The following is a 57,671-nucleotide window of genomic DNA, read 5'->3' as shown; positions in this document are numbered from 1 at the left end:
GACAGGTGGGGAAGCTCCCCATGGGGGAACACGTAACGATCGATGAAGTCACCCGCACCACGCCCGACTGGCCGCCCATCGACGTGCTTGGCGGTGATGCCGTGGTTCATCACCAGGCCACCTTCTCGAACGGCGCCGAACAGCTTCTGGCAGTACAGCGCCAGGTTGGCATGCCCCACGTGTTCGAACATGCCGACACTCACCACCTTGTCGAAGCGGCCATCCTGGGGCAAGTCGCGGTAATCAAGAATCTGCAGGTCGACCTTGCCACTCAACCCCTCCTTCTTGACGCGCTCACGCCCAAGCTTGAGTTGCTCTTTGCTCAACGTGATGCCGAACACTTTGGCGCCGTATTCGCGTGCGGCAAAGCGTGACAGCCCACCCCAACCGCAACCGACATCGAGCAGATAGTCCCCTTCCTGCAGGCGCAGCTTGCGACACAGGTGGTCGAACTTGTCCTGTTGAGCCTGATCCAGTGTGTTGTCCTGCTCACGGAAGTAAGCACAGGAGTAAGCCATGTCCTGGTCGAGCCACAGCTTGTAGAACTCGTTGGACACGTCGTAGTGGTAGGAGATGGCCTCGGCATCGGTGGTCTTGTCGTGCGCCATACGCTGGGGAGGTGCTTCATCCTCATCGGTCATCAGGGCTTCGCTCAACTCGTCGCAGACGCGAATGGCTTCGCCGATATCGCCTTCCAGCTCCAGCTTGCCTTCAACGAAAGCGGTGCCTAGTTGATCCATGCTTGGATGGGTCAGCTGAGTAATCAGCTGCGGCTCCTTCACCAGAATCGTGACCTGAGGGCTGGGCCCCAGATCGAACTCATTACCGTCCCACAGTTTAAGGCGCAGAGGCAGGTGAAGACTCTGCAACGCCGGTGGAAGTTGCGCAAGCATGAACGACCCTCCTTTCCATTTTGGGTACGACGCATGATGTTTCGAACGCCACCGAAATAGAGTAGTTCATTCAGCCAAGGTTTCCGCTAACCAAGACCAAGGTCTAGAGCGGCCGGCGCTCATCCACACTCTAGATTGTATACAATTCCCCGCGCTCAGCTTAACCTTGTGCCCCTCTCGCACTTCTTCATCTGGAGTACAACCCATGAAATCCTTTGACGTGGTGATCATCGGTGGCGGCCCTGGCGGCTACAACGCGGCGATTCGCGCCGGCCAGCTCGGCCTGAGCGTGGCTTGTGTGGAAGGCCGCTCGACCCTCGGCGGCACCTGCCTGAATGTTGGCTGCATGCCATCCAAGGCCTTGCTGCACGCCTCGGAGCTTTACGAAGCCGCCAGCGGCGACGAGTTCGCTCACCTGGGCATCGAGGTGAAACCCACCTTGAACCTCGCCCAAATGATGAAACAGAAGAACGAGAGCGTGACCGGCCTGACCAAGGGCATCGAGTACCTGTTCCGCAAGAACAAGGTCGAGTGGATCAAGGGCTGGGGGCGCCTGGATGGCGTTGGCAAGGTCATCGTCAAAGCCGAAGACGGCAGCGAAACCCCGTTGCAGGCCAAGGACATCGTTATCGCCACCGGCTCCGAGCCCACGCCCCTGCCGGGGGTGACCATCGATAACCAGCGCATCATCGACTCCACCGGCGCCCTCGCCCTGCCCCAGGTGCCCAAGCACCTGGTGGTCATCGGTGCAGGCGTCATCGGCCTGGAACTGGGGTCGGTGTGGCGTCGCCTGGGCAGCGAGGTCACCGTCATCGAGTACCTTGACCGCATCTGCCCGGGTACTGACGAGGAAACCGCCAAGACCCTGCACAAAGCCTTGGCCAAACAAGGCATGGCCTTCAAGCTTGGTAGCAAGGTGACCCAGGCCACCGCAACGGCTGATGGCGTAAGCCTGACCGTCGAACCTGCTGCTGGTGGTACGGCACAGACCCTGGAAGCCGACTATGTATTGGTCGCCATTGGCCGCCGCCCCTATACCAAGGGCCTGAACCTGCAAAGTGTCGGCCTGGAAACCGACAAACGCGGCATGCTTGGCAACGAGCACCATCGCACCACGGTCCCAGGCATCTGGGTAATCGGTGATGTCACCTCCGGCCCGATGTTGGCCCACAAAGCAGAAGACGAAGCAGTGGCGTGCATCGAACGCATTGCCGGCAAGCCGCACGAGGTCAACTACAACCTGATCCCCGGCGTGATCTACACCCGCCCGGAACTCGCCACTGTCGGCAAGACCGAAGAGCAGCTCAAGGCCGAGGGCCGCGCCTACAAGGTGGGCAAGTTCCCGTTCACCGCCAACAGCCGGGCCAAGATCAACCACGAGACCGAAGGCTTCGCCAAGGTGATCGCCGATGCCAACACTGATGAGGTGCTGGGCGTGCACCTGGTCGGCCCAAGCGTCAGCGAGATGATCGGCGAGTTCTGCGTGGCCATGGAGTTCTCGGCTTCGGCCGAGGATATCGCCCTCACCTGCCACCCACACCCGACCCGTTCCGAGGCATTGCGCCAGGCGGCGATGAATGTGGACGGGATGGCGATGCAGATCTGATCTGAGTTCAGGCCGCCAGACAACAAAATCCTGGCCAGGGGCATTGTTGTCTGGCCGGCACAGGCTAGACAGCTTTCCAGCGCCTGGGCTAGGTTGCAGCTCCGACTGAAGACTGGGCTTTCGCAATCATGAATGATCGGCAACTCATCGTTCCAGATGACATGCAACTACTGGCCGAAAAGGCCGGATACGCCCCAGCTGTAAAGGTGGGAAAAACCCTCTACTGCGCAGGCCAGGTTGGGCGTACAGCGGACCTGACGGTTATCGAAGATCCTGAACAGCAATTCCTGGCCGCGTGGGAAAACCTTCGTCTCGTCCTGGCGGCCGGCGGCTGCCGGTTCGAGGACGTCGTGGAAATGACCACGTACCACGTGGAAATGTCGCACTTCATGCCCCTGTTCAGAGAGGTGAAGGACAGGGTGTTTCCCAGAGGCACCTGTGCATGGACCTGCGTAGGCGTCAGCGAGCTCGCCAGGCCAGGCCTGTTGGTGGAGATCAAGTGCGTCGCTGTAGAGCGATGAGCTGAGCGTTGGCGAGTTGATAGCGATCATCGCGCTACTGTCTGGGGAGGGTTTCAGCCAGCAGCAAACGTATCTCTTCGGCAAATAGCGAGGCATTGGAGGATAACGGTGAGGTGCTCAGGTGGAGCAGGCAAATATCGATAGTGGGCGCATTGATCACCTGGCGCACGACCACCGATGGGCTTTGCGTACTGATCGCAGAAAACTCGTCCACCAGCGCAACGCCTACACCTTCCTGAACCAGTGAGCAGGCGTTTTGAGGTGAGCCCACTTCAAGGTAGCTGGTGGGTGTTAGCCCGGCCTGCTGGAACGTGGTGTCGATGATCTTGCCCAGCGGACTTTCCACTCTGTAGCTGATCAGGTTTTCGTGGGTCAGGTCCGTCAGGGTGATAAAAGGTTTTTGCGAGAGTGGATTGACGTTAGGCAGCACGCACACCAGCTTTCGCGAGCCAATTGTATCGCAGGCAATATTGGGGTGATCCGTGGGCAGAATGGTGACGGCCAGATCGCCATCGCCCGAGGTAATCCGATCAAGGATGTTGGCGAAGGGCAGCACGTGAAATGACACCGTTGCCTGCTGGTACTTCTTGGTGAAAGACGCAATCACTTTCGGGATAAACATCTGCCCAATGCTGGGACTGGACAGAATATTGATCATACCGTCATGACTGTTCGAAAGCTTGGCGGCCAGTGCATTGACCCGCTGAATATTGTCGTAGATTTTCTCTACTTCTTTAAACAGGCTTCGTGCCTCAGGTGTCGAATACAAGCGCCCCTTGACGCGCTCGAACAGCTTCAAACCCATTCTCAATTCAGTGTGGGAGAGCAGCCTGCTCACTGCCGGCTGAGAAACAAAGAGCAGCTTGGATGCGCCGCTGATTGAACCCGTAATCATGACCGCGCGAAAAATCTCTATTTGTCTCAGGTTCATGATAGCCACATGCAAGCAACCGAATGTACCTGGCGCAGCAATTATTGTTCCAGCCCTCAAGAATTCGAGCGCAGTGGCTCAATGAACCAGTGTTGAGCGTCTGGGCATAAAAGTCTGCACCAAAGGCGTGCCCTGTCACGTAGGAAGTCCATAAAGGGCACAACACTGGTGCTCGCTCAAAACGCCAATGGGCCAGTCCTTGGCACAACCTGATCCGAACAGGTAGTCCTTAGAGCAGCGAGATCGGATAATTGATAATCACTCGGGTTTCATTGAAGCTCGGATTGAAGCTCTTGTGGATCGTTCCGTGGCGCAACCCGATAGACAGATTTTTCGCAGAGCCCGACTGGAATACATAGTCGATGCCTTCGTCGTGGGACCACTCGCTGCCGTTATCGGTCGTCGCCGTTTTCACATTGGTGCCACTGATGTAGCGCGCCATCGCCGTCAGCCCCGGCACACCCAATGCTGCAAAGTTATAGTCATAGCGTACTTGCCAAGACTTTTCCTTGGCGTTGGTAGACGCGTTGGTAAGGCTGTCGTTGGCGACAATGCCACACGGGCAGGCATCGGATAGCCGGAACCAAGCGTTATCACCGCTGATTTTCTGCAGGCCAAGGCGTAATGTATGTGGACCGTAGAGGAAGTCGAACATCCCCGATGCTGTCTGGTTGCTCAGGCTTCCTGCCTTGGCCGCCCCCGCATCCTCCCCCCACCAGTAACGCAAGGTAGAGCGAATTGCCAGTGCCTCAGAGATACGATGTAAGTTGATCAGCTCAATGTTCTTCTGATCATAGATATCGGTAAGTTTGCCGTACCAGGCTGCCACGGACGTTTCGGTACCGGGAATCGCATATTCTGCCCCCCCGAAGGTGAAGTTGTTCGACGTCGCCGAAAAGCCATTGAGCTTCAGACGGTTCATGCTTGAGTCGTTCTTTGCAGCACTGCCGTAAATCTGCCCCGCGGTCAGCGTAAGGTTGGGAATCTCTCGCGACGACAGCAGTACGCCCTGATAGGTTTGCGGCATCGCACGGCCATCGTCTGCGATGATCAACGGGGTGCGCAGCATGAACTCCCCGCCCTTGAGTTCGGTAGCGGACACTTTCACTTTCGCAGCCAGGCCGATCCGGCCCAGATCTCGAGGCGGACCGTCCCCACGGTCCGCAGCGATGACATCGCCCACCGTACCAGCGCCACCGTCAAGTTTCAGAATACCCTTGGCGAGTACATCCAGGCCAAAGCCAACCGTGCCTTCGGTAAACCCCGAGTCAAACTTGAAGATCAAGCCCTGGGCCCACTGTTTAGACCGATTCTGTGCAGTGGAGCCGAAGTAGTCCCTTTCCATGTACAGGTTACGAAAGTTGATGGAGGACGATGCGCCCTCCATAAAGCCTTCGTTGTTTTCTGCTGCATGGGACTGGAGAGAAGGTAAGGAAAGCACGCAAAGAGATGCCGTAGAAACCAGTAATTGTTTCATTGTGAATCCCGAAATAATTTAAGTACTGGCAGCGCGAATCAGTGGGTTCTTATTATTTTAACAACCGGTAATTTCAAACGAGCTTCTTGATTAAGCGAGTGCGAGGTGAGTCCGCGGCCAAGGTCATGTCTCGCAGATCAGGAGTGGCCCTTTTAATGAAGCACCCAGACCCTCTGCCTACGTGCAACGAACCCGCATCCACCACAAGGCGGCCGCGGCTGATCACCACCTCAGGCCAACCGATTATTTCCTTACCTTCGTACGGTGTATAACCCGCCTGATCATGCAACTGAGCATGAGTGATGGTGGTTTTGCGGTGCGGATTCCACACCACAATGTCGGCATCGGCGCCCACCACCAAATCACCTTTTTGCGGATACAGGCCATACATTTTTGCGGGGTTGGTGGATGACAGCTGAATAAACCGCTCTATCGACATCCGCCCTTTCAATACGCCCTCGGAAAACAGCAAAGGCAGGCGCAGTTCGATGCCAGGAACACCATTGGCCATTTGCTTGAAGGTGGTTTTTTCGCCGTAAGGCAACTTTCCTGTCTGATCGAACCGGTAAGGTGCGTGGTCCGATGAGTAGATAGACAACGTGTCATCGAGTAAGCCTTGCCAGATCGCCTCCTGCGAAGCGATGTCACGCGGCGGTGGACTGCAACAGTATTTCGCCCCCTCGACACCCTCGATATCGATATCGTCGCCAGTGAGAAACAGGTACTGGGGGCAGCTTTCGGCATACACCGCGATGCCCTTGAGCCGGGCGTTCCGAAGCAGGTCGACGGTCTGAGCGCCCGAGACATGGACAATCAGCACGGGGACATTGAGCACGCTGGCAAGCATCAAGGCGCGATGAGTCGCCTCGGTTTCGGCGATAGGGTCATGTGCCACAGCATGAAATCTGGGTGCAACGTGCCCGTTGTCGATCAGCCGATGGGCAAGCCAGTTGATGATGTCGTTGTTCTCCGCGTGCAACATGATCAACGCATTGTTCTGCTGCGCCACATACAACACATCAAGGATCTGGTAATCGGTGAGTTTCATGGCCTCGTAGGTCATGAATACCTTGAACGAGGTGATCCCCCGGGCGATGACCTCGCGCAAATGGGCGCCCAACGTTGCCTCATCCGGGTTGGTGAGGATCACGTGGAACCCGAAATCGATCACCGATTTGCTGGCCGCGCGCTGATAGTAGTCATCCACCACCTCGAGCAGGCTCTGCCCCCGGTGCTGCGCGGCAAACGGGATGATGGTCGTGGTGCCACCAAACGCGGCAGACACCGAAGCGCTGTAAAAGTCGTCCGCCGTCATCACTCCCATTCCGGAGAGTTGTTCGACATGGCAATGGCTGTCGACGCCGCCAGGCAACACCCACTGGCCTTGGGCGTCGATATCCTGGGTACCCCTTGGAAGCGCCGCAGCGATGGCGGCAATCTTTCCGTCTTTGACCCCGATGTCTGCATAGAACGTTTCCACCGAGGTCGATACCCGGCCATTGCGAATCGTCAAATCAAACATACCGACACCTCGACTTCAGAAAATGCCTGGATAAACCCCACCGTCGATAACGATGTTTTGTCCGGTGATGTAACTTGCCTGTTCACTGCACAAGAACGCACACAAGCTACCAAACTCGCTTGGTCTGCCGAATCGCAACGAAGGGTTGGCGACACGGCGAAGCTGCATGGCCGAGTCCAGTGAGATGTTCTTTTGAACCGCCAGCGCCGCCACTGTTTTCTGCAGTCGTTCCGTCTCGAATGGGCCAGGCAGCAGGTTATTGATGGTCACATTGTGCTGCGCCACGCCACGGGCCAACCCCGCCATGAAGCCCGTGAGGCCGGCACGCGCGCCATTGGACAACCCGAGGACATCAACGGGAGCCTTGAGGGCTGCGGAGGTAATGTTGATGATCCTGCCGAACTTCCGTTCGCACATGCCATCGACGATGTTTCGCACCAGTTCTATGGGCGAAAGCATGTTGGCATCGAGTGCTGCCATCCACTGCTCACGTCGCCACTCTCTGAAACTCCCCGTAGGCGGGCCACCTGCGTTGGTCACCAGGATATCCGGGGCATCACACGCAGCCATGACCGCATCGATGCCACGCTCGGTTGCGATATCGGCACACACAGGCGTAACGGTCACGCCTGTAGTGCTTCTGATCTCTTCTGCGGTCGACATCAGCGCCTGTTCACCCCGGGCTACGATCACAACGTCGACGCCCTCGCCTGCCAGCGCCAACGCACAGGCTTTACCCAGGCCCTTGCTTGACGCGCACACCAAGGCCGTTTTGCCACTAATTCCCAGCTGCATGACGCGCCCCCTTAATCGATGTGAAAAACACCCGGTTGATTGAGATCCAATCCGACACGAGCAATCACACTTTCCAGTTCCTGGATCGAATACGGGTCTATTTGCATCCCCGGAGCCCGGACAAACGCGGAAGACAACAGGCCTCGTTTGAAGTAGGTGTACTTGCGCAGCGCCAGCCCCAACTTCGGCTGAAACTCATAACGTATCAATGGGCAATAGCGATCGAACACACGCTCCGCGGCGGCAATGTCGCCGGCGGTATAGTGCTGGTAGATACTCACGAGGATTTCCGGAAACGCGAAACCGGTCATCGTACCGACAGCACCGCGCTTGAGCTCTTCCAGGAAATAAACGCCACCCAGCCCACCAAACACATCGCATTGATGACCCGAGCGTTGCAGAATTTCGGTGATCTTGGGGCCGACCGGAGGCTCTTCCATCTTGATCAATTTAACGATCTTTTCGAGCGCCAGCCGCGCAACCACCGCCGGGGAAATTTCGGTACCGAACGAGTCCGGAAAGTCATGGATCACCACGGGAATGGTGATTGATTCGGCCACTGACTTATAGAACGAAAACTGCCCTTGATCGTTCACACCATCCAGCGGTGCCACAAACACCGCCGACGCACCCAGCGCTTCAGCTTCGCGGGCCTGCTCGATGGCGCCACGGATACCTAATGCCCTGACACCCACCCAGACCGGTACGCGCTGATCGGCACGTTGAACGAATCGTTCGATGATGAGGTGCCGTTCCACACTGGATAACTTGTGTTGTTCGCCCAGAAAACCTAATACCGCCAAACCGCTGATCTTCGCCTTGATCTGGAAATCGACTAACCGATCAATACTTTCGACATCAACTTCACCGTCTTCAAAAAACGGTGTCGGGCAGATAGTCAAAACACCCCGCATCGGTTTCATTAATTATTTTCCTGTCCATTGAAGTGTCATTCAATATTAAAAGAGGCGCTTAGAGCCGTCGAATAGAGAAACGATGTACACCCTTAACACGATGTTAACGGCTGACAATTACATGCCTGGCTGCAGTAACCCCTGCAACTTTTCTATCGCACAGGGCAAGGGCTGTACGATGTGACAATCAACGTCCAGCACCAAGTTGTCCGCAATACTGGCCAACGGGCCGCCAGCAATAATGAGGGTACTGACGTTGCCGCCGCTCAAGGCACGGTTTGCAGCGATGGCTATATCTTCTGATAACGGACGGACACCGGGTGTATGGGGGATGGGGTTATCAGCGGTGTAATAAATCCCGGCAAACAAAGACCGTCCCCCCTCGCGGACCACCTGCTCCGCTGTACTGCGTGACAGTTGCGGTGTGATCGACACAACCGCGAACGGTCTGCCCTGTGCGGTAGCCGCCTGAATCGCCGACTCTCCGATTCCAACGACAGGTACCGCCAGGGATGACCGCAACGCATCCAACCCAGGGTCGCCGAAGGCGGCAACGATCACCGCATCGAACCCCTCGAACTCGCGCTCTGCAGCGCGCATCAGGATCTCCTGGCGCGCGTCCTCCAGCAGTTCGGGCGTGTTGATTACGGCCGCACTGTTACTGAGGGTGATCCCCGTAATGTGCCAGTGCGCAGGGGCATACTTGCCAGCGATCGACACCATCATCCGAGTGGTCTCTTCGCTGGTGTTCGGGTTAATCAGCAAAATCTTCATCGCGCCAACGCCCCTGCGTTCACTCACCCAGCTCTGGCCACTGCCGCGTGTAAGGCACTGCGGCCTCGTATTGATGCGCAAGATCGAGCAACACATCATCAGCACCGAAATCGGCGACCAACTGGAAACCGACAGGCATCCCTTCCTTGGTAAAGCCCGCAGGCAAAGCGACGGCAGGATGACTGCAGGCGTTTACCCAGTTGGTAAACACTGCATGGCCACGCGGCCCCACAGGCTGGTTATCGATGGTTTCGGGGAAACCCTTATCCTTGGCCCAGGGATTGGCAGCCGAGGTGGGTGTCATGATGATGTCGTAGTCCTCAAAACGCTCACCCACCGTGCTGCGGAACGTGTAGAGCAGTTCGATCACTTCCTGATAATCGGCCCCCGTCAACCTGAACCCGTCTGCGGCACGAGCCACATAGTCAGCGGTCACCCACTCATCGAACTTCGGCGCCTGTTTGGCGATCAGTGACATGCACACGTTGCCGATCTTGGCCCAGTTGTCAGTCACCGGCGTGATATCGAAAGGCAGATCGCCGATCACCACCTCATGGCCAAGCTTCGCCAGTTGATCAGCCGCCTGCTGGCATAGGTCGACGATCTGCGGATCGACAGGGGCGCCTTTCAAACGCTCGACAAACAGGATTCTCAATGGCGAAGGGGCTAACGAAGTGGCCGACATCTTCTGGAATCCGCGGGAGCGTTGATCCCGGCGATGCGCGCCAGCGATCACCGACATCATGATACGTACGTCATCGACGGTCCTGCCGATCGGCCCGACCACTTCGCAGTCATACAGCACAGAGGTGAACCCATCCGCGCGCGGGATACGTGACAAGGTGGGCTTGAGCCCTACCAGATTGGTGTAACCGGCCGGACGGCGAATGGAGCCACCGCCATCGGTGCCCAGGGACAATGGCACCATCCCCGAGGCAACCGCAGCAACCGAGCCCCCACTGGAGCCACCGGTGGTCAAGGCGGGGTTCCATGGGTTTGCGGTAGCCCCGTACACCGGGTTGTAGGTCGAGCCACGGCTGGCAAACTCCGGCAAATTGGTCTTGCCCATGATGACCGCACCGCCCGCCTTGAGCAGAGCAATCGGCAGTTCGTCATTTTCGGCAATACGGTCTTTGAACAATGGCGAACCGAACACGAAGGGCATGCCTTCCACGTAAATATTGTCTTTGATCGCTACCGGAATGCCTTCTAGCAAACTGCGTGGCGTGCCCGCCTTGAATAGCGCGTCAGACTGGCGAGCCGCCTCCAGTGCGCTGGCGCGCGCAATGTGAGTAAAGGCATTCAAGGTCGGTTGCAGGCGATCGATACGGTCGAGCAGATACTCGGTCACTGCCACTGCGCTCAACGCGCCATCGCGCATGCGTTGCCCCAATTCCCGAACGGACATCTGGTGTATGGGTGTGCTCATTTCAGCCTCGGCGGTTAGTCGTTTCAAAATTTGGTGGCAAGCGCGTTCTTCAAGTGCTCGCCCATGATGGTGATGCTCATGATCAGTAGAAAAATGGCGGTACCGGGAATGGTCACCAGCCACGGCTGAAAGAAGATCAGGTCTTTCGCCTCAGCGATCATCAGGCCCCAGGAAGCATCGGGCGGTTTGATGCCCATGCCGAGGAAGCTGAACGCCGCTTCCAGCATGATCGCGTGGGCCATCTCCAGCGTGCCGACCACCAGCAATGGGCCAACCAGGTTCGGCAGGATTTCGGAGCACATGATCCGCAGGTGTGAGTAGCCGGTGGCCTTGGCCGCCAGCACGAATTCGGCACTTTGCAGACGCAACGTCATGGCGCGGGTGACCACCAGAAAATGGTCCCAGAGGAACAGCGACATGATCGTGATGATCAACGCCAATGAGTTGCCTACCAGGCCCACGATAGCCATGGTGGCAAGCATGATGGGCATGCTCAGACGCACATTGAGCAGGTACATCACCACCAAGTCGATCTTGCCGCCGAAATACCCGCCGACAAGGCCCAAGGCGATCCCAATGGCACCGGACAGCAAGACCGTAATGAAGCCGATGATCAGCGAGTAGCGAGCGCCGTAGATCAACCGACTCAGGAAATCGCGCCCCAGGTGATCGGTGCCCAAGGGGTGGGTCCAGGTCGCGAACGGTTGAATCAGCCGCTCGGACATGGATTGCTCATAAGGCGAATGACTGACGATCCAGGGTGCAAACACCGCGCATAGCACCACCGTCAACATGATCAGCAGCGCAATCTTGATTGCCAGGCCATTGGGTTTGAATGGCAAATTGAATCGCAGGCCTTTTCCAGGCGCACGGGGCTCGGTCAATACTGGCGTCATCTCAGGCCACCCGGATACGTGGGTCTATCAGCATGTTCAACATGTCTGATAGAAAAGTAAGAAGGACGTAGAACGCGGAGACTGTCAGGACAGCGGCCTGCACAACGGGGTAGTCACTCTGGTTAATGGCTTCCCAGGTCAGATACCCAACGCCATGAAGTGCAAAGATCGTCTCGACCACCACGGAGCCCCCGAGCAGGAAACCAAACTGCACCGAAGCTACCGCCACCACCGGTACCAAGGTATTGCGTAGCGCATGCTTGATAATGATCTGGGCAGGGCTCAACCCTTTGGCAGTCGCCGTCCGTATGTAGTCTGCCTCCAGCACTTCTATCATTCCCGTGCGCACGATGCGGATCACCGCCGGCATGGCGTAGAACGCCAGCGCAATCGACGGCATGATGAAGTGAAGAAAGGTCGCCGAGCCTGAGATGGGCAGTACATGAAGCTTCAGCCCCAGCACAATGATCAACAGGTAGGCGAACCAGAAAATGGGCGTCGCTTGACCAAATAAGGCAACGGTCTGGGCGAATCGGTCCACCGCTTTGTCGCGGTACACCCCAGCGAGTACACCCAGCGGAATGGCGATGGCCAACGCGACAGTGATTGCGATACCACCCAATTGCAACGTGACGGGTACGCGTTCGAACAGCAGCTCCGTGACCGGCGAGCCGTAGTAGAACGAGGTACCGAAGTCCCCTTGGAAAATGTTCATCAACCAGTGGAAGTACTGGGTAATCACAGGCTTGTCCCAGCCGTAATACTGGCGCAGGAAGTTTATGTACTCTTGCGTTCCCCCCTCGCCCGCCAGGCTGATAGCCAGGTCGCCGGATGCCTTGAGCAAATAAAAAGTCATGACCGAAATGGTCAACAGCACGCTCAGCGACATCAGGAGCCGTTTAACGATGTAGGCTTGCATGGCGCCCCCTTACTTCCACTTGGCTTTCCAGAACTCGACGTTTTCATCGCCCGGAATAGGAATGTCCAATGACGACGAGAAGACATAGTTGATCGGCATGGTGAACAGTGGCGCCCAATACGCCTGATCGGCGATCCGTTTAAGTGCGGTGCTGTAGAGTTGCGTACGCTGCGCGCTGTCATACAGCGCATTGGCTTTCAGAATACTGTCGGTGACCAGCGGGTCTCGGGATTGATCATCCGGTGATTCAGCAAAGAAGAAGGGCAGAATGCCGCTGACATCGTTCACGCCTGAAGAGCCGTAGTCATCGATCACCATCGCGGCGTTGTGCTCACGGCGATCCTTGATGACAGAGGTGTACTGTTGCCATTTCAGGCTGGCGCGAATACCAATGGCTGCCAGATTACCGACAATGGCTTCGGCCACAGGGCGACTGCGATAGCCGTACACATCAATATCAAAGCCATTGGCGTAACCGGCCTCAGCCATCAGCGCCTTGGCTGCCTGCGGGTCGTAACTGTAGGACTGCACATCTTGAGCGCAGCCGAATTGCCCAGGTTTGCAGGCTGAGGCGATGGGCTTGGCCAAGTCCCCAATCAAGGAGCGCGCGATGCCCTCCTTGTCGATCGCCAGGTTGATAGCCTTACGGACTTTCAAATTCTTCAACGGCGTGTTGGGGTCGGTAATACCCGCGGCGTCCAGGGTGATGAAGCCGATGCGGAACGTGTTAGCGTTGGTGACGGTAAGGTGCGGCATCATTTTCAGTTGCTGAGCCTGGTCCACCGGGATATACCAAGCCCAATCGATCCCCCCGCTCATCAACTCGGCCACTTGGGTGTTCACATCCGGAATGTTGCGGTACACCAAGGTCTTGATAAACGGTTTGTTCTTCGCGCCTCCGTCAAAATAGTTGTCGTTACGGGTAAAGATGATCTCGTTGCGCTTACCGCGTTTGACGCTGTAGGGGCCCGTACCGACGGGTTTTTCGCTGAACGCGTCTTTGCCCACCGCCGTAAAATAAGCCTGCGGCAGAATTGGCATTTGAGTAATGTTTTCCAGCGCGATCGGCGTGGGACGCTTGGCATGGATCAGAATCTTGTAAGGGTCGACAATTTCAATGCTCGCTACCCATTCGGACGGGTAGCGGCTGAATACCTGACTCTGAGGATTGGCCACATAGTCGTAGGTAAATTTGACGTCATTGGCGGTGAACTCATCGCCGTTGTGAAACTTCACACCTTTTCTGAGGGTGAACTCCCAGGTGAGGTCGTCCAATCGTTTCCAGCTTTCGGCCAGCAGCGGTTTTATTTCCAGGGTATTCGGGTCTCGGTAGACCAGCGTGTCGTAGGCCATCAACCCCAACAGATAACCTTCCCGTCCGCCGGCGAAGTAGCTGACCAAGCTCGGCAACTGCGCCTGAAACGCTGTGACCAACGTGTCATCCTGTTCCGATGCGCTGGCACCCTGAACGCCGCCTGCCAAGACCGTAGCAAGCACCACAGCCACCAACGGTTTTATTTTGAAATTCATACTCAGCACTCCATAAACTAAATAGGCGAATGGCACGCTATGGATCGGTTGTTCGAGTGGGTGATGGGGTCAGTCACCAAGCACTCTGGCTTGGCGCGTGGGCATCGGCTTTGATAGGCACAGCCTTGGAAATGAACCTGGCTTGACTGCCCCATCGGGGCCTGCTGGGGGAACAGGTAGCCTGGCTTGAGCGGCAATACGGCGCTCATCAGCTCCTGTGTATAGGGGTGCCGAGGGGCTTTCAGTAATTCTCGAACAGGGCCCTCTTCGACGATCTTGCCGAAGTACATGACCGCAACGCGATCAGCCAGGTGCGCCACTACGCCCATGTTGTGCGTGACGATCAGATAGGACACGCTGAGACTTTTGCGAAGATCATTGAGCAAATTGATGATCTGCGCCTGAACCGAAACGTCCAGCGCCGACGTAGGCTCATCACACACCAGCAATTTAGGATTGGAGATCAGGGCCCGGGCAATCGCGACACGTTGCCGTTGGCCGCCGGACAATTCTTTCGGTGAGCGCTGTGCATACACGCTGGGGAGGCCGACCTTTTCCAGCGTTTCATGTACCAGCGGCTCGTAGGCTTTTTTCGAGTACTGGCGAGCAATCAACGCCATGGCGACAATTTCACCGATGGTTTTTTTGGGGTTCAATGACGCGAACGGGTCTTGAAAAACCGGCTGCACCAGCGCCGCACGTTCTTTGACAGGAATGCTTTGGATTGGCCGGTCATACAGGTAAAGGTCGCCGGAAGTCGCAGGGGTCAAACCCAGCATCATCTTTGCCAGCGTTGACTTGCCTGATCCAGACTCCCCTACCAGGGCCAGCGACTCCCCTTCATAAATTCTCAAGCTGATCTCACGCACCGCTTTGAGGGTGGTCGCCTTTTCCTTCAGCTGGAACTCTTTGGAGACGCACGCTGCCTCCAGCACCATGGTTCTGCTCATGCTTGCTCCTCAGGTACCGGGTTTGTATTCAACGCAGCGAGTCTTGCCGGTTGCGCCAGTTGCCAGCAGCTCAATCCGCCCGACCGTGCAAGTTTCTTTTTTCAATGCGCAGCGCGCGTAGAAGGCACAGCCATGAAGGACTTGATCCAACACCGGCACACGCCCCGGAATCGTTTCCAGACGTCTACCCGTTTCAAGGTCATCCAAGGTTGGAATGCATTGAAACAAGGCCCGGGTGTAAGGGTGTTTGGGCTGCTCGAATAGCTCTGCAGCAGTACCTGTCTCGACCACCTCGCCCGCATACATCACGGTCACTTCGTCGGCGATTGCCGCCACGACACCCAGGTCATGAGTCACCAGCACGATGGATAAGCCCAACTCATCCTTCAACTGCTTGAGCAGGTGCAGAACATGGGATTGGACCGTGACATCCAACGCCGTGGTGGGCTCGTCTGCAAGCAGCAAATCGGGCTCGCACATCAACGCCATGGCGATCATTGCCCGCTGCCTCAGGCCGCCGGAAAGCTCATGCGGGTACTGACCCAGCCGGCTCTCGGCGGACGATATTCCAACTTTCTCAAGCAATGCGATTGCCCGATCGCGAGCCGCTTTTCGGCCTTGCTTCTTATGTTTTCTGTGGATTTCTTCCAGCTGCTCGCCGATGGTCAACGTGGGGTTGAACGCCGTCATCGGGTCTTGAAAAATCATGCCGATCCGATCACCCCGAACGGCTTCGAGTTGACGCCGATCCTTGATATCCAGCGCACGACCACCAAGGTCGACACCGTCGGCCGCTGTACGGATATTCGCCCCATGCAGGCCAACGATAGACAGCAACGTCAGGGACTTTCCGCAGCCAGACTCGCCCACCAGGCAATGAACCGTGCCTTTTTTCACTGTCAGGTCGACCCCCCTGACGGCATGCAAAATGCCGCTCGGCCGTTCGATCCGTACATGCAAATTTCGCAGTTCGAGCATCGCCGTCATCTCACAACGCTCCCGAAACGTCATTGCCCTGGGCAACCCGCGTGGTGCCGTTCAAAATCCGATTCGGGTCCAAGGCTTCTTTGAGCCTGGAGATAACCTGCCGCGCAGCAGAACCTGTGCCCATGGGTGATGCATCTGCGCCGCCGAACAGCGGACCGTTGATGAGCCATTGATCGGGGTTTAATTCAAGCTCCAAGGCGAGCAACACGCTCAACGCCGCATTGGACTCGGTCAAGAACAGAGCATTGAGCAGCCGTTCGCTCGCGCACTGTTGCTCCTCATTACGGCTGGTCCAGAGCTGGCCATCCGGCAGAACGGCTATCAGCCCAACGACGCGTTGTTCTACACCTTGAGTGTGCAGTGGCAGCTGCTGCAGCAACAGTTGCCCCAAGCACTGGCCGGGATAGCGTTGCGCGATGTCATCGGACACAAGCTCGTGCAATGGCGTTTGCTTGAGTTGCGCAACCGTGGCACCCAAACCCACCCAGTAACGGGTGGCTGACACCGGTGTGATCGTATCCAGCCGTTGCAGATTCAAATACACCCGGGGTTCGGGGTTCGCAGCACCTTCCGTGCCGTAGCAGATACTGATCGGGGTATGAGTCCGGCTGCATAACTTAATGACCTCGACCACTTCGCTGGCGCTTTTCGGGCTCATATACAGCGTGTTGGCGTGCTGGCGATCTCGTCCGACGGCTATTGATCTTTGCTCTAATGCACCCAGTAATTCAGAGAACATCGTCTCGGCCGGCGGGGCTATCCTTTGACCTTGGCTGTCGGAGGCATGCATAAGAAAAGGCCTGTAAGAGAACATGCCCGGAGTCTATTGAATGCGTGTATATCACGCACTTACCAATATGTAGGTCACCCTTAACAAAATATTAAGGGCTTGGCGAGGCAACTCGATCAGGCCTCTGAATTCACGCCACTATGTTATCCCTGGTGTCACAGTACAATGTGAAAAAGAAGGATTTATAATCTGCGCTTAAAAACAGTTTATATAATTCACTGTCTTTTAAGAATGAAGAAACCGAGAACACTATAATTATTATCAATTAAGCCAAGCTAGGCTTGGTAACGTGATGTGAGCGTGCGCTTCATAGCGCGCAGCGGGGTGGCAATGGCGCAGAGCAGGGCCAGGGGCATGGCCCCTGGCCGCTTGCGACAGCTTTTATTTTCCCATTTAAAGAGTGCTCAGCGCGCCCTACTCCACGGTAACCGACTTCGCCAGATTACGCGGCTGATCCACATCGGTACCCTTGAGCACTGCCACGTAGTACGACAGCAGCTGCAGTGGGATGGTGTAAAGAATCGGCGCCAGCTCATCGGCAATGTGCGGCACCTTGATGACGTGAGTGCCTTCGCCATTGCTCATGCCGGCATGCTCATCGGCAAACACCACCAATTCGCCCCCGCGTGCACGGACTTCCTGCAGGTTCGACTTGAGCTTTTCCAGCAGTTCGTTGTTCGGCGCCACGGTGACGACCGGCATATCGTTATCCACAAGCGCCAGTGGGCCGTGCTTGAGCTCGCCGGCCGGGTAGGCTTCGGCGTGGATGTACGAAATTTCCTTGAGTTTCAGGGCACCTTCCATAGCGACCGGGTATTGCGCACCGCGTCCGAGGAACAGGGTGTGGTGCTTGTCGGCAAACAGTTCGGCAATCTTCTCGACAGTACCGTCCATGGCCAGCGCTTCACCCAGGCGCGCTGGCAGGCGGCGCAGCTCTTCCACCAGTGCGGCCTCGACGCCCGCTTCCAGGGAACCACGCACCTGGCCTAGCGCCAGGGTCAACAGCATCAGCGATACCAACTGCGTGGTGAACGCCTTGGTCGAGGCCACGCCGATTTCCGGGCCGGCCAGTGTCAGCAGGGTGAGGTCAGACTCACGCACCAACGAGCTGATACCGACGTTGCAAATCGCCAGGCTGCCGAGGAAGCCCAGTTCCTTGGCATTGCGCAGTGCTGCCAGGGTATCGGCGGTCTCACCGGACTGGGAAATCGAGACGAACAGAGTGTCCGGCTGTACCACTACCTTGCGATAGCGGAACTCGCTGGCCACTTCGACCTGGCAAGGGATACCTGCCAGGCTTTCCAGCCAGTAACGGGCGACCATGCCAGCGTGGTAGCTGGTGCCGCAGGCAACGATCTGTACGTTGCGCACCTTGGCGAACAGCTCGGCAGCCTGTGGGCCAAAGGCCTGAACCATGACATGGTCCTTGCCCAGGCGACTTTCCAGGGTGCGCTGCACCACGGTTGGCTGCTCGTGGATTTCCTTGAGCATGAAATGGCGGTACGCGCCCTTGTCAGCCGCTTCAGCGCCTTCGTGGTACTGCACGGTTTCACGTTGAACAAGGTGGCCGCCCTGGTCCCAGATCTTCACCTGGTCACGGCAGATCTCGGCGATATCGCCCTCTTCCAGGTACATGAAGCGATCAGTGACCTGACGCAGTGCCAACTGGTCGGACGCCAGGAAGTTTTCGCCATGGCCCAAGCCGATCACCAGCGGGCTGCCGCTGCGTGCGGCCACCAGGCGATCAGGCTGTTTCACGCTGATCAACGCCAAGCCGTAGGCGCCGTGCAGGCGCTTGACCGCTGCCTTCAGGGCCTCGGCCAGGTCGGGGATGGTCTTGAGGGTGTGATGAATCAGATGAACGATAACTTCGGTGTCGGTCTGCGAGACGAATACGTAACCCAGGCCTTTGAGCTCTTCGCGCAGCGCCTCGTGGTTTTCGATGATGCCGTTGTGGACAACCGCCACTTCGTTGCCAGAGAAATGCGGGTGGGCATTGCCCTCGGTCGGCGCGCCATGGGTTGCCCAGCGGGTGTGAGCGATGCCCAGTTGGCCGATCAGCGGCTCGGCGGCATTGGCCGCTTCCAGCTCGGCGACCTTGCCAATACGACGGCGGCGTTGCAGTTCACCCTGCTGGGTGTAGACCGCCAGGCCAGCGCTGTCGTACCCGCGGTACTCAAGACGCTTGAGGCCTTCGATCAGGATGGCGGTGATGTTGCGCTCGGCGACTGCTCCAACGATTCCACACATGGTTATTGCTCCTGGCTGATCGCGGCGCAAATCAGGTTGATGCCGCGGGCTTGAATGTGTTCGCGTGCCGCTGCGGGCAGGCGTTCGTCTGTAATCAGGGTGTGCACGCTGCCCCAGGGCAGCTCGAGGTTGGGGATCTTGCGTCCGACCTTATCGGACTCGACCATCACGATCACCTCGCGGGCCACCTCAGCCATCACCCGGCTCAGGCCGAGCAACTCATTGAAGGTGGTGGTGCCGCGGCTGAGGTCGATGCCATCGGCGCCAATGAACAGCTGATCGAAATCGTAAGAGCGTAGTACCTGCTCGGCGACCTGGCCCTGGAAGGACTCGGAGTGCGGGTCCCAGGTACCCCCCGTCATCAGCAGTACCGGTTCATGCTCGAGTTCGCTGATGGCGCGGGCTACGTTCAATGAGTTGGTCATCACTACCAGGCCCGGTTGACGGCCCAGTTCAGGAATCATGGCGGCGGTGGTACTGCCACTGTCGATGATGATTCGCGCATGTTCGCGGATCCGGCCGACGGCGGCGCGGGCGATGGCTTTCTTGTAGGAAGACACCGGTTGCACGGTTTCACCCAGCATCTCTTGTGGCACCGGTACTGCGCCGCCGTAGCGACGCAGTAGCAGACCGTTGGCCTCCAGTGCAGCGAGGTCCTTGCGGATGGTCACTTCCGATGTTTCGAAGCGCCGGGCCAACGCGTCCACGCTGACCTCGCCCTGCTCGTTGAGCAAGGCCAGGATGTTGTGGCGACGTTGAGGCGTGTTTCGTTTCGACATGAGCGCTTAAGTTTCGATTCGAAAGATAATGATTGCAATCAAAACCTAAGACCGAGGTCTCGTCAAGGGGTTATTGCACTGTGGATAAGCGCTTGACGCTGCAGCAGCCTGCTCGGCCATAAAAAAAAGCCGACTTATTCACATAAGTCGGCTTTCAACCGGAAAGGGCTGTGGATAATCAGCTCTTTTTGATTTTCTCTGGCCGCCTCCAGCCGTCGATATTACGCTGGCGCGCTCGGGCCACTGCCAGTTGCCCTGGTTCAACCGTCTGGTTGATGGTGGAACCTGCCGCCGTAGTGGCGCCGGCCTTGATATCCACAGGCGCTACCAAGGAGTTGTTGGAGCCGATGAACACATCTTCGCCCAACACGGTCATGAACTTGTTGGCGCCGTCATAGTTGCAGGTGATGGTGCCGGCACCGATGTTGGTACGGGCACCAACCTCGGCGTCGCCCAGGTAGGTCAGGTGCCCAACCTTGGCGCCCTCGCCCAGGTGTGCATTCTTGAGCTCGACGAAGTTACCCACATGGGCCTTGGCCTCGAGCACGCTGCCCGGGCGTAGACGGGCGAATGGGCCGGCATCACTGCCCTCTCCCATGATCGCGCCTTCGATGTGGCTGTTGGCCTTGACGATTACACCCTTGCGCAGGGTGCTGTTTTTGATCACGCAGTTAGGGCCGATCTGCACGTCGTCTTCGATGACCACCTTGCCTTCGAGGATCACGTTGATGTCGATGAGCACATCGCGACCCACCGTCACCTCGCCACGCACGTCGAAGCGCGCCGGATCACGCAAGGTGACCCCCTGGGCCATCAAGCGGCGGCCTTCACGCAGCTGATAATGACGCTCGAGTTCGGACAGCTGGCGACGGTCGTTGGCGCCCTGCACTTCCATCGGATCGTCAGGTTGTTCGGTGGCGACCGCCAAGCCATCCGCCACTGCCATGGCAATGACGTCGGTCAGGTAGTACTCGCCCTGGGCGTTATTGTTCGACAAGCGCCCCATCCAGTCGCCCAAGCGTGCTGCGGGGAGCGCCAGGATGCCGGTGTTGCCTTCCTTGATCGCCTTCTGCGCTTCGCTGGCATCCTTGTGCTCGACGATGGCGGTCACCCGCCCCTCGGCGTCACGCACGATGCGCCCGTAGCCGGTGGGGTCTTGCAGGTTGACGGTGAGCAACCCAAGCTGCTGGTCGCCGACCTGCGCCAGTAGGCGCTGCAACGTCTCGACCTCAATCAACGGGACATCCCCGTAAAGCACCAGAACCGTATCGGCAGTGATCGCAGGCAGTGCTTGCGCCACGGCATGGCCAGTACCCAGTTGTTTGTCCTGCATGACGAAATTCAGGTCGTCCGCCGCCAGCCGCTCACGTACCTGCTCGGCCCCATGGCCAATGACCACATGGATACCTTGCGGCTGGAGTTGGCGCGCACTGTGGATAACATGGCCAAGCATGGAATTGCCGGCTACCGGGTGCAGCACCTTGGGCAGCGCCGAACGCATGCGGGTACCTTGGCCGGCGGCGAGAATAACGATATCGAGTGACATTGACTGGCTACCAATCCTGGGTGGTCAGTGAAACGACCGTGAAAATCGGAAAAAGAAAAAGGGTAGCCGAGGCTACCCTTTTACTCAATCGCAACAGAAGTGCTCAGCCTGGGCCGATTACTTCCCCTTGCGCATTTGCTGGACGGTACGCAGCTGCGCTGCGGCCTCGGCCAGACGTGCGGCGGCGGCGCCGTAATCGAAGTCCGCGCCTTTCAGACTCAGGGCATTTTCGGCAGCCTTGAGGGCTTCCTGAGCCTGAGCTTCATCCAGGTCTGCAGCACGTTGCACGGTATCGGCAAGCACCTTGACCATGTTCGGCTGGACCTCGAGGAAACCACCAGAGATGTAGAACACCTCTTGGGCGCCACCCTGCTTGGTCAGCGTGATCGGACCGGGCTTCAGATTAGTGATCAGCGGCGCGTGGCCTGGAGCGATACCAAGATCACCCAGGTTACCGTGCGCAACCACCATCTCGACCAGACCGGAGAAAATTTCCCCTTCCGCGCTGACGATATCGCAATGGACTGTCATAGCCATCTGCTTGCCTCAACCTGATTAGCGCCCCTTGCGGGGCGCCGGGATTACAGTTTCTTGGCTTTCTCGACGGCTTCTTCGATGCTGCCGACCATGTAGAACGCTTGTTCTGGCAGGTGGTCGTAGTCACCTTTGAGGATGCCGCTGAAGCCAGCAATGGTGTCTTTCAGGGAAACGTATTTACCTGGGGAACCAGTGAAGACTTCGGCCACGAAGAACGGCTGGGACAGGAAGCGCTGAATCTTACGAGCGCGGGATACCAGCTGCTTGTCGGATTCGGACAGTTCGTCCATACCCAGGATCGCAATGATGTCCTTCAGCTCTTTGTAACGCTGCAGCACGTACTGGACGCCGCGGGCGGTGTCGTAGTGCTCGTTGCCGATGACGTTCGGGTCCAGCTGGCGCGAAGTCGAGTCCAGTGGGTCGACCGCTGGGTAGATACCCAGGGAGGCGATGTCACGGGACAGAACGACGGTGGCGTCCAAGTGGGCGAAGGTGGTCGCTGGCGACGGGTCGGTCAGGTCGTCCGCAGGTACGTATACGGCCTGGATCGAGGTGATCGAACCTTCCTTGGTGGAGGTGATGCGTTCTTGCAGAACGCCCATCTCTTCAGCCAGGGTCGGCTGGTAACCTACTGCCGAAGGCATACGGCCCAGCAGTGCGGATACTTCGGTACCGGCCAGGGTGTAACGGTAGATGTTGTCGACGAACAGCAGAACGTCGTTACCTTCGTCACGGAACTTCTCAGCCATGGTCAGGCCGGTCAGCGCTACGCGCAGACGGTTTCCTGGTGGCTCGTTCATCTGACCGTAGACCAGCGCTACTTTGTCGAGAACGTTGGAGTCCTTCATCTCGTGGTAGAAGTCGTTACCCTCACGAGTACGCTCACCCACACCGGCGAACACGGAGTAACCGCTGTGCTCGATGGCGATGTTACGGATCAGTTCCATCATGTTTACGGTCTTGCCGACGCCGGCACCACCGAACAGACCAACCTTACCACCCTTGGCGAACGGGCAAACCAGGTCGATAACCTTGATGCCGGTTTCCAGCAGGTCGTTGCCGCCTGCCTGGTCAGCGAAGGAAGGTGCGTCGCGGTGAATACCCCAGCGCTCTTCTTCACCGATCGGGCCAGCTTCGTCGATCGGGTTGCCCAGGACGTCCATGATACGGCCCAGGGTCGCTTTACCGACCGGGACGGAAATGGCTGCGCCGCTGTCGATGACGTTCAGACCGCGCTTCAAGCCTTCGGTCGAGCCCATCGCAATAGTACGAACCACGCCGTCGCCCAGCTGCTGCTGAACTTCCAGGGTGGTTTCCGCGCCTTCTACTTTCAGCGCGTTGTAAACACTCGGTACGACGTCACGTGGGAATTCCACGTCGATGACGGCGCCGATGATTTGAACGATACGTCCGCTACTCATAGCTGGATCCTCTGAATTTTTGAACCGTTAAACCGCGGCAGCGCCGCCGACGATTTCCGAGATCTCCTGGGTGATCGCAGCCTGACGCGCCTTGTTGTAGATCAGCTGGAGTTCGCTGATCAGGTCACCGGCGTTGTCTGTGGCGTTCTTCATGGCGATCATCCGGGCCGCTTGTTCAGCAGCGTTGTTCTCGACCACCGCCTGGTACACCTGCGACTCCACGTAACGCACCATCAAGCCGTCCAGCAGCTCTTTTGCGTCGGGTTCGTACAGGTAATCCCAGTGGTGCTTGAGTTCCTGATCCGGGGTTGCCACCAACGGTACCAACTGCTCGACCGTCGGAGTTTGGGTCATGGTATTGACGAACTTGTTCGACACCACGGAGAGGCGATCGATACGGCCGTCCAGGTAGGCGTCCAGCATCACTTTGACGGAGCCGATCAGATCATTGATCGATGGCTCTTCGCCCAGGTGGCTGATCGCGGCTACGACGTTGCCGCCAAAGATGCGGAAGAAAGTCGCACCCTTGCTGCCGATCACGCACAGGTCGATTTCGACGCCCTGCTCGCGGTTGACGTTCATGTCCTTGACCAGGGCCTTGAACAGGTTGGTGTTCAAGCCACCGCACAGACCACGGTCACTGCTCACCACGATATAACCGGCGCGCTTTACAGGGCGCTCGATCATGAACGGGTGGCGGTATTCCGGGTTGGCGTTGGCCAGATGACCGATCACCTGGCGGATACGCTCCGCATAAGGACGGCTAGCAGCCATGCGCATTTGAGCCTTGCGCATCTTGCTGACCGCCACTTTTTCCATGGCGCTGGTAATCTTTTGCGTGCTTTTGATGCTCGCAATCTTACTGCGAATCTCTTTTGCGCCTGCCATGTATCACCTATCAGGTTAGCAAGCGGGGGCCGAAGCCCCCGCCGCGGCTTACCAGGTTTGGGTGGCCTTGAACTTCTCGATACCGGCTTTGATACCAGCGTCGATTTCGTCGTTGAAGTCACCCTTCACGTTGATCTTGGCCATCAGTTCGGCGTGATCACGGTTGAAGTAGGCAATCAGCGCTTGTTCGAAGCTGCCGATCTTGGCGATTTCAACGTCGGTCAGGAACCCACGCTCAGCGGCATACAGCGACAGCGCCATGTCCGCGATGGACATCGGAGCGTATTGCTTCTGCTTCATCAGCTCAGTCACACGTTGACCGTGTTCCAGCTGCTTACGGGTGGCTTCGTCCAGGTCAGAAGCGAACTGGGCGAATGCCGCCAGTTCACGGTACTGAGCCAGAGCGGTACGGATACCACCGGAGAGCTTCTTGATGATCTTGGTCTGAGCGGCACCACCTACGCGGGATACCGAAACACCGGCGTTCACTGCAGGACGGATGCCCGAGTTGAACATGGCCGATTCCAGGAAGATCTGACCGTCGGTGATGGAAATCACGTTGGTCGGAACGAACGCGGAAACGTCGCCAGCCTGGGTTTCGATGATCGGCAGCGCGGTCAGGGAACCGGTTTTGCCAGTGACTGCACCGTTGGTGAACTTCTCGACGTACTCTTCCGAAACGCGCGATGCACGCTCCAGCAGACGGGAGTGGAGATAGAACACGTCGCCTGGGTACGCTTCACGTCCTGGTGGACGGCGCAGCAGCAGGGAGATCTGACGGTAGGCAACGGCCTGCTTGGACAGGTCATCGTAAACGATCAGCGCGTCTTCACCGCGGTCACGGAAGAACTCGCCCATGGTGCAACCGGCGTATGGCGCCAGGAATTGCAGTGCGGCGGATTCCGAAGCACTGGCAACCACCACGATGGTGTTGGCCAGAGCGCCGTTTTCTTCCAGCTTGCGAACGATGTTGGCAACGGTGGAACGCTTCTGGCCGACAGCGACATAAACACAGAAAATACCGGAGTCTTTCTGGTTGATGATGGCGTCGATGGCCATGGCGGTCTTGCCGATCTGACGGTCACCGATGATCAGCTCACGCTGGCCACGGCCGACAGGGATCATGGCGTCGACGGACTTGTAGCCAGTCTGTACAGGCTGGTCTACCGACTTACGCCAGATCACGCCTGGAGCAACTTTCTCGACCGCGTCGGTCTCGGTGTTGCCCAGAGGACCTTTGCCGTCGATCGGGTTGCCCAGTGCGTCGACGACGCGGCCCAGCAGTTCCTTACCAACCGGAACTTCCAGGATGCGGCCGGTGCACTTGGCGCTCATGCCTTCGGCCAGGGTGTCGTATGCACCCAGGACCACTGCACCTACGGAGTCTTGCTCCAGGTTCAGGGCCATGCCGTAGACGCCGCCAGGGAACTCGATCATTTCGCCGTACATGACGTCGGCCAGACAGTGGATCCGCACGATACCGTCGGAAACCGAAACGACGGTACCTTCGTTACGGGCTTGGGAGCTCACATCGAGGTTGTCGATGCGGCCCTTGATGATTTCACTAATTTCGGAAGGATTGAGTTGCTGCATTGCTCTGCTGCCCCTTCAAACTCAAGATTTCAATGCTTCGGCCAGTTTCGCGATTTTGCCGCGAACAGAGCCATCGATTACCAGGTCACCAGCGCGGATGACGACGCCGCCAATCAGGCTGGCATCCTCCGACGCGTGCAGGCGCACTTCCTGGCCTAACCGTGCACTGAGAACCTTGGCGAGTTTGTCTTGCTGTTCTTGGTTCAACGCAAAAGCACTGGTGACTTCCACGTCCACGGATTTCTCTTGCTCGGCCTTGAACAGGTCGAACAGAGCGGCAATCTCCGGCAGAAGCAGGAGACGGTCGTTTTCCGCGGCAACACGAATGAAATTCTGTGCCTGTGCATTGAACTTGTCACCGCACACGTCAATGAACGTGGCGGCCTTTTCTGCGCTCGTCAGTCGCGGGGCCTTGAGCAGGCGCTGCATGGTGTCGTCTTGCGACACCGCAGCAGCCAGGCCGAGCATGGCTGACCAATTGGCCAGTTGCTGATGGGCCTGGGCATGCTCAAAGGCAGCCTTAGCGTAAGGTCGGGCCAACGTGGTCAGTTCTGCCATGATCGCCCTCGCTTAAATTTCAGCGGCCAGTTTGTTAACCAGCTCCGCATGCGCGTTTTGATCGATTGTGGCGCCAAGGATCTTTTCAGCACCGTCAACGGCCAGGGCACCCACTTGGGCACGCAGGGCGTCTTTAGCGCTGTTCAGTTCCTGTTCGATCTCGGCCAGAGCCTGAGCCTTCACACGGTCAGCTTCGACGCGGGCCTGGTCACGGGCTTCCTCGACAAGCTGAGCAGCGCGTTTCTTGCTTTGCTCAATGATTTCGGCTGCCTGTGCTTTAGCTTCACGCAGTTGCTGACCCGCTTTCTCTTGGGCCAGTTCCAGGTCGCGAGCTGCGCGGTTGGCAGCGTCCAAGCCGTCGGCAATCTTCTTTTGGCGCTCTTGCAGAGCAGTGATGACCGGAGGCCATACGTACTTCATGCAGAAGAGTACAAAAATCAGGAAGGCAACGGATTGGCCAATCAGGGTTGCATTAATGTTCACGCCAACACCTCGCTCGGTCTTAATTCATCACAGCCATCAACTCGTGGGTACGAGTGATTAGCCGGCGATCTGACCAACGAACGGATTCGCGAAGGTGAAGAACAGAGCGATACCAACACCGATCATGGTTACGGCGTCGAGCAGACCGGCAACGATGAACATTTTGACCTGCAGCATCGGAACCATCTCAGGCTGACGAGCAGCACCTTCCAGGAATTTGCCGCCCAGCAGGCCGAAACCAATGGCGGTACCCAGAGCACCCAGGCCGATCAGCAGAGCAACAGCGATAGCGGTCAGACCAACTACAGTTTCCATCTTTCCTCCCGACTTTTACGTCGTATTGGTTAGGTTTTTAGTTTGAAGCGGTAAAACAAATCGTTTGGTACAGCTGCCCTTGCGGACTTTTAAAGCCCTCCCCCCAAACGAGCGGGGAAGGCTATCAGACACGCCAGGCGGTCTTAATGGTTATCTTCGTGAGCCATCGACAGGTAGACGATGGTGAGCATCATGAAGATGAAAGCTTGCAGGGTGATGATCAGGATGTGGAACACAGCCCACGCCCACTGCAGCACCACACCCAGGCCGCTGAGCCAGAGGATACCGGCGCCGAACATCACGGCGATCAGGATGAACACCAGCTCGCCGGCATACATGTTGCCGAACAGACGCAGTGCCAGCGAGATCGGCTTGGCGATCAGGGTGACGAATTCCAGCAGGAAGTTGACCGGAATCAGCAGGATCTGCACGAAGATGTTCTTGCTGCCGAACGGGTGCAGGGTCAGCTCACCGATGAAGCCGCCCAGGCCCTTGACCTTGATGCTGTAGAAAATGATCAGGGCGAACACGCTGAAGGCCATGGCCAGGGTAGCGTTCGGGTCGGTGGTCGACACGGCGCGGAACGGAATGTGCGGATCACCCGAGATCAGGATGGCCAGCTGAGGAATCCAGTCGACCGGTACCAGGTCGATGGCGTTCATCAGGAACACCCAGACGAAGATGGTCAGCGCCAGCGGCGCAATTACCGGGCTACGGCCGTGGAAGGAATCCTTCACGCTGCCGTTGACGAAGTCCACCAGCACTTCAACGAAGTTCTGCAGACCGCCAGGCTGGCCGGAAGTCGCCTTCTTGGCCGCCATGCGGAAAATGAACAGGAAGATCAGACCCAGCGCGACGGACCAACCCAGGGTGTCCAGGTGGAACGCCCAGAAGCCCATTGCCTTGGCTTCTGCAGCCGAATGGGCGAAGCCCCAGCTGCCGTCTGGTAGTTGACCGTAGGTCAGGTTCTGCAAGTGGTGCTGGATATAGCCCGAAGCGGTTTCTGCTGCCATGGTTGCCTCAAACGCCCTAAGGTCTCGAAAGTCTTTTATTCATCAGCAGGGGCGCAAACCAGCTGACCAAAAGGGTCAACACGAAGACGCCGAAGACTGCTAACGGCGCCAGTGGCTTCACTCCTGCGAAGGTCAGTGCGAACAGCACTGCCGTCAAAATCATCTTGCCTGCCTCGCCTGCGTAGAACGACTTGACGATGGCCTGCGCCGCCCGGGCTCCGCTAAAGCGAAAAGCCTTCCAGGCGAAATACATGTTGGGTAGCCAGGCAATCAAACCTCCGCAGAGACCTGAATATCCACTGACTGCCCCTTTCCACTGCCACAACACCAGCGTTGCCAGCAGCAGCACGACAAATTGAGCCAGCAGTACCGGAAAAACCGCCCAGCGATGGAAAGGCAGGCGGTTTGGCGTGCGGATTTCCATCACAACTGCTCCTCAGAAGTCGACCAACAAGTCAGTAACGACTTGGCATAATTTGTGCCGACAAAATGCGCGCAGAGTATAGGGGTGGATTAACCCCTATTCAACTCTTCGGTAGTGATTTCCGACTGCGCGCTACAACGGGAATTGTTTCAGCGGATGTGAGCAAGCACGCCCTGCAACTCGTCAAGTGAGTTGTAACGAATAACCAGCTGGCCTTTTCCCTTGTTGCCGTGACGAATCTGCACAGGGGAGCCCAGGCGCTCTGCGAGCCGCTGTTCAAGGCGCTCGATATCCGGATCAGGTTTGCTCGGTTCGACCGGATCAGGCTTGCCGTTGAGCCACTGGCGCACCAGCGCCTCGGTTTGGCGCACAGTCAGGCCACGTGCGACAACATGACGCGCCCCCTCTTCCTGACGATCTTCTTCCAGGCCGAGCAATGCGCGTGCGTGGCCCATTTCCAGGTCGCCATGGGCGAGCATGGTCTTGATCGCCTCGGGCAGCGAAATCAGACGCAGCAGGTTAGCCACAGTGACCCGCGACTTGCCTACGGCATCGGCCACCTGTTGCTGGGTCAGCTCGAACTCTTGCTGCAGGCGCTGAAGGGCCAGAGCCTCCTCCAGCGGGTTGAGGTCTTCGCGCTGAATGTTCTCGATGAGCGCCATGGCAATGGCGGCTTCATCCGGCACCTCGCGTACCATCGCCGGGATGGTGTCCAGGCCGGCTTGCTGGGTAGCGCGCCAGCGCCGCTCACCGGCAATGATCTCGTAGCGGTTGCCATCGATCGGGCGCACCACGATCGGCTGCATGACGCCATGACTGCGAATCGAGTGCGCGAGTTCTTCCAGCGCCTGCGGATCCATGTCGCGACGCGGCTGGTATTTGCCACGCTGGATCAGTTCGACCGGCAGGTGTTGCAGTTCCTTCTGGTCGATCTTGACAGCCTGCTCTTCGAGCGCGCTGACGGAAGGACCACTGAGCAGTGCATCCAACCCACGTCCGAGACCCCGTTTCTTAACGGCCATGCGGATTCCTTAAGTTGTCTGTGCAGTGCGTGATTGACGGCGTTGACGGCGAACCAGTTCCCCGGCCAGGGCCAGATAGGCCAATGCGCCACGCGATTGCTTGTCGTAAGCCAGGGCAGGCATGCCAAAGCTCGGTGCCTCGGCCAGGCGGATGTTGCGCGGGATCACGGTGTCGTACAACTGCTCGCCGAAGTGCTCCTTGAGCTGCGCCGAAACATCGTTGTTCAGGCTCAGGCGCGGGTCGTACATGGTCCGCAGCAGGCCTTCGATCTTCAGCTCAGGGTTCAACCGGGCCGCGATGCGCTTGATGTTATCCACAAGGTCACTGAGACCTTCGAGCGCGTAGTATTCGCACTGCATCGGGATGATCACGCCGTCGGAAGCGACCAGGGCATTGAGCGTGAGCATCGACAGCGAGGGTGGGCAGTCGATGAGGATGAAGTCGTAGTTGTCGCGGATCGGCGCCAGGGCGTTGCGCAGGCGGCTCTCCTTGACCTGCATTTCCAGCAGCACCACTTCCGCGGCGGTCAGGTCACGGTTGGCCGGCAGCAACTGGAAGCCACCGTGCTCGGAGTAGTGCATGGCCTGGGCAAGGTCGCATTCCCCGATCAGCAGGTCATAGACCGAGTGCTCGAGTTCATGTTTGTCCACACCGCTGCCCATGGTGGCGTTGCCCTGCGGATCGAGGTCGATCAGCAGCACACGACGCTTGGTCGCGGCCAGCGATGCTGCAAGATTGATACAGGTGGTGGTCTTACCCACTCCACCTTTCTGGTTCGCGATTGCGAATACCTTAGCCATTGTTGCGTGTGTTCCCAGTCATGCCTTGCGGCGCAGTATCAGCAGATGGCGCTGGCCCTGGCAACCTGGAACGGTCAGGGCCTGCTCGCTTTCCACTGTGAAGTCTGCGGGCAATGCTACCAGTTCATCGGCAGGATGCAGCCCCTTCATTGCAAGCCATTGCGTCCCGGTGTCGCCCAAGTGGCGTGTCCAGTTGGTGAAGTTCTCCATGCTGCTGAACGCACGGGAGATGATGCCGCTGAACGGCTGCGCGGGCTGGAAGGCTTCGACCCGGCTGTGGATAACCGTGAGATTGTCCAGTTTCAGCTCCATTTTCACCTGGGTCAGAAAACGCGTTTTCTTGCCATTGGCGTCCAGCACCGTCACTTGCTTGTGCGGATGCAGGATAGCCAACGGGATACCTGGCATGCCACCGCCGCTGCCAACATCCAGCCAAGTGTCCCGATCGCTGTGGATAAACGGCATGACACTGAGGCTGTCGAGCAGGTGCCGAGAAACCATTTCGTCAGGATCACGCACAGCGGTGAGGTTGTAGGCTTTGTTCCACTTGATCAACAAGGCGAGGTAGCCAAGCAGACGTTCATGTTGTTCGGCGCTCAGCTCGACATCGAGCTGGCGCGCGCCTGTGGACAACTCTTCAGCGTGTTGCGGGGTGACCAGGGAACTCAAGCGCTTTGCTCCAATTCGCGGCCAGCGCCGCGTTTTTTCAGATGAATCAGCAACAGGGAAATCGCCGCCGGCGTAACGCCAGGGATGCGCGACGCCTGGCCCAGGGTTTCCGGGCGGGTCTGGCCGAGCTTGCCCTGGATCTCTTTGGACAAGCCGGAGATCGTGCTGTAGTCGATATCCACAGGCAGGCGAGTATCTTCGCTGGCGCGCAGACGGGCGATCTCATCCTGCTGGCGATCGATGTAGCCGGCGTACTTGGTCTTGATCTCGACCTGCTCGGCAACCTGTGGATCGATCACGTCACCGCCAGTCGCTTCGATCAGCCCGGCATAATCGATCTCTGGACGGGCCAGGAGGTTGAGGAGACTGTATTCGTGGCTCAGTGGCGTACCGAACTTATCCACAACGGCTTGGCCCTGCGGCGTATTCGGGCGGATCCAGGTCGACTTCAGGCGCTGTTCCTCACGCTCGATACCCTCGCGTTTGGCGCAGAAGGCCGCCCAGCGGTCGTCGTCGATCAGGCCCAGTTCGCGGCCTTTCTCGGTCAGACGCAGGTCGGCGTTGTCTTCACGCAGGATCAGGCGGTACTCGGCACGTGACGTAAACATGCGGTACGGCTCCTGGGTGCCCAGGGTAATCAGGTCGTCGACCAAGACGCCGATGTACGCCTCGTCGCGGCGCGGGCACCAGCTTTCGCGGCCCTGCGCACGCAGCGCAGCGTTGGTCCCGGCCAGCAGCCCCTGGGCGCCGGCCTCTTCGTAACCGGTGGTGCCGTTGATCTGGCCAGCGAAGAACAGGCCGCCGATGACTTTGGTCTCGAGGCTGTACTTGAGGTCGCGCGGGTCGAAGTAGTCGTACTCGATAGCGTAACCCGGGCGAACGATGTGGGCGTTTTCCATGCCGCGGATCGAACGGACCAGTTCCAGCTGCACGTCGAACGGCAGCGAAGTGGAAATACCGTTGGGGTACAGCTCATGGGTGGTCAGGCCTTCCGGCTCGATGAACACCTGGTGGCTTTCCTTGTCGGCGAAGCGATGGATCTTGTCTTCGATCGAGGGGCAGTACCGCGGGCCAATACCTTCGATGACACCCGAGTACATCGGCGAGCGGTCGAGATTCGAGGCAATGATCTCGTGGGTTCGCGCATTGGTGTGGGTAATCCAGCAGCTGACCTGACGCGGGTGCATCTGTGCATTGCCCATGAACGACATCACCGGGATCGGTGTATCGCCTGGCTGCTCGGTCATGACAGAGAAGTCCACCGACCGGCCATCGATGCGCGGCGGAGTGCCTGTCTTCAGGCGGCCGACCCGCAGCGGCAGTTCCCGCATGCGGTGAGCCAGGGCAATCGAGGGCGGATCGCCGGCACGTCCGCCGGAGTGGTTCTGTAGGCCAATGTGGATAAGCCCGCCGAGGAAGGTACCAGTCGTCAGTACGACCGATTCGGCGAAGAAACGCAGGCCCATTTGCGTGACCACGCCCTTGACCTGGTCCTGTTCGACGATCAGGTCGTCGCAGGACTGCTGGAATATCCACAGGTTCGGCTGGTTTTCCAGGATTTCACGCACTACGGCCTTGTAGATGGCGCGGTCCGCCTGTGCACGGGTGGCTCGAACGGCCGGGCCCTTGCGGTTATTCAGAACGCGGAACTGGATGCCGCTCTTGTCGGTGGCCAGCGCCATAGCGCCGCCGAGGGCATCGATCTCTTTGACCAGATGACTTTTGCCAATACCGCCGATGGCGGGGTTGCAGCTCATGTGACCGAGGGTTTCCACGTTATGGGTCAGCAGCAGGGTTTTTACACCCATGCGTGCAGACGCAAGCGCAGCCTCGGTACCGGCATGGCCGCCGCCGATGACGATCACTTCAAAACGGGAAGGGAAATCCACCACGCACCTCGTGCCTGTTTTTGCGAATAGAGAAGGTAAGCGGACAAGTATAGGGACTTCACCCGCTCTAAAGAAACCTTTTGGGCAAATTTTGACCAGGCTGTGGATGAGTGGCAGACAACAGAAATCAAAGAGAAGAAATTTAAAAAAGCTTTGTTTTTATGTTTATTCTTATGCACACACCTATCTGTGGATAACGTTCTGTAACCCTTCTGTGGCGCCGTGTAGAGAAAAATTAAACCCTGTGGTTGGAGTACCCTGAGGGCTCTGGATAAGCGCATTTAACCTGTGGATTAAATAGCTACTTACCCACAGGCGGGTTTGTCCTCAGAAAAAAACCCTGGTTATCAACATAGCTGAAGTTGAGTTTTCCACAGACCTTAACGGGGCTTTTCCGTGACTGTGGATAGAAAATCAGGCAAAAAAAAGCCGCTCCCCGGAGGAAGCGGCTGTGTTCGACAGGCCGTCTGGACGGCTTCCGAGGCTATTTGCCGATGCAGAAACTAGAGAAGATTCGCCCCAACAGGTCATCCGAACTGAAGGCGCCGGTGATTTCACCCAGGGCTTGCTGCGCCTGGCGCAGATCTTCAGCCAGCAGTTCCCCAGCCCCGGCCTGGGTTAGCTGGGCCCGCCCGTGCTCCAGGTGCGTACTGGCCTGCTGCAACGCATCCAGGTGGCGCCTGCGCGCGCTGAAACCGCTCTCTGCGGTCTGTTCATAACCCATGCAGGCCTTCAGGTGATCGCGCAACAGTTGCAGGCCCTGATCTTCGCCCTTGGCGCTGAGCGTGATCGTCACATGGCCATCATCGCACTGCTCCAGCCCCATTGTTTCGCCGCTGAGGTCAGCTTTGTTACGGATCAGCGTGACCTTCCCAGGGGCCGGCCGCTGGTCGAGAAATTCTGGCCACAACGCGAACGGGTCTCCGGCTTCGGGCGCGGTGGAATCCACCACCAGCAATACGCGATCTGCTTCGCCAATAGCCTTGAGCGCACGCTCCACACCGATCTTTTCCACATGGTCATCGGTATCGCGCAGGCCAGCCGTGTCGACCACGTGCAACGGCATGCCATCGATGTGGATATGTTCGCGCAGGATATCCCGCGTGGTGCCGGCGATGTCGGTGACGATCGCCGCATCGCGGCCTGCCAGTTTGTTCAACAGGCTCGACTTGCCCGCGTTCGGCCTGCCAGCGATCACCACTGTCATACCGTCGCGCAGCAATGCACCCTGCCCGGCTTCGCGCTGCACATTAGCCAGCTCGGAACGGACGGTATCGAGCATCGACAAGACATGGCCATCGGCGAGGAAGTCGATTTCCTCCTCCGGGAAGTCGATCGCCGCCTCGACGAAGATGCGCAGGGCGATCAACGCTTCGGTAAGGAAATGCACACGTTTGGAAAACTCACCCTGCAGCGAGCGCAGGGCATTGCGCGCCGCTTGGCTGGAGCTCGCCTCGATCAGGTCGGCGATGGCTTCAGCCTGGGCCAGGTCGAGCTTGTCGTTGAGAAACGCACGCTCGCTGAACTCGCCAGGACGGGCCAGGCGGCATCCCACTTGTACACAGCGCTGCAGCAGCATGTCCAGGACCACAGGGCCGCCATGCCCTTGCAGCTCGAGCACATCCTCTCCCGTGAATGAATTCGGCCCTGGGAAGAACAACGCGATGCCTTCATCCAGTACCAGCCCTTCCTGGTCGCGGAACGGGCCGTAGTGGGCGTGGCGCGGAGTAAGCGTGCGGCCAGTGATGAGCTTGCCAGCCTCTGCCGCCAACGGGCCAGACAGCCTGACGATACCGACGCCACCACGGCCTTGGGCCGTGGCGATGGCGGCGATGGTTTCACGCACAGTGTTCATGCTCGAAGCCTCTAGAACTGATACGACAGATAGCAAAAACGCCCCCGAGGGGGCGTTTTTATTCACAGGCTAGCTGATTAGCCTGTCAAGCAGCTGCTTTTTTGGTCGCTGCTTCGATACGGCGGGTGATGTACCACTGCTGCGAAATCGACAGGCAGTTGTTCACAACCCAGTACAGCACCAAGCCAGCCGGGAACCACAGGAAGAAGAAGGTGAAGATGATTGGCATCATTTTCATCACCTTGGCCTGCATCGGATCCGGCGGCGTCGGGTTCAGGCGCTGCTGGATGAACATGGTAGCGCCCATGATGATCGGCAGGATGAAGAACGGATCCTTGATCGACAGGTCGGTAATCCACAGCATCCATGGGGCCTGGCGCATTTCCACGCTTTCCAGCAGCACCCAGTACAGGGCCAGGAATACCGGCATCTGCACCAGGATCGGCAAGCAGCCGCCCAGTGGGTTGATCTTCTCTTTCTTGTACAGCTCCATCATCGCCTGGGACATCTTCTGGCGATCGTCACCGAAGCGTTCCTTCAGCGCGGCGAGCTTCGGTGCGACGGCACGCATGCGCGCCATGGAGCGGTAGCTGGCAGCCGACAGCGGGAAGAACAGCCCTTTGATGAGCATGGTCAGCACGATGATCGACCAGCCCCAGTTACCCAGCAGGCTGTGGATATGTTGCAGCAGCCAGAAGATCGGCTGGGCGATGAACCACAGGAAGCCGTAGTCGACGGTCAGTTCCAGGCCTGGGGACAACTCCTTGAGCTTGGACTGAATCTTCGGACCGGCGTACAGCATGGCGCTGGTTTCGACCTTGCCGCCTGCAGGTACGCTGATGGCCGGACCGGTGTAGCCGATGATGTAGTTGCCCTGGCTGTCCTTGCGGGTCTGGACAACGTTGTTGTCCGACTTGGCTGGAATCCAGGCAGTAACGAAGTAGTGCTGCAGCCAGGCGACCCAGCCGCCAGACACATTTTCTTTCAAACTACCTTTGTCGATATCCTTCATCGACACTTTCTTGTACGGCTCGCCCGCTGTCCACAGGGCCGCGCCCAGGTAGGTGGCAGTGCCGGTAGCCGTGCTCGAAGACGGATCACCACTGGCATCACGCTTGAGCTGGGCAAACATGTTGCCGGTCCAGGCCTGGCTGCTCTGGTTGTCGATCAGGTAGCTGACAGTCAGGTCGTACTCACCGCGCTTGAAGCTGAAGCGCTTGATGTAGTTGACACCGTTGTCACTGAACTTGAGGTCGACAACCAGTTGCTCCTGGCCGTCGGCCAGTTGGTAGCTTTTCTGTTCAGCGGCGTACAGCGGACGACCGGTGGAGCGGGCATCCGGGGCATTGGCGCCGGTCAGGCCGCTTTGCGCGAGGTAGACGCGCTCGCCACCGTTGTCGAACAGCTGGAACGGAATGTCCGGATGATCCTGGCGACGTGGGTACTTCGGCAGGTTCAGCTGGACGATGTCACCACCGACTGGATCGATAGCCAGTTCCAGGACATCGGTCTTGACCCGGATCAGATCCTTGCTGAGTGCTACGGGTGCCAGTTCGGCAGGGCTCGAATCAGCGTTGGCGCTAGGGACATCGGCGCTCGCGCCGTTGTTAGCGGCCGGTACGCCATCGGGCAAGCCCGGAGCAACAGTGCTGGCAGCAGTATTCTGAGTCGGCAGGGCAGCCTGGCCGTAGTCATCGTTCCACTTCAGGACCATGACGTAGGACACGATTGCCAGGGCGGCGATCAGGATCGTGCGTTTAATATCCATGATTACTCGGCTATCGAAGAAGTTCGGGAGGAAGGCGCGGGGGGAACGGGATCGAAACCGCCGTCGTTCCACGGATGACAACGCCCCAGGCGACGAACGGTTAGCCACCCGCCACGCAGAAGGCCATGGGTTTCAATGGCTTCGTAGGCGTAACAGGAGCAACTGGGGTAGAAACGACAGTGGCTGGCCATCAGAGGACTGATGGCGTAACGGTAAAACTGGATCGGAACGAGGGCCAGTTTACGCATTTTGACTGTCTACCCCTGCGGAATCGGCGTTTGCTGCGGGAGAAGGCCGGCTGCGCGCCAGGCGTTTCCAGAGCTTGCCAAAATGTTGGTGCAATTCCGGGTTTTCTATCTCACCCAATCCCTTGCGCGCGACGATCACTATGTCCAAGCCAGCGAGCAGGTGCTGGTTCAGGCGGAAGGAATCGCGCATCAAGCGCTTGAGGCGATTGCGTTGAACGGCGAGCTTGACGCTCTTCTTGCCGATCACCAAGCCGAGACGTGGATGATCGAGACCGTTCTCGCGAGCAAGGATCAGCAGGTTTTTCCCTGGAACCTTGCCGGTTGGGGAGTCGAAGACCGCTTTGAAATGCCGGGGTGTAAGCAGTCGCTTTTCCCGACTGAAGTCCTGACTCACCACCTGTGCCGAAAAATCAAATGGCCAGACGCTTACGGCCTTTGGCACGACGACGCGACAGAACAGCACGGCCGTTCTTGGTAGCCATACGGGCACGGAAGCCGTGGGTGCGAGCGCGCTTGATGGTGCTTGGTTGGAAAGTACGTTTCATGGCGTGTTACCTGGGTTTGTCGACAACGGGCCGGAATGGCCCCCTTTTTAAGAGATCGGCGATTCTAGAGAAAGCAAGCCAATAGGTCAATTTCCAACCAGCCATTCCTTATGGAAGGTCGTCGAAGGGGTCCTTCAGGTTGGTGCTTGATCGAGCAGACAAACGGACGACAAAATGAAAAAAAAGAAGAGACATATAAAAAGCTTTTCTGAAGATCTTATAAATCTTAAGTGGATAAGTATCTGTGGATAACCATCTACAGCCCTTTATCCGTAAGGTGTACAGCGTTCCAAAACCTTGTCCACAACAGGTGCTGTGCTTGTGCTGCGCTTGAACACAACCTGTGGATGAATAGGGCGATTATCCACAGGTGAGTTATCAACAGGGCTGACCCCAGGGTTGTGCATAGCCCTCACGTGCGCTTATCCACAGACCTTATGCACACTGCTTGGGCGCCGTTTTGGTCGCTAAATGGCTGTTTTGGCATGGGTCAGAATGTTTCCACATGTGGATAACTGATCGTTCCACCGGTACAATGGCGGTTTGTTTTTGCCTCATCCGGCTTTCAAACTCAGGGGATATCCGTGTCAGTGGAACTTTGGCAGCAGTGCGTGGAGCTTCTGCGCGATGAACTGCCTGCCCAGCAATTCAACACCTGGATCCGTCCGCTACAGGTCGAAGCCGAAGGCGACGAGTTGCGCGTCTATGCGCCTAACCGTTTCGTTCTTGATTGGGTGAATGAAAAGTACCTTGGCCGCCTGCTCGAGCTGTTGGGCGAGCAAGGCAATGGCATTGCACCTGCCCTTTCCTTATTAATAGGCAGCCGCCGCAGCTCTGCTCCGCGGGCAGCGCCCAACGCCCCAGTCAGCGCAGCCATGGCTGCTTCCCTGGCCCAGAACCCGTCGCAGCAGCCAGCTGCGCCCTCTGTCGCGGCAGCCGAACCGGCCGCTGCGGCGGTAACCGAGCCAGTGCTGGTCAATGACATCGGTGAAACCTCGTCGCGCGAGAGCTTCGATGCGATGGCTGATACCGCTTCGGCACCTGCTGCGAGCGGCCGTACCGAACAGCGCACTGTCCAGGTAGAGGGAGCGCTCAAGCACACCAGTTACCTGAACCGTACATTCACCTTCGAAACCTTTGTCGAAGGTAAGTCCAACCAGCTGGCTCGAGCTGCGGCCTGGCAGGTCGCCGACAACCCCAAGCATGGCTACAACCCACTCTTCCTTTATGGCGGCGTGGGTTTGGGCAAGACGCACTTGATGCACGCTGTGGGTAACCACCTGCTCAAGAAAAACCCGAATGCCAAGGTGGTCTACCTGCATTCCGAGCGTTTTGTCGCCGACATGGTCAAGGCGCTTCAGCTGAACGCGATCAACGAGTTCAAGCGTTTCTACCGCTCGGTCGACGCGCTGCTGATCGACGACATCCAGTTCTTTGCCCGCAAGGAGCGTTCGCAGGAGGAGTTTTTCCACACCTTCAACGCCTTGCTCGAAGGTGGCCAGCAGGTAATTCTTACCAGTGACCGCTACCCGAAAGAGATTGAGGGCCTCGAGGAGCGGCTGAAGTCGCGCTTCGGCTGGGGTTTGACGGTGGCCGTGGAGCCGCCCGAGCTGGAAACCCGCGTGGCGATCCTGATGAAAAAAGCCGACCAGGCCAAGGTCGAGCTGCCGCACGATGCGGCGTTTTTCATCGCCCAGCGCATTCGTTCCAACGTACGTGAACTGGAAGGCGCTCTGAAGCGGGTGATTGCACACTCGCACTTCATGGGGCGTGACATCACTATCGAGCTGATTCGCGAATCGCTCAAGGATCTGCTGGCGCTGCAGGACAAGTTGGTGAGTGTGGATAACATCCAGCGCACCGTGGCCGAGTACTACAAGATCAAGATCGCCGATCTGTTGTCCAAACGCCGCTCGCGTTCTGTTGCACGCCCGCGTCAGGTGGCCATGGCGTTGTCCAAGGAGTTGACCAACCATAGTCTGCCGGAAATCGGCGACATGTTTGGTGGCCGTGACCACACCACCGTGCTGCACGCCTGCCGCAAGATCAATGAACTGAAGGAATCCGACGCGGACATCCGCGAGGACTACAAGAACCTGCTGCGTACGCTGACGACCTGATGGCCGGCGGCGCAGCTATTTAAAGGCAAGGGACTAGACCATGCATTTCACCATTCAACGCGAAGCCCTGTTGAAACCCCTGCAACTGGTCGCCGGTGTCGTCGAGCGCCGTCAGACCTTGCCGGTCCTGTCCAACGTGCTGCTGGTCGTGCAAGGCCAGCAGTTGTCGTTGACCGGTACCGACCTGGAAGTCGAACTGGTAGGCCGCGTACAACTGGAAGAGCCAGCCGAGCCTGGCGAAATCACCGTGCCGGCGCGCAAGCTAATGGATATCTGCAAAAGCCTGCCAAACGACGTCCTGATCGATATCAAGGTCGATGAGCAGAAGCTGTTGGTCAAGGCCGGTCGCAGCCGTTTCACCTTGTCGACCCTGCCAGCCAATGACTTCCCGACGGTGGAAGAAGGCCCAGGTTCGCTGACCTGCAACTTGGAGCAGAGCAAACTGCGCCGCCTGATCGAGCGCACCAGCTTTGCGATGGCCCAGCAGGATGTCCGTTACTACCTCAACGGCATGTTGCTGGAGGTGTCGCGCAACACCCTGCGCGCTGTGTCCACCGACGGTCACCGGCTGGCGCTGTGCTCGATGACCGCACCTATCGAGCAGGATGAGCGTCATCAGGTCATCGTGCCTCGTAAAGGCATTCTGGAACTTGCGCGCCTGCTTACCGACCCAGAGGGTATGGTCAGTATCGTATTGGGCCAGCACCACATCCGTGCGACCACCGGCGAGTTCACCTTCACGTCGAAGCTGGTCGATGGCAAGTTCCCGGACTACGAGCGCGTACTGCCTAAGGGTGGCGACAAGCTGGTGATCGGTGACCGTCAGGCGTTGCGCGAGGCTTTCAGCCGTACCGCGATTCTTTCCAACGAAAAGTACCGTGGTATTCGCCTGCAGTTGGCCGCTGGCCAGTTGAAAATTCAGGCCAACAACCCCGAGCAGGAAGAAGCGGAAGAAGAGATCAGCGTGGACTACGACGGTAGCTCGCTGGAGATTGGCTTCAACGTGAGTTATCTGCTGGACGTATTGGGCGTGATGACGACAGAACAGGTTCGCCTCATCCTGTCGGACTCCAACAGCAGCGCCCTGCTGCAGGAAGCCGGCAATGACGACTCGTCCTACGTTGTCATGCCGATGCGTCTGTAAACCGTAGCAGGCCCAATGTCCCTTCGACGTATCATGGTCACCGCGGTGCGCAACCTGCACCCGGTGACCCTCTCGCCCTCCCCCCGCATTAACATCCTTTACGGCGCTAACGGCAGTGGCAAGACCAGTGTGCTTGAAGCTGTGCACCTGCTCGGGCTAGCGCGGTCGTTTCGCAGTACCCGCTTGAACCCAGTTATCCAATACGAGCAAGCAGCCTGCACCGTGTTTGGTGAAGTGCAGTTGGCCGAAGGCGGAACCAGTAACCTGGGTGTCTCGCGTGAGCGGGCGGGCGATTTTACTATCCGCATTGACGGGCAGAACGCCAAGAGCGCCGCTCAATTGGCTGAGCTGCTACCGTTGCAGCTGATCAACCCCGACAGTTTCAGGCTGCTGGAAGGTGCGCCGAAGATACGCCGGCAGTTTTTGGATTGGGGAGTGTTCCACGTGGAACCCCGCTTCATGCCTGCGTGGCAAAGGCTGCAGAAGGCGTTGCGGCAGCGGAACTCATGGTTGCGTCATGGTACACTTGACCCAGCTTCGCAAGCCGCCTGGGACCGGGAATTATGCCTGGCCAGCGCGGAAATAGATGAATACCGTCGCAACTACATCAAGGCCTTGAAGCCCGTCTTCGAGCAAACCCTGAGCGAACTGGTCGAGCTGGACGGGTTGACCCTTAGCTACTACCGAGGCTGGGACAAGGACCGGGAACTCAACGAAGTACTCGCCTCCTCTCTCCTTCGCGATCAGCAGATGGGCCATACCCAAGCCGGTCCACAGCGTGCTGATCTACGTCTGCGTCTGGCTGCCAATAATGCAGCCGACATTTTGTCACGTGGCCAGCAGAAGCTAGTGGTTTGCGCATTGCGCATTGCCCAGGGCCACCTCGTGAGCCAGGCTCGACGCGGCCATTGTATTTATCTCGTTGATGACTTGCCGTCCGAGCTGGATGACCAGCATCGCCGCGCACTGTGCCGCTTGCTTGAAGAATTACGCTGCCAGGTGTTCATCACCTGTGTAGATCACGAATTACTGAGGGAAGTCTGGCAGACGGAAACGCCAGTTGCTTTGTTCCACGTGGAACAAGGCCGTATCACCCAGACCCACGACCATCGGGAGTGAAGGCATGAGCGAAAATCAAACGTACGACTCTTCAAGCATCAAGGTGCTGAAAGGTTTGGATGCCGTGCGCAAGCGTCCCGGCATGTACATTGGCGACACCGATGACGGTAGCGGCCTGCACCACATGGTCTTCGAAGTGGTCGACAACTCGATCGACGAAGCCCTCGCCGGGCACTGCGACGACATCACGGTCATCATTCACCCGGACGAATCCATCAGTGTGCGCGACAACGGTCGCGGCATTCCGGTTGATGTTCATAAGGAAGAAGGGGTTTCTGCTGCCGAGGTCATCATGACCGTGCTGCACGCCGGCGGTAAGTTTGACGACAACTCCTATAAGGTTTCCGGCGGTCTGCACGGTGTAGGTGTTTCGGTTGTAAACGCCCTTTCCGAAAAGCTGGTACTCACCGTTCGCCGTAGCGGCAAGATCTGGGAGCAGACTTACGTTCATGGTGTTCCACAGGCGCCGATGGCCATTGTGGGGGACAGCGAAACGACCGGTACCCACATTCACTTCAAACCTTCGGCTGAGACCTTCAAGAATATCCACTTCAGCTGGGACATCCTGGCCAAGCGGATTCGTGAACTGTCGTTCCTGAACTCGGGCGTTGGCATCCTGCTGAAGGATGAGCGCTCGGGCAAGGAAGAGTTCTTTAAATATGAAGGTGGCCTGCGTGCATTCGTTGAATACCTGAACACCAACAAGACTCCGGTCAACTCCCAGGTGTTCCACTTCAACGTTCAGCGTGACGATGGCGTGGGTGTTGAAGTCGCCCTGCAGTGGAACGACAGCTTCAACGAAAACCTGCTGTGCTTCACCAACAACATTCCACAGCGCGACGGTGGTACCCACCTTGTCGGCTTCCGCTCTTCCCTGACCCGTAGCCTCAACAACTACATCGAGCAGGAAGGCTTGGCCAAGAAGAACAAGGTCGCCACCACTGGCGATGACGCTCGCGAAGGCCTGACCGCAATTATTTCGGTGAAGGTGCCAGACCCGAAATTCAGCTCCCAGACCAAAGACAAGTTGGTTTCCTCGGAGGTGAAAACCGCCGTGGAACAGGAGATGAACAAGTACTTCGCTGACTTCCTGTTGGAAAACCCCAACGAAGCCAAGGCCGTTGTCGGCAAGATGATCGATGCCGCCCGTGCCCGCGAAGCGGCGCGCAAGGCCCGTGAAATGACCCGCCGCAAAGGTGCGCTGGATATCGCTGGCCTGCCGGGCAAACTGGCTGACTGCCAGGAGAAGGACCCTGCCCTCTCCGAACTGTACCTGGTGGAGGGTGACTCCGCAGGTGGCTCGGCCAAGCAAGGCCGCAACCGTCGCACCCAGGCGATCCTGCCGCTGAAGGGTAAGATTCTCAACGTCGAGAAGGCACGCTTCGACAAGATGATCTCGTCCCAGGAAGTGGGCACGCTGATCACCGCTCTTGGGTGTGGTATCGGCCGCGAAGAGTACAACATCGACAAGCTGCGTTATCACAACATCATCATCATGACCGATGCTGACGTTGACGGTTCGCACATCCGTACCCTGCTGCTGACCTTCTTCTTCCGTCAGTTGCCAGAGCTGGTCGAGCGCGGCTACATCTACATCGCCCAGCCACCGCTGTACAAGGTGAAGAAAGGCAAGCAGGAGCAGTACATCAAGGACGACGAGGCCATGGAAGAATACATGACCCAATCGGCCCTCGAAGATGCCAGCCTGCACTTGGACGAATCGGCCCCAGCCGTTTCCGGCGTACAACTGGAGGCCCTGGTCAACGAATTCCGCAGCGTGATGAAGACTCTCAAGCGTCTGTCGCGTCTGTACCCGGAAGAGCTGACCGAGCACTTCATCTACCTGCCGGAAGTTACCTTGGAGCAACTGGGTGATCACGCTGTCATGCAAGGCTGGTTGGCCAAGCTGCAGGAACGCCTGAACAACAGCCAGAAGTCAGGCCTGGCTTACAAAGCCAGCCTGCGCGAAGACAAAGAGCGTAATGTCTGGCTGCCGGAAGTGGAAATCACCTCCCACGGCCTGGCCAGCTACATCACCTTCAACCGCGACTTCTTCGGCAGCAACGATTACCGCACCGTGGTCAACATCGGCACCAAGCTGTCCAGCCTGTTGGGTGAAGGTGCATACGTTCAACGCGGTGAGCGTCGCAAGGCGATCGTTGAGTTCAAGGAAGGCCTGGACTGGCTAATGAACGAAACCACCAAGCGTCACACCATCCAGCGATACAAAGGGCTGGGTGAGATGAACCCGGATCAGCTGTGGGAAACCACCATGGATCCGACCGTGCGCCGCATGCTGAAGGTCACCATCGAAGACGCGATCGCTGCCGATCAGATCTTCAACACCTTGATGGGCGATGCAGTTGAGCCGCGCCGCGACTTCATTGAAAGCAACGCGCTGTCGGTGTCGAACCTGGACTTCTGATCAGGTGTAGGCGGGCAAAGTTATTTGCTCTTTCGGTCAAAGAAAAGCGCTTGGGCCAAAGTTACTCGCCCGAGTTGAAGATAGAAAAAGCCCCCGGAGATGCGATCTGCCGGGGGCTTTTTCATTTCACATTTACTGCCATCGTTCATCAGCTAGCTGAGAGCTATTGAGTTGATCTCTTAGCAACCTCCATTGCGACAGGTGCTGATCCAGCAGAGCAGTGAAACGGTCATTGTGGTGGCGTTCATGTAAGTGAGCTAGCTCATGCACCAGGATGTACTCCAAGCACTGCACGGGCTTCTTGGCCAGCTCCAGATTGAGCCAGATGCGCCGGGCATCGATGTTGCAGGTGCCCCATTTGGTCTTCATCCGCTTGATGCCCCAGCACAGCGCTTCAACCCCTAACTTTGGCTGCCATTTCGCCAGCAGCTCCGGCACCAGACGTTTTAGTTCGGCCCGGTAGAAGTCGTGCAGCACCTGCTCGCGGCGTTCGACTGTGGTGTCAGGGCGCACGAAGAGATTCATAGTGGCATTGCCACGCAGTGCGATACGCAAAGCACCGGTGGTTTCGTAAACGCGCAGGCGGTAGCGACGGCCTAAGAAGTAATGGCTTTCACCACTGACCATCCGCCGTTCTGATTGCCGGGGCTGGGCCTGAAACTTCGTGCGCTGGCGTTTGATCCAGCCCAGCTTGCCAACCACCGCCAAGCGCACAGCTTCGTCGTCGACCGCCAACGGTGCAGCCACGCGCACACGGCCATGCGGCGGATACACGCCCAGGTGCAGGTTCTTGATCGGCTTGCGCACGATCTCCACAGTCAAACCGCTGACCGTGATGCTACGCGACTCAGTACTCATGCTGATGCTTGACCAATTCTAGTAAGGCTTCCAGCCGCTCGATGTCCTGTCCTACCGAATAGCCGCCCAAGGCTTCAGCGGCGTCTTTGTCCCACTGATCCAGCGCGTTCTTTATGGCCAGGCGCACGCGCTTGATCTTCATGGTATTACCGCGCCAGTCATCCTGCCGGCTATCTAGCACGGCAGCGTCTACGGCCAATGCCAGGCCGGCGTCCTGTCCCAGGTTGTCATATAGGGCCTTGCGGGCGCTGCTATTGATCGAGCCGGGGTAGCTGTTGGCGCTGGTGGGATTCTTCGCCTGTTTAGTTAGCTTCACCACTTCGGCCAGGTATTGCTGGTAGCTGATAGCGTCTTCCTTACGCTTGGCGATCAGTGCATCGAGCAGCGAGGACATGGTTTCGTAGTACTTCGGGTTGACCGGCGACTCGTCGATAATCAACTTGCGCACGTTGTTCTCGATGGTCTCGGCGACGGCTTCCTGGCTTTCGCGGATGCCCTTGGGCAGCGCGTCGATGGCCCCTACGCCACGCTCGACAATCAGCTCGATCAGCGACATATCCTCGAAGGCTGAAATTTTCTCGCTGTCCTCAGCGCGAATGTAGGTGTCGATCAAGAAGCGCATGCCTGGTTCATAGACTTTTAAGTCGATGTAATCAGCGCTAGCGAGCTTCACCTCATCACGTACTTTGGAAAAATGATCCACCTCGGCCTGGATTTCAACGATTTCCTTGGCGCGATAGCCCGCTTCCTCAAGCTCGTTGGCGATATTGCCGAAGCAACGGATCAGCGCCGATGTCATTTTGTACAGGTTCAGGCGCTTGGGTTCGTTAGCCTTGAGCTGCTCGGCATTAGCCGAGTCGGTGCCACAGAAGAAGCGCAGATATGCCGGCGTGTCCTTGGGCTGCTCAACGGGTTCGCACAGGGCCTTGATCGCTTCGCGGGCATCTTCTAGATCTTCCTGCGCCTTGCCCAGGCGGTCTTCCAGCAGCCCGGCCACGTCAGCTTTGTCGTAACCATCCAGCGCGCCGCTGGTGTAGTCGCCAATGGCTCCCTCCAGCTGCTTGAACAAGTCCTTGTAGTCAATAATGTAACCGTACTGCTTGTCCTCACCATCGAGGCGATTGACCCGGCAGATGGCCTGGAACAGGCCGTGGTCGCGCATTTGCTTGTCGATATAGAGGTAGGTGGCCGAAGGCGCGTCGAAACCGGTCAACAGCTTGTCCACCACGATGAGTAGGCGCATCTGCCCTGGCTCTTTGATGAAACGCTGCTTGACCTCTTTCTCGAAGGTTTCCGGGTCTTTGTCGCCCAACATCTGGTTGTAGATGGCGTACTGGCGCAGCTTCTCTGTCAGCCCTTCGCCGGTGGCCTCGCCCTTGATGTCGGCAGGCGACGGTTTGTAACTGGTGACGATGGCGCACTTTTCGCCCATGCCTAGCTTGCTGAAAAGCTCATAGCACTTGCAGGCTTCGAAGATGCTGCTGGTCACCAGCATGGCATTGCCCCGGCCATCGGCCAGGCGCGGCTTGATAGCCATATCCAGCATGATGTCCGCGACTATCTTCTCCAGTCGCGATTGGCTCGACAGCACCTTCTGCATGGTGCCCCAGCGCTGCTTGAGCTGGGCTTTGGCCAGATCATTCAACGCCTTGGTTTCAGCATCGAACCACTGATCTATTTTCTTCTGTGACGTTATGTTCTGGTCAATGTCGCGGGCTTCGTAACGCAGGTCGAGCACCACACCATCGGCCACCGCTTCATTGAATTTGTAGGTGTGGATGTAGCGGCCAAATACCTCGATGCTTTTCTGCTTGTCGGCCTTGAGCAGCGGCGTACCGGTGAAACCGATAAACACCGCATTAGGCAGGATAGCTTTCATCGCCTTGTGCAACTCGCCGGACTGGGTGCGGTGGCACTCGTCAACGAACACATAGAGATCGCCTTTGGCGCTGAAGTCCGGTGGCAGACTCTTGCGAAGCTCTTCCACAAAGCCTTCCACGTCGGCATCTTCGCGGGCACCGAACTTGTGGATCAGCGAGCACAGCAGCCAGGGCGAAGGCTGGTTGAGCTTGTCGATCAGGTCGGCACCGCTGGTAGTGCGGTAAATCTGCTCGTTGACGCCGGTGAATACCTTCTCAATCTGCTCATCCAGCTCGGTGCGGTCGGTGATGATCAGTACCCGTGAATCTTGGATGTTTTCCCGAATCCACTTGGTCAGCCAGACCATGGTTAGGGATTTGCCCGAGCCCTGGGTGTGCCAGATGATTCCGCCCTCGCGCCGACGCAGGTAGCGCTGCGCCTCGCGGATGCCGAAGTACTGGTTATGTCGGCAGAGCTTTTTCACGCCACTGTCGAACACGATGTAGTCGTGGATCAGTTCCAGAAAGCGCGTCTTGTTACACAGCTGGAGCAAATGCCGATCCAGCAGATTGTCGGCATCGGCGCTGTCCGCGTTTTCCTCCTTCCAGGTGAGGTAGTACTTCTCGCCGGTCTGGATGGTGCCGTAGCGCAGGCCCTGGGTATCGTTGCCGGCCATCAGATACTGCATGGTCGAAAAGAACGGCTGGATAAACTCGGCCTTCTGATTGTCCAGGTTCTGCCGGATGCCCTCGTTCACCGCCACCTTGGAACGCTTCAGTTCTAGTACGCCTAGGGCAATACCATTCACATAGAGCACTATGTCCGGGCGCTTGGTATTGGCCTTGGCATCAGCGCCCTTGACGGTGACTTCCTCGGCAATTGCGAAGTGGTTCTTGTCAGCCTGTTTCCAGTCGATCAGCCAGACGGTCTGGGTATTCTCGCCCACCTCAGGCTTGATCTTCACCCCATAGCGCAGCAGTACATACACCGCCTTATTGCGGTCATAAATGCCCTTGCTGGCATCGTTGGCGGCCTTGTTCAGCTCGAAGACAGCGCGGCTGGCCAGATTCGCCTCAACGCCCCGCTCAAGTAGCCAGGCACGCAGCAACTCTGCTTCGATATTGGCGTTGTTCGGGCGCTCGGCCCAATCGCCTAGGTGCTCATAGCCCAGCGCCTGCTGGAACAGCTTGGCCACGCGTTGCTGGGTCATTTTTTCGATCTGGCCAACGGTGCTCATTGAGGCCGCTTCCTTTTCCTAGTGAGAGTTGACGCATTTAATCCGCAATGCGCTTCGAATTGGTCTCAAACAGGCGCTCGGTGATAGCGCCTCTGAAAAGCTCCTCGTTGAGGAACTGGAGCAGCTTTTTGGCCGGTGCCTTTTCTGCAGGAAATACAATGCGCTCTTGCCCGCTGGTAAGGTCGATCTGTATGTTGAGATCGTAGCCATTGGAGTGCTGGATAATCTGAGTGACCGTGTACTGATCAAGGATTTCCGAGTCCTTGAGTAGCGCGAACCGTTTGCAGAACCATTGGCTTGCGCCTTTGGCCAGTGAATCGACGCTAACAGGGGCAAGCTTTTCGTGAGCCAGAATAGCCTTGATGTCTTCCTCGGTAGCTTCCTTGTAGAAGTCAGCAAGGTTGAAAATGGCGTTTGCTGCTCGATAGCTTCTGAACAGCAGTTTCTGTTGAGCTGGGTAATAGACTGCAGTCAGTTGATCGCTAAGTGAAAGGGCCGGAGTTTCCGAGCTTTCAAAGTTGTTCCTGGTAAAGAACAAGAATTGACCTGGGCTGATGATGTGCGATTTGCTGAAGCTCTGAATCAGCAAAATTTCACTGCCGTCATCCTGCCGGGCAAAACCAAGGATGGCTTTGATTAGCGAAGGCTCCACTCCCTGCATATCTATTGGTTCGAGATGGCGAACGCTACCTGAGTGCTCAGCAGCCACTACCTGAGGAAGTTCGAAGTCTTCTAAGCAGAACCGCTCGTGAGCCTCCGGTGTATAGCCAGGGTCGAAGTCAATTTCCTGAGCGTCAAGCAGGAAATCATCTATTTGGCTCTGCCATTTCTCAGTGAGCACTGCTTGTAGCTCAGCTACCAATGGAATGCGGCGCAGGGTGAGCTGATTGCGCTCTTTCAGCAGAGCTACAAGGTGCAAGTGTTCAAGCATTCGTTATGTCCTTTGCAGATAGATTCCATCGGTTAGCTCAACAACATTGAGCGCTTCGCCTGGGCGGCGGACTGTTTTTTTACTGATCAGCAGGCAGGATGCTCCCGAGTCATCCTTGACCGCATAGAAGTGATAACCCAATAGGCCCATGACCGGATTGAAATGAAAGGCACCGGCGTGGGCCACCGTGAAGAAAATGACGGCGAAGATGTAGACGCCTGTAACCCACTCTCCAGTGAAGTCTAGCTTGTCTGTCGCAAGGAATGGCAGCAGGTAGGTGAGTAGAAATACGACGATTTCTTTATCGCTATTCTCGAACTCCTGCACCTTCAGTCGATGCTGCTCTCCCCTCTGGGTAACCAATATCAGCATCAGCCAGCAAATCAGTCCTAAAAGAATTGCAACGGCTAGCCAGGGAGCCCAGTTGCGGTATGGCAGATCTTGGGCGATTTGGTTGACTGCTACAGCCCCAAGAATGGGGGCCATGGATGTGGCGACCAACAACCCTTTAGCGAACTGATTCAGCATCTGCGACCTCTGTCAGACAAGTCGAATACGACCGGTTAAGAGTTCCTGCATCATACCTAGCTTTAGCTTGCGCGCTTTGTCGCAGCGGGCTTCTAGGGATGAGAGCTCGGTGTCCATATCGGAAAGGATGGTGGAAATAGCAACTTGCTCTTCGATTTCAGGAACCTCTAACTCTGCACTAGCAATATGGGCACGATTAGTTGCATAGACTTTGGTGCCGGCTGCTAACTGACGTAAATGCGAGCGAAATGCTGGTATGAACTGTAAATAAGCTTTAAACCCATCCGCCATTAAATTTTTGTCAAATCGCACTGCGATGGTGTGTAAGCCTGAAACAAGCTCCATATCCTCAAGGAGCTGAACCTCGACAGATTTACCAACGCCATCCAAGTCCTCTGACGCATCAGAAAAGACAAGGTCGCCGTTCTCCAAGCGATCTAAACGCTTTGCTTTTTCGTGTGGCAGGCAGGGCATAGATGTTTTTGCCGGATTCAGCAGCAGGTGCTGGCTGCCATGAATATCGCCGTAGTGCAGGTAGCGAACATCACCTTCAGTAGTTAGCTCTGCGCGTGAGTTTGTACCATTCCTCAAGAATGACAAATGATCCCCTAACCGCTTAACCTTCCACTCCCCACTAAACCCCGGCAGGCGGCGTTGGCCGGTGAGGAGTTGTTGCATGGTGGCTTGCTGAATATCGCATTTTTTGGCGATAAGTTGATCCAGGTTGTTGATCAGATCGTCAATTTTTCCCAGTGCACCCGCTATCAATTTTTGCTCTTCTATCGGAGGACAATGCATCCGAAACAATGCAAGATCGGGGCAGCTAACCACTGGCTGTGCGCCTTCCTTCTGGCAGTCTAATAGTTGCTTTTGGGTCGCTGGGCTTTCTAGCAAATACTTTATGAAAAGTGGCTCTGCCTTTTTATTGTCAATGGCTATGCGTGCCGTACTTCGGGAAAGAACGGCTCCTTCAAGCCAGCTTGGAGCAGATTCGACCTGGCCAATTCCCGCTCCTACAACAGTCATCACCAAGTCTTTAGCTTTGAGTTTTGCATTTTTATATTGAGCTTCAAGCTGGACGGAGACTCGATGCATATCGTCAGCACCTCGCCATCCTTTCGAATAGTCTTGACTGCGCAACATAAGACAGCCTGACATTACTAGGTGGCCAGGCTGGACAACACCATACCTAATATGACGGCCTTCTTGGGTAAGTTCGCCAAGTCGAGCAGTTGTCCAGTCATGTGGAACCACCCATACCTCAGACTGTTTAAACGCTGGATTCACTTCGGCACTCATACAGAAAACCCCATCTTGGCCAGTTGTGCATTGACCTTGGCCGCCAGTACCTCTACCTCGGCATTTAACGCCGGCAGCGGCGTGGCATAGCGTTCGGCCAGTTGGCGGATACGGCCACCTAGGGCCTGGGACACCCGATCCAGCTCGGTCTGCACATCGGCTTGCAGGGTAGCCAGCCATTTGTCGTCCACCACCAGGGTTTTCAGCTCGGCCTCGCTGAGCTGTGCGTAGTAGGCCTGCACCTTGGCATCCAGCGCCTTCTGCGCGGCTTTGACCTTTTTGCTGGCCTCGGCTTCGCGCTCGATTAATGCCAGGCACTGTTCCAGTGCCTGGCGTTCCTCATCGGCGTCGAGGTTATTTTTGATGGCTTTCAGGCGTGCCTTGACGCTGGCGGCGGTGAGCTTGCCCTTGTCGGTTTTGCCTTCGGCCAGCGGGCCGTCTTCGCCGCTCTGTTCCTCGTCCAGCTCTTCCAGTTCGCGGCTGAGGGAATCACGCTTGGCTTCCAGCTCGGTGATAGCTGAAGCATCGGCAGCGTAATAGCGGCGCACGATTAGTTCGGGTGGCAGCAAGTCGGTATTGGGTTCTCCCTTGGCCGGGCCGCTGGCAATCAGCGCCTGCCAGCCGTCGATCACCAGTTGGTACACGTCATCCTGCAAGGTGGCGTACCAGTAGTCCTGAAGGTGCTGGTACACGTCGTAGGCGTCCAGCAGCGGTGCGGACTTGAAGCGGTGCAGCAGATCTTCGGCCAGCGTATTGAGCAATGCCTTGGGCCGGTCGCCGATGGTGATTCCTTGCAGGCGTGGGCGGTGCTCGTTGCGCCAGGCTTCAAACAGGTCGCTGATGGTCTGGTTAAAGGCAGTGAACTCGGGGTGGGCAAAGATGCTGGGCTTAATCTCGGTCTGCGCCACCTTGAGTTGCAGGTAGCCGGGGCGTTGCGGGGCGAACAGTGACCCGCGCAGGTTGGGCATCACATCCCAATAAGCTTGTAGGGCATCCACATCACGCTCGGGGATGCCGCCGTGCAGGTGGGCGTCGATGTCTTGCAGATCTTCCGCTTCGCTGATGTCGATATAACGCGGGATGTTGAGGTTGAAGTCGTTGGCTTCGATCTCGGCCAGTGGCACCAGGCGTGAGAACTTGGGCAGTTCGCGCTGCTGGGTGCAGGCATCGACGATCTTGTGGATGTCCTGCTCGCGCAGGCGGTTCTTGTTGCCGTCCTTGATAAAGCCTTTGCTGGCGTCGATCAAGAACAGCCCCTTGCGCCCTGCACTGCCAGCTTTGTCGAGAACGATGATGCAGGCGGGAATACCAGTGCCGAAGAACAGGTTGGCCGGCAAGCCGATAATGGCCTGGATATAGCCCTGCTGGAGGATGCGTTTGCGGATCACGCCTTCGGCACCGCCACGGAACAACACGCCGTGGGGCAGAATCACCGCCGCCTTGCCGGTGCTTTTCAGCGAGGTGAGCATGTGCAGGAGGAATGCATAGTCGCCGTTCTTATCCGGTGGAATGCCGTAGCTGAAGCGATTGTAGTCGTCCTCGGCTGGGTTGAAGCCATTGCTCCAGGCTTTGGTGGAGAACGGTGGGTTGGCGACGATGAAGTCGAAAAGCTTGAGGTTGCCCATCGGGTCTTTGAAATGTGGCGCGGACAGGGTGTTGTCCTTCCAGATTTCCGCCGTCGGGCAGTCATGGAGGATCATGTTCATCTTGGCCAAGGCACTGGTGGCGTTGTCCATTTCCTGGCCGTAGATGGCTAAGTCGAGGCCTGTGATGCTCTTGGCTTCGTCGTGGGCTTTGAGCAGCAGCGAGCCAGAGCCGCAAGTCGGGTCGTAGATGCTCTGCTTGCTGTCGGTAGCATTGGCCAGGCCGATGACCTGAGCCATGATCCGCGACACTTCTGCTGGAGTGTAGAACTGCCCCTTGCTCTTGCCGGACTCAGTGGCGAAGTGGCGCATCAGGTATTCGTAGGCATCGCCCAGGATGTCATCGCCTTGGGCGCGGTTGCTGCGGAAATCCAGGCCCGGTGTGTTGAAGATGCTGACCAGGTTGGACAGGCGGTCGACCATCTCCTTGCCTTTGCCGAGCTTCTCCTGGTCGTTGAAGTCGGCGACGTCGATGACGCCGGTGAGGTTGTTGGCTTCGGCCAGACAGGCGATGATCTGGTTGATCTTATCGCCGATCTCCTTGTCACCCTTAAGCGCCACCATGTCGGCGAAGCTGCCACCTTCGGGAACCTCGATTAGTGAGCTGGGGTCGCCGGCATACTTATCTGAAACGTACTTTACGAACAGCAGCACCAGGACGTAGTCCTTGTATTGTGAGGCATCCATCCCGCCACGCAGCTCGTCGCAGGATTTCCACAGAGAGGAATAGAGTTCGGATTTTTTGATGGCCATGTGGTTCGTTGTGTCCGTTATTTAATAATAAGTTTGTAATTTAGGCACTCGGCTGTACTGCAGCAGGAATAGTATTCTTGCTTGTCGAGCGCGAATCAGAGTGACCAGAAATTACTAGATAACTCTGTCTGCCGGTGGCGCAGCCGCTCTATTTCAGTCTGTATTTGAGCCTCTTCGTCGAACGCCCGAACCATTGGCTGCATACCCTCAACTGAGGGCATGGGAATTTCCAATTCCTTGAGTGCCGAGAGCTGGAGTGATGGAATCGAGGCACCGACTGCCATTCGGCTCAGTAGCCCTTGGCCCATGGCTGACCGCAGATAAATTAACAGTGCTTTTGGAGGATAGATTTCGGGGAATCGGCTGCGCAAAATCACCAGGGACTGACCGGTTATCCAGCCATCCTTCCCTGAGTTTGGGACAATGCCTGCGATGCCTGTTTTGCCAACGACCCCTTTGAATGTCATCAAGACATCATTAGGCCTGATGAAATATGAATTTGCCTTGGGTGAATCGAGGTCAAATAGCGTCTCTTTGCTGGCGTGTTGGATGTAGCCGTACTGCGGGATGTCTTGAGCCTGTACTTCCCACACCTGCTCACCGCGTGAAGCAGTCGTGTGCTGGCGCGGACGGATGATGTCAAACAGCTCGCCAAGTTTACGGGTTTCATAACGTGTCAGCGTCTCGTTTAGCTTGCGCGCCGACTCATCTAATACGTAACGGTTGACCTCAAGGCTGAAGTCATTCTCAGCAATCTGGCTGATCGGAATGCTGGCCGCAATAGCAGAAGTGCTCTTGTTCGCGATCAATGCCAGCAGATCAGGGATATTCTTCAGCGCACAACGCTTTTTCGCCGAAATCTCCCGGAACTCGTCAGTGTCCGCATTCACAAAGCGAACAACGTCAGTCCGACGGCTTCTATTCAGAACTAGAACGGTTAGTGGGATTGCCGTATGGCTACAGAGGCCGGCAGGCAATGCGATGACGGCGTCGAGATAGCCATGCTTCAGCAAATACTCGCGCAGTTGTTTTTCCGCACCTTTACCGAACAGCACGGAATTTGGAACAGTGACCACGATACGGCCCTTGGTCTGAGCCAAGAGGTGCTGGATATGAAGAACGTTACCAACCGGCGTTTTCTCTTCAAACCGCCCCCAAAGGTCATTTCCAGAGATGTCCTGAGAGTAGCGGACACCCATCGGGGGGGCACAGACTGCCGTATCAAACTGAATCAGCTGGCCTTTTTCAAGAGCAGCAGGCGCTTGTACTGGATTGGTAGGGTGCAGCTTCCAGCCAGTTGCGTTGATCAGGCTAAGTATTTGCGCAGGTGTTGTGGGCATCTGGGACTCAACCCAAACCTTGGTGTTGCTTCGTACTACCCGAGCGGCAATCTGCCCAGACCCCTCCCAAGGAACGTACACGGTTTGCTGTGGAGTGATTTCCAAAAGAGCGACCAGCAAGTTACATAAGGTCGGGGCGTACCCAAAAATACCTTGGCTATAGTCAGTTGCCCAGAAGCAGGCATCATCTACAGCGAGGGTGTCGAGTAAATCTTGGGATTCCAAAGCACGAATCTTTTGCATCAGCGGGGAAAGGTCTCGCACACCATGGAGGCTTTGCCATACGCCTTCATCGATGAACGGAAACGCTGCATACGACTGCAAGTTACGCAGCGCCGCGACCTGCTCTGCTAGCCCCTGATCCGCCAGGGTTTCAAAGCGGAGTTCCACTGGAACAGTCGGGTCTTTGGACAGTTTTTGCCAGCACAGCAGCTGAAGAATCAGCGACAGGGAGGCATGGGACGTCAACGCCAGTCCACGTATCGAGTCCATCAGCTGGGTGAAAATCTTTTCGTTCATGCTGCTTCCTGAAAGAGGGCGAGTCGGCGCTTAAGCGCGCTGTGTGCAGTTGTAGGTGGTAATCAGTGCATCCCCTTCCGCTACGACCACGACGCCCCCCTTATCCTGGATCTTCATCAGTAAGCGCTTTTCGCTCTCTAAATCAGCCAGGCGTTGCTTGGCTTCCTTGGTACCGATGATGAATTTATCCTGATCCACAGTGCCGTGAGCAAGCACGTAATCGATCATTTTGAGCGGGATGCCGCGCTGGGCTTGGCGGGCTTTGCAGTGGTGAGTGGCGTGCATACTGTGTGCTCCTGGTGGCTGACCATGAGCCGAATCTAGAGGAAAGTTTTTTGTCTGTCAATAAAGCAATAAATGCTTTTTAATTTTGTGATGCTGCGTATTTCCCAGGACAACATGCTTGCGTTCGCTGAAGAAGCCACCGGTGGTGTAGGTGCAGGGGTAGTCGGTGCGTCAGAAATACACTGGCGCCACTCTTTACAACTCGACCGTCAGCACTTTGATCCCCCCCCTCGCAGAACCGCCCGACGGAAGTGAGCGAGCGCCAATACCTCACCGGTTCACGCCTTGAGCGCACCGGTAGCCATTTCACGCCGAGGCGCAGTTCCAGGCGCCAGGCCTCGCCGTCGCGCAGCACGCGAAACTCCCGCGCCGCGCCGGTCTCGACCAGCGCCGCCAAGGTGTCCTGCTCGATGGCTCTTTTCATGGCTGCTCCTCCGCTCCACTGTCCAGCCAGGCCCCACCCTGCTGGTATAGCGCAACCACACAACCTGGCGGCCAGGATGGCCCTGCAGTCTCACCAGGCGGTGGATAACGGTGGGGGGGCGATTCACCATAACGTCCAATTACACGCCGGCATTCGACGCCAACGCCCGAAACGCGTGATAGCATTTTGCGACTTGTCGCTTGAGCCTCCGCGCGAGCACCTTAAATCCGATCAAGGAGTGGTCATTCGTGAACAGCCTTCGCCAAACTGCGCAGCAGGGAGATGCTGCTGCCCAATACACCCTAGGTAGCTTGTACGAAAGTGGTGAGGGTGTCGCACAAGACCTTGAGAAAGCGGCTGGCTGGTATCGCAAGGCCGCCAGGCAGGGCCATGGCTGGGCCCAGTACACCATGGGGCGCCTTTATGAGACTGGGCAAGGTGTGCCCCAGGATTTGGCGAAAGCGGCCAATTGGTACCGTAAGGCCGCCGAGCAGGGCGTCGACTGGGCCGAGTATGCACTGGGCGATCTGTACACCAAGGGCGAAGGCGTTCCACAAAGTTTTGAAACGGCGGCAACGTGGTACCAGAGGGCTGCCATACAGACCCTTGCGGAGGCGCAGCATGCCCTGGCTTGCCTTTACGAAGAGGGTGAAGGCGTCGCGCAGGATCTGCTGAAAGCAGCTACTTGGCACCGTAAAGCCGCAGAACAAGGCTATGTTTTTGCCCAGCACTCCCTCGGTGACTTGTACAAGAAAGGAGTCGGGGTTCGACAAAGTTATGCAAAAGCGGGCGCGTGGTACCGCAAAGGCGCCATGCAAGGATACAGCTGGGCCCAACTTGCCCTCGGCAAGCTGTACGAGAAGGGCGATGGCGTCAAGCACAACGCGGCCAAGGCGGAGGCTTGGTATATGAAAGCCGCCGTTCAGGGGAATCGCTGGGCCGAATACGCGCTAGGCCGTCTATACGAAAAAGGTGAACCTTGTTCACGGGACTTCGCGGAAGCGGCAGCCTGGTATCGCAAAGCGGCAGAGCAAGGTCATGCTTCGGCTCAGGATGCGCTGGCACGCTTGTATTCAAATGGCCAAGGTGTGCCTCAGGACTGCGCAGAGGCAATTGTTTGGCACTATAAGGCTGCCGAACAAGGCTCGGCTTGGGCTCAGTATGCGCTAGGTGATGTTTACGAAAGCGGCAAAATCACCCCCCCGAATTATTCAAAGGCCGCTGTCTGGTACCGTAAGGCGGCTGAGCAGGGATCCGACTTGGCCCAAGATGCGCTTGGGACGCTGTATGCGAAAGGCCGAGGTGTCCCGCAAGACTTCGTAGAGGCTGCCGTCTGGTACCGAAAGGCTGCTGAGCAGGGAGATGAGTATGCTCAGTACACGCTTGGGCGCCTTTACAAAAAGGGGCGAGGCGTGCCGCAGGACTTTGTAGAGGCGGCAACGTGGTACCGCAAGTCCGCTGAGCAGGGGAATGCCCAGGCTCAGTACGTCTTGGGCGGTTTGTACAAGAACGGTGAGGGTGTTCAACAGGATTATCCGAGCGCCTATATCTGGCTCTCGCTCTCTGTGAAGAATCGATGCTATATGAAAGGATTCGGTAAGCTGCTTAACGTGGTAGCTCAGAAGCTTTCAGCGGTGCAGCTAGAATC

50 protein-coding genes and 1 pseudogene (1 of these 51 running past the window's edge) are annotated in these 57,671 nt (G+C 57.4%); 7 read left to right on the top strand and 44 right to left on the bottom strand.

Annotation, left to right across the window (positions count from 1 at the left end):
• Positions 1-893, bottom strand: partial view of a C17 cyclopropane fatty acid synthase CfaB gene (cfaB, locus tag APH34_RS11845; RefSeq protein ID WP_054901247.1) — the 5' portion only. The gene continues 292 nt to the left of window position 1, outside the view; 893 of the gene's 1,185 nt are visible here — the first part of the coding sequence; it begins with the start codon at positions 891-893; the stop codon falls past the left edge of the window.
• Positions 894-1,098: 205 nt separating this feature from the next.
• Here cfaB and lpdA point away from each other — a divergent pair, with 205 nt between their 5' ends.
• Positions 1,099-2,499, top strand: coding sequence for a dihydrolipoyl dehydrogenase (lpdA, locus tag APH34_RS11840; RefSeq protein ID WP_054901246.1), 1,401 nt, complete (start codon positions 1,099-1,101; stop codon positions 2,497-2,499).
• A gap of 128 nt (positions 2,500-2,627) precedes the next feature.
• Positions 2,628-3,020, top strand: a complete 393-nt coding sequence (locus tag APH34_RS11835) for a RidA family protein (protein WP_054901245.1) — start codon at positions 2,628-2,630, stop codon at positions 3,018-3,020.
• A 34-nt stretch (positions 3,021-3,054) separates the two neighbouring features.
• On the opposite strand, the gene APH34_RS11830 is transcribed toward APH34_RS11835, so the two are convergent.
• The 34 genes from APH34_RS11830 to rpmH all read right to left on the bottom strand — a co-directional run bounded on the left by APH34_RS11830 (position 3,055) and on the right by rpmH (position 37,538).
• Entirely contained in the window at positions 3,055-3,951 is an 897-nt protein-coding gene (locus APH34_RS11830; protein WP_054901244.1) for a LysR substrate-binding domain-containing protein, read from the bottom strand.
• Between the two features lie 229 nt (positions 3,952-4,180).
• Positions 4,181-5,428, bottom strand: coding sequence for an OprD family outer membrane porin (locus tag APH34_RS11825; protein WP_082422786.1), 1,248 nt, complete (start codon positions 5,426-5,428; stop codon positions 4,181-4,183).
• Positions 5,429-5,501: 73 nt separating this feature from the next.
• Positions 5,502-6,950 carry a dihydropyrimidinase gene (hydA, locus tag APH34_RS11820; RefSeq protein WP_054901242.1) on the bottom strand — a complete coding sequence of 483 codons (1,449 nt, stop codon included), beginning with the start codon at positions 6,948-6,950 and terminating at the stop codon, positions 5,502-5,504.
• Positions 6,951-6,965: 15 nt separating this feature from the next.
• Complete coding sequence (locus APH34_RS11815) at positions 6,966-7,745, bottom strand: SDR family oxidoreductase (RefSeq protein WP_054901241.1); 780 nt, start codon at positions 7,743-7,745, stop codon at positions 6,966-6,968.
• An 11-nt stretch (positions 7,746-7,756) separates the two neighbouring features.
• Entirely contained in the window at positions 7,757-8,668 is a 912-nt protein-coding gene (locus tag APH34_RS11810) for a dihydrodipicolinate synthase family protein (protein ID WP_054901240.1), read from the bottom strand.
• 108 nt (positions 8,669-8,776) lie between these two features.
• Positions 8,777-9,433: an aspartate/glutamate racemase family protein gene (locus APH34_RS11805; protein WP_054901239.1), complete on the bottom strand. Its 657-nt coding sequence runs from the start codon at positions 9,431-9,433 to the stop codon at positions 8,777-8,779.
• A 19-nt stretch (positions 9,434-9,452) separates the two neighbouring features.
• Positions 9,453-10,862, bottom strand: coding sequence for an amidase (locus APH34_RS11800; protein ID WP_082422784.1), 1,410 nt, complete (start codon positions 10,860-10,862; stop codon positions 9,453-9,455).
• Between the two features lie 23 nt (positions 10,863-10,885).
• Positions 10,886-11,758: an ABC transporter permease gene (locus APH34_RS11795; RefSeq protein ID WP_054901237.1), complete on the bottom strand. Its 873-nt coding sequence runs from the start codon at positions 11,756-11,758 to the stop codon at positions 10,886-10,888.
• Position 11,759: 1 nt separating this feature from the next.
• Complete coding sequence (locus APH34_RS11790) at positions 11,760-12,677, bottom strand: ABC transporter permease (protein ID WP_054901236.1); 918 nt, start codon at positions 12,675-12,677, stop codon at positions 11,760-11,762.
• Between the two features lie 9 nt (positions 12,678-12,686).
• Positions 12,687-14,207, bottom strand: coding sequence for an ABC transporter substrate-binding protein (locus APH34_RS11785; protein WP_054901235.1), 1,521 nt, complete (start codon positions 14,205-14,207; stop codon positions 12,687-12,689).
• 17 nt (positions 14,208-14,224) lie between these two features.
• The gene (locus tag APH34_RS11780) at positions 14,225-15,157 is read right to left on the bottom strand and encodes an ABC transporter ATP-binding protein (RefSeq protein WP_082422782.1); all 933 of its coding nucleotides are present in this window, start codon (positions 15,155-15,157) and stop codon (positions 14,225-14,227) included.
• A gap of 9 nt (positions 15,158-15,166) precedes the next feature.
• On the bottom strand, positions 15,167-16,144 hold the full coding sequence (locus APH34_RS11775) for an ABC transporter ATP-binding protein (RefSeq protein WP_054901233.1): 978 nt from the start codon (positions 16,142-16,144) through the stop codon (positions 15,167-15,169).
• 1 nt (position 16,145) lies between these two features.
• Positions 16,146-16,934 (bottom strand): FAD-binding oxidoreductase, encoded by a 789-nt coding sequence (locus tag APH34_RS11770; protein WP_156358079.1) that lies wholly within the window; start codon positions 16,932-16,934, stop codon positions 16,146-16,148.
• 414 nt (positions 16,935-17,348) lie between these two features.
• Positions 17,349-19,184: a glutamine--fructose-6-phosphate transaminase (isomerizing) gene (gene glmS / locus APH34_RS11765; RefSeq protein ID WP_054901231.1), complete on the bottom strand. Its 1,836-nt coding sequence runs from the start codon at positions 19,182-19,184 to the stop codon at positions 17,349-17,351.
• A 2-nt stretch (positions 19,185-19,186) separates the two neighbouring features.
• Positions 19,187-19,963 carry a DeoR/GlpR family DNA-binding transcription regulator gene (locus tag APH34_RS11760; RefSeq protein WP_054901230.1) on the bottom strand — a complete coding sequence of 259 codons (777 nt, stop codon included), beginning with the start codon at positions 19,961-19,963 and terminating at the stop codon, positions 19,187-19,189.
• A gap of 178 nt (positions 19,964-20,141) precedes the next feature.
• Positions 20,142-21,509, bottom strand: a complete 1,368-nt coding sequence (gene glmU / locus APH34_RS11755) for a bifunctional UDP-N-acetylglucosamine diphosphorylase/glucosamine-1-phosphate N-acetyltransferase GlmU (protein ID WP_054901229.1) — start codon at positions 21,507-21,509, stop codon at positions 20,142-20,144.
• A 117-nt stretch (positions 21,510-21,626) separates the two neighbouring features.
• Positions 21,627-22,046 carry a F0F1 ATP synthase subunit epsilon gene (locus tag APH34_RS11750; protein WP_054901228.1) on the bottom strand — a complete coding sequence of 140 codons (420 nt, stop codon included), beginning with the start codon at positions 22,044-22,046 and terminating at the stop codon, positions 21,627-21,629.
• A gap of 44 nt (positions 22,047-22,090) precedes the next feature.
• Positions 22,091-23,467 (bottom strand): F0F1 ATP synthase subunit beta, encoded by a 1,377-nt coding sequence (atpD, locus tag APH34_RS11745; protein ID WP_054901227.1) that lies wholly within the window; start codon positions 23,465-23,467, stop codon positions 22,091-22,093.
• A 27-nt stretch (positions 23,468-23,494) separates the two neighbouring features.
• Positions 23,495-24,355 carry a F0F1 ATP synthase subunit gamma gene (atpG, locus tag APH34_RS11740; RefSeq protein WP_012316947.1) on the bottom strand — a complete coding sequence of 287 codons (861 nt, stop codon included), beginning with the start codon at positions 24,353-24,355 and terminating at the stop codon, positions 23,495-23,497.
• A 48-nt stretch (positions 24,356-24,403) separates the two neighbouring features.
• The gene (gene atpA / locus APH34_RS11735; RefSeq protein WP_054901226.1) at positions 24,404-25,948 is read right to left on the bottom strand and encodes a F0F1 ATP synthase subunit alpha; all 1,545 of its coding nucleotides are present in this window, start codon (positions 25,946-25,948) and stop codon (positions 24,404-24,406) included.
• A 21-nt stretch (positions 25,949-25,969) separates the two neighbouring features.
• The gene (locus tag APH34_RS11730; RefSeq protein ID WP_054901225.1) at positions 25,970-26,506 is read right to left on the bottom strand and encodes a F0F1 ATP synthase subunit delta; all 537 of its coding nucleotides are present in this window, start codon (positions 26,504-26,506) and stop codon (positions 25,970-25,972) included.
• 12 nt (positions 26,507-26,518) lie between these two features.
• Positions 26,519-26,989, bottom strand: coding sequence for a F0F1 ATP synthase subunit B (locus APH34_RS11725; protein WP_054901224.1), 471 nt, complete (start codon positions 26,987-26,989; stop codon positions 26,519-26,521).
• A gap of 57 nt (positions 26,990-27,046) precedes the next feature.
• Positions 27,047-27,304, bottom strand: coding sequence for a F0F1 ATP synthase subunit C (gene atpE, locus APH34_RS11720; protein WP_003097235.1), 258 nt, complete (start codon positions 27,302-27,304; stop codon positions 27,047-27,049).
• A gap of 143 nt (positions 27,305-27,447) precedes the next feature.
• Positions 27,448-28,317 carry a F0F1 ATP synthase subunit A gene (atpB, locus tag APH34_RS11715; RefSeq protein WP_054901223.1) on the bottom strand — a complete coding sequence of 290 codons (870 nt, stop codon included), beginning with the start codon at positions 28,315-28,317 and terminating at the stop codon, positions 27,448-27,450.
• Positions 28,318-28,333: 16 nt separating this feature from the next.
• Positions 28,334-28,741 carry a F0F1 ATP synthase subunit I gene (locus tag APH34_RS11710; RefSeq protein ID WP_012316950.1) on the bottom strand — a complete coding sequence of 136 codons (408 nt, stop codon included), beginning with the start codon at positions 28,739-28,741 and terminating at the stop codon, positions 28,334-28,336.
• A gap of 149 nt (positions 28,742-28,890) precedes the next feature.
• On the bottom strand, positions 28,891-29,763 hold the full coding sequence (locus APH34_RS11705) for a ParB/RepB/Spo0J family partition protein (protein ID WP_054901222.1): 873 nt from the start codon (positions 29,761-29,763) through the stop codon (positions 28,891-28,893).
• Between the two features lie 9 nt (positions 29,764-29,772).
• The gene (locus APH34_RS11700) at positions 29,773-30,564 is read right to left on the bottom strand and encodes a ParA family protein (protein ID WP_054901221.1); all 792 of its coding nucleotides are present in this window, start codon (positions 30,562-30,564) and stop codon (positions 29,773-29,775) included.
• An 18-nt stretch (positions 30,565-30,582) separates the two neighbouring features.
• Complete coding sequence (gene rsmG, locus APH34_RS11695; protein ID WP_054901220.1) at positions 30,583-31,233, bottom strand: 16S rRNA (guanine(527)-N(7))-methyltransferase RsmG; 651 nt, start codon at positions 31,231-31,233, stop codon at positions 30,583-30,585.
• On the bottom strand, positions 31,230-33,122 hold the full coding sequence (gene mnmG, locus APH34_RS11690) for a tRNA uridine-5-carboxymethylaminomethyl(34) synthesis enzyme MnmG (RefSeq protein ID WP_054901219.1): 1,893 nt from the start codon (positions 33,120-33,122) through the stop codon (positions 31,230-31,232). Before mnmG ends, rsmG begins: the two co-directional genes overlap by 4 nt.
• 484 nt (positions 33,123-33,606) lie before the next feature.
• Positions 33,607-34,977 carry a tRNA uridine-5-carboxymethylaminomethyl(34) synthesis GTPase MnmE gene (gene mnmE / locus APH34_RS11685; RefSeq protein WP_054901218.1) on the bottom strand — a complete coding sequence of 457 codons (1,371 nt, stop codon included), beginning with the start codon at positions 34,975-34,977 and terminating at the stop codon, positions 33,607-33,609.
• Positions 34,978-35,062: 85 nt separating this feature from the next.
• The gene (gene yidC / locus APH34_RS11680) at positions 35,063-36,745 is read right to left on the bottom strand and encodes a membrane protein insertase YidC (RefSeq protein ID WP_054901217.1); all 1,683 of its coding nucleotides are present in this window, start codon (positions 36,743-36,745) and stop codon (positions 35,063-35,065) included.
• 2 nt (positions 36,746-36,747) lie between these two features.
• Entirely contained in the window at positions 36,748-36,993 is a 246-nt protein-coding gene (yidD, locus tag APH34_RS28665) for a membrane protein insertion efficiency factor YidD (RefSeq protein ID WP_082422780.1), read from the bottom strand.
• Entirely contained in the window at positions 36,986-37,390 is a 405-nt protein-coding gene (rnpA, locus tag APH34_RS28660) for a ribonuclease P protein component (RefSeq protein ID WP_082422779.1), read from the bottom strand. The genes yidD and rnpA overlap by 8 nt, the downstream gene beginning before the upstream one ends.
• A gap of 13 nt (positions 37,391-37,403) precedes the next feature.
• The gene (gene rpmH / locus APH34_RS28655) at positions 37,404-37,538 is read right to left on the bottom strand and encodes a 50S ribosomal protein L34 (RefSeq protein ID WP_003253163.1); all 135 of its coding nucleotides are present in this window, start codon (positions 37,536-37,538) and stop codon (positions 37,404-37,406) included.
• A gap of 584 nt (positions 37,539-38,122) precedes the next feature.
• Between rpmH and dnaA the strand changes: the two genes are divergently transcribed.
• From dnaA to gyrB, 4 genes are read left to right on the top strand one after another with little or no spacing between them, the layout of a single operon-like run.
• A complete protein-coding gene (gene dnaA, locus APH34_RS11670) occupies positions 38,123-39,658 on the top strand; it encodes a chromosomal replication initiator protein DnaA (protein ID WP_054901215.1) in 1,536 nt (511 codons plus the stop codon).
• Positions 39,659-39,698: 40 nt separating this feature from the next.
• Positions 39,699-40,802, top strand: coding sequence for a DNA polymerase III subunit beta (gene dnaN / locus APH34_RS11665; protein ID WP_054901214.1), 1,104 nt, complete (start codon positions 39,699-39,701; stop codon positions 40,800-40,802).
• Positions 40,803-40,817: 15 nt separating this feature from the next.
• A complete protein-coding gene (gene recF / locus APH34_RS11660; protein WP_054901213.1) occupies positions 40,818-41,921 on the top strand; it encodes a DNA replication/repair protein RecF in 1,104 nt (367 codons plus the stop codon).
• Between the two features lie 4 nt (positions 41,922-41,925).
• Positions 41,926-44,346 carry a DNA topoisomerase (ATP-hydrolyzing) subunit B gene (gene gyrB, locus APH34_RS11655; RefSeq protein ID WP_054901212.1) on the top strand — a complete coding sequence of 807 codons (2,421 nt, stop codon included), beginning with the start codon at positions 41,926-41,928 and terminating at the stop codon, positions 44,344-44,346.
• Positions 44,347-44,478: 132 nt separating this feature from the next.
• Here the strand turns inward: gyrB and APH34_RS11650 are convergent, their stop codons facing one another.
• From APH34_RS11650 to APH34_RS28650, 9 genes and pseudogenes are all read right to left on the bottom strand, one after another.
• Positions 44,479-45,204 (bottom strand): M48 family metallopeptidase, encoded by a 726-nt coding sequence (locus tag APH34_RS11650; RefSeq protein WP_054901211.1) that lies wholly within the window; start codon positions 45,202-45,204, stop codon positions 44,479-44,481.
• Positions 45,194-48,301 carry a type I restriction endonuclease subunit R gene (locus APH34_RS11645; RefSeq protein WP_054901210.1) on the bottom strand — a complete coding sequence of 1,036 codons (3,108 nt, stop codon included), beginning with the start codon at positions 48,299-48,301 and terminating at the stop codon, positions 45,194-45,196. The genes APH34_RS11650 and APH34_RS11645 overlap by 11 nt, the downstream gene beginning before the upstream one ends.
• A gap of 37 nt (positions 48,302-48,338) precedes the next feature.
• Complete coding sequence (locus tag APH34_RS11640; protein WP_054901209.1) at positions 48,339-49,232, bottom strand: Kiwa anti-phage protein KwaB-like domain-containing protein; 894 nt, start codon at positions 49,230-49,232, stop codon at positions 48,339-48,341.
• Between the two features lie 3 nt (positions 49,233-49,235).
• Positions 49,236-49,760: a hypothetical protein gene (locus tag APH34_RS11635; RefSeq protein WP_054901208.1), complete on the bottom strand. Its 525-nt coding sequence runs from the start codon at positions 49,758-49,760 to the stop codon at positions 49,236-49,238.
• 12 nt (positions 49,761-49,772) lie between these two features.
• The gene (locus tag APH34_RS11630; protein ID WP_218187070.1) at positions 49,773-50,903 is read right to left on the bottom strand and encodes a restriction endonuclease subunit S; all 1,131 of its coding nucleotides are present in this window, start codon (positions 50,901-50,903) and stop codon (positions 49,773-49,775) included.
• A 152-nt stretch (positions 50,904-51,055) separates the two neighbouring features.
• A complete protein-coding gene (locus tag APH34_RS11625) occupies positions 51,056-53,455 on the bottom strand; it encodes a type I restriction-modification system subunit M (protein ID WP_054901206.1) in 2,400 nt (799 codons plus the stop codon).
• Positions 53,456-53,550: 95 nt separating this feature from the next.
• Positions 53,551-55,314, bottom strand: coding sequence for a type I restriction-modification system subunit M/S (locus APH34_RS11620; RefSeq protein WP_054901205.1), 1,764 nt, complete (start codon positions 55,312-55,314; stop codon positions 53,551-53,553).
• 30 nt (positions 55,315-55,344) lie between these two features.
• Entirely contained in the window at positions 55,345-55,599 is a 255-nt protein-coding gene (locus tag APH34_RS11615; RefSeq protein ID WP_054901204.1) for a hypothetical protein, read from the bottom strand.
• A gap of 195 nt (positions 55,600-55,794) precedes the next feature.
• A pseudogene (locus tag APH34_RS28650) lies at positions 55,795-56,023 on the bottom strand (hypothetical protein).
• A gap of 248 nt (positions 56,024-56,271) precedes the next feature.
• Between APH34_RS28650 and APH34_RS11610 the strand changes: the two are divergent.
• Positions 56,272-57,671, top strand: a 1,400-nt coding sequence (locus APH34_RS11610) for an SEL1-like repeat protein (RefSeq protein ID WP_054901203.1), incomplete at its 3' end; no start/stop codon positions are given.

Origin of the sequence: Pseudomonas sp. NBRC 111131 (genome assembly GCF_001320525.1) — a bacterium.
Lineage (GTDB): Bacteria > Pseudomonadota > Gammaproteobacteria > Pseudomonadales > Pseudomonadaceae > Aquipseudomonas > Aquipseudomonas ceruminis.
This window is presented reverse-complemented; position numbering and strand designations above follow the sequence as displayed.

Bases quoted from the DNA above. Each gene is read 5' to 3' on its own strand.
- lpdA (WP_054901246.1), top strand. From the start codon at position 1,099: ATGAAATCCTTTGACGTGGTGATCATCGGTGGCGGCCCTGGCGGCTAC.
- APH34_RS11835 (WP_054901245.1), top strand. From the start codon at position 2,628: ATGAATGATCGGCAACTCATCGTTCCAGATGACATGCAACTACTGGCC.
- APH34_RS11830 (WP_054901244.1), bottom strand. From the start codon at position 3,951: ATGAACCTGAGACAAATAGAGATTTTTCGCGCGGTCATGATTACGGGT.
- APH34_RS11825 (WP_082422786.1), bottom strand. From the start codon at position 5,428: ATGAAACAATTACTGGTTTCTACGGCATCTCTTTGCGTGCTTTCCTTA.
- hydA (WP_054901242.1), bottom strand. From the start codon at position 6,950: ATGTTTGATTTGACGATTCGCAATGGCCGGGTATCGACCTCGGTGGAA.
- APH34_RS11815 (WP_054901241.1), bottom strand. From the start codon at position 7,745: ATGCAGCTGGGAATTAGTGGCAAAACGGCCTTGGTGTGCGCGTCAAGC.
- APH34_RS11810 (WP_054901240.1), bottom strand. From the start codon at position 8,668: ATGAAACCGATGCGGGGTGTTTTGACTATCTGCCCGACACCGTTTTTT.
- APH34_RS11805 (WP_054901239.1), bottom strand. From the start codon at position 9,433: ATGAAGATTTTGCTGATTAACCCGAACACCAGCGAAGAGACCACTCGG.
- APH34_RS11800 (WP_082422784.1), bottom strand. From the start codon at position 10,862: ATGAGCACACCCATACACCAGATGTCCGTTCGGGAATTGGGGCAACGC.
- APH34_RS11795 (WP_054901237.1), bottom strand. From the start codon at position 11,758: ATGACGCCAGTATTGACCGAGCCCCGTGCGCCTGGAAAAGGCCTGCGA.
- APH34_RS11790 (WP_054901236.1), bottom strand. From the start codon at position 12,677: ATGCAAGCCTACATCGTTAAACGGCTCCTGATGTCGCTGAGCGTGCTG.
- APH34_RS11785 (WP_054901235.1), bottom strand. From the start codon at position 14,207: ATGAATTTCAAAATAAAACCGTTGGTGGCTGTGGTGCTTGCTACGGTC.
- APH34_RS11780 (WP_082422782.1), bottom strand. From the start codon at position 15,157: ATGAGCAGAACCATGGTGCTGGAGGCAGCGTGCGTCTCCAAAGAGTTC.
- APH34_RS11775 (WP_054901233.1), bottom strand. From the start codon at position 16,144: ATGACGGCGATGCTCGAACTGCGAAATTTGCATGTACGGATCGAACGG.
- APH34_RS11770 (WP_156358079.1), bottom strand. From the start codon at position 16,934: ATGCATGCCTCCGACAGCCAAGGTCAAAGGATAGCCCCGCCGGCCGAG.
- glmS (WP_054901231.1), bottom strand. From the start codon at position 19,184: ATGTGTGGAATCGTTGGAGCAGTCGCCGAGCGCAACATCACCGCCATC.
- APH34_RS11760 (WP_054901230.1), bottom strand. From the start codon at position 19,963: ATGTCGAAACGAAACACGCCTCAACGTCGCCACAACATCCTGGCCTTG.
- glmU (WP_054901229.1), bottom strand. From the start codon at position 21,509: ATGTCACTCGATATCGTTATTCTCGCCGCCGGCCAAGGTACCCGCATG.
- APH34_RS11750 (WP_054901228.1), bottom strand. From the start codon at position 22,046: ATGGCTATGACAGTCCATTGCGATATCGTCAGCGCGGAAGGGGAAATT.
- atpD (WP_054901227.1), bottom strand. From the start codon at position 23,467: ATGAGTAGCGGACGTATCGTTCAAATCATCGGCGCCGTCATCGACGTG.
- atpG (WP_012316947.1), bottom strand. From the start codon at position 24,355: ATGGCAGGCGCAAAAGAGATTCGCAGTAAGATTGCGAGCATCAAAAGC.
- atpA (WP_054901226.1), bottom strand. From the start codon at position 25,948: ATGCAGCAACTCAATCCTTCCGAAATTAGTGAAATCATCAAGGGCCGC.
- APH34_RS11730 (WP_054901225.1), bottom strand. From the start codon at position 26,506: ATGGCAGAACTGACCACGTTGGCCCGACCTTACGCTAAGGCTGCCTTT.
- atpE (WP_003097235.1), bottom strand. From the start codon at position 27,304: ATGGAAACTGTAGTTGGTCTGACCGCTATCGCTGTTGCTCTGCTGATC.
- atpB (WP_054901223.1), bottom strand. From the start codon at position 28,317: ATGGCAGCAGAAACCGCTTCGGGCTATATCCAGCACCACTTGCAGAAC.
- APH34_RS11710 (WP_012316950.1), bottom strand. From the start codon at position 28,741: ATGGAAATCCGCACGCCAAACCGCCTGCCTTTCCATCGCTGGGCGGTT.
- APH34_RS11705 (WP_054901222.1), bottom strand. From the start codon at position 29,763: ATGGCCGTTAAGAAACGGGGTCTCGGACGTGGGTTGGATGCACTGCTC.
- APH34_RS11700 (WP_054901221.1), bottom strand. From the start codon at position 30,564: ATGGCTAAGGTATTCGCAATCGCGAACCAGAAAGGTGGAGTGGGTAAG.
- mnmE (WP_054901218.1), bottom strand. From the start codon at position 34,977: ATGAACACTGTGCGTGAAACCATCGCCGCCATCGCCACGGCCCAAGGC.
- yidC (WP_054901217.1), bottom strand. From the start codon at position 36,745: ATGGATATTAAACGCACGATCCTGATCGCCGCCCTGGCAATCGTGTCC.
- yidD (WP_082422780.1), bottom strand. From the start codon at position 36,993: ATGCGTAAACTGGCCCTCGTTCCGATCCAGTTTTACCGTTACGCCATC.
- rpmH (WP_003253163.1), bottom strand. From the start codon at position 37,538: ATGAAACGTACTTTCCAACCAAGCACCATCAAGCGCGCTCGCACCCAC.
- dnaN (WP_054901214.1), top strand. From the start codon at position 39,699: ATGCATTTCACCATTCAACGCGAAGCCCTGTTGAAACCCCTGCAACTG.
- recF (WP_054901213.1), top strand. From the start codon at position 40,818: ATGTCCCTTCGACGTATCATGGTCACCGCGGTGCGCAACCTGCACCCG.
- gyrB (WP_054901212.1), top strand. From the start codon at position 41,926: ATGAGCGAAAATCAAACGTACGACTCTTCAAGCATCAAGGTGCTGAAA.
- APH34_RS11650 (WP_054901211.1), bottom strand. From the start codon at position 45,204: ATGAGTACTGAGTCGCGTAGCATCACGGTCAGCGGTTTGACTGTGGAG.
- APH34_RS11645 (WP_054901210.1), bottom strand. From the start codon at position 48,301: ATGAGCACCGTTGGCCAGATCGAAAAAATGACCCAGCAACGCGTGGCC.
- APH34_RS11640 (WP_054901209.1), bottom strand. From the start codon at position 49,232: ATGCTTGAACACTTGCACCTTGTAGCTCTGCTGAAAGAGCGCAATCAG.
- APH34_RS11635 (WP_054901208.1), bottom strand. From the start codon at position 49,760: ATGCTGAATCAGTTCGCTAAAGGGTTGTTGGTCGCCACATCCATGGCC.
- APH34_RS11630 (WP_218187070.1), bottom strand. From the start codon at position 50,903: ATGTTGCGCAGTCAAGACTATTCGAAAGGATGGCGAGGTGCTGACGAT.
- APH34_RS11625 (WP_054901206.1), bottom strand. From the start codon at position 53,455: ATGGCCATCAAAAAATCCGAACTCTATTCCTCTCTGTGGAAATCCTGC.
- APH34_RS11620 (WP_054901205.1), bottom strand. From the start codon at position 55,314: ATGAACGAAAAGATTTTCACCCAGCTGATGGACTCGATACGTGGACTG.
- APH34_RS11615 (WP_054901204.1), bottom strand. From the start codon at position 55,599: ATGCACGCCACTCACCACTGCAAAGCCCGCCAAGCCCAGCGCGGCATC.